Raw genomic sequence first — 56,537 nt, 5'->3', positions numbered from 1 at the left:
ACTGGGCTGAGCTGAGCAATGGATGAGCGACGCATGGGCCATGTCGCCACCGGGCCGCGCCTATACCGGTGGCAGCCAGGCCACCCGCGCACCGACCAGGGCCAGTGATGCCGCGGACAGCGCGATCCAGGGGCAGGGCGTCAAGGCCGGGCGGGGCCTGCGCTGCCAGGAGAGGCGGACAAGCGCGCAGACCACCAGCCCCAGCAGGGCGCCTCCGATCAGGTCGCTGAGCCAGTGTACGCCGATGACGAGGCGGGACAGGGCCATCGGTAGCGTCAGCGCAATGGCGACCCAGTAGGTCCAGAAGCGTCGCTGGTGCGGCAACCCCTGGGCAAGGAAGGCGGCGGCCAGCCCATACAGCACCACGGCGGAGGAGGCGTGGGCGCTCGGGTAGGCCAGCGAGCCGGTGAGATAGTCCGGGGTATCCGGTCGCGGCCTGCCAATGATCGCCTTCCCCAGGGTATTGAGCAGGGCGATGGCGCCCAGGCCTGCGGCGATATGGATCAACGCCGCCAGGTGTCGCCTCGCCAGTAGCCAGAGCCCCCAGGGGATGACCAGTGCCAGGATGCCGTACCTGTCGCCGATGCGCGCCAGCAGCTGGCCGGCAGCGGGCAAGGCCGGCACCACCAGGCTCTCGAACAGGGCATTGACCTTGAGATCAAGCTCGAAGGGGCCGCGTTGGCGTATCACCGCGATGGTCAGGCCCGACAGCCCGCCCAGCGAGAAGATCAGCAACAGCCAGCTGGCCAGCGGGATTTCGTTGCGGCCGCGCCAGCTGTGCGTCAGCCACAGGCGGCGCATGACCGGGTGGCGCCGTGCCCCGCTTGCCAGCAGGCGATAGAGTCGGCCGCTGCGGCTGAACTGCTGGCGCAGCCAGGAGAAGGTGATCGCAAGCATCACCACCAGCAGCGTCAGGGCGATCAGCAGCCCGCCCAGGCCGGGGGGCAGGCCGAGCAGCTGCTGCCAGGTCTGGCCCAGCAGGTAGCCGGGCAGGACATAGGCCGGCGCCCACAGGGCCGCCGAGGCCAGGTTGGCCCAGATAAAGGCGCGCGGCGACATGTGCAGCATGCCGGCAATCAGCGGTATCACCGGGCGCACCGGGCCGACAAAACGTCCGAAGAACACCGACAGGCTGCCGTAACGCTGGAAGAATCGGGCGCCTCGTGCCAGCCATTCCGGGTGCCGCGAGAAGGGCCAGAGCCGCGTGACCCGTTCGCGCTGGGTGTAGCCCAGGATGAAGCTAAGCCCGTCGCCGATCACGGCACCGGCGAAGGCCGCCAGCAGGATGGTCGAGATGGCCATGTCCTGGTGTCCGGCCAGCGATGCGGCCGCGGTGATCAGGATAACGCCAGGGAGTAGCAGGCCAACCAGCGCCAGGGACTCGAGCAGGGCGATGAGGCCAATGAAGAAGAGCAGCATTCCCGGCGAGGGGGCGAGCTGGTAAAGGGTCTCGGTCAGGCTCAAGCATCGGCTCCTTGATGGGGGCGGCGTGTATCACTGTTCTGTGAGTCGTCGGGTCAGCGTCTGCAGGCGCTGTTCGAAACGCTGCCATGACTCGCCGACGAGGCGCTGGCAGAGCAGGGTGGGCGCGCGCAGTGGTCCGGTATCCACGAGTACCATGCGGTCGACGGCCTGCTCGATTCGCTGTTGGACCATCTGGGCGCCGCTCTCGCTGGTATCGGGCAGCACCAGCCAGAAGGTGGCCTGGCCATGGCGTCCCAGGAAGTCGTGCCGTCGGGAGCAGCGATTGACCTCCCAGCATAGTGTGTCCAGTAGCGCCTGGCGTGTCCGGCTGCCGAACTGCTCGCTGGCCATTTCCAGCTGTGGCAGATGGATGACCAGAACGGCCAGCGGCTGGTGGAGCAGTTCGGTGCGCTGGTACTCGCTGGCAAGGAGTTCGTCCAGGGTATCCTTGGCCAGTGCATTGCACTCGGGGTCCCTGGGGTCGGTGGCCTTCAGCAGGGCCTGCTGGCGGTTCTGCTCCCAGGGAGCCAGTGCCGTAACGACCATCAGGGCGAGGTAACCCAGGGCCAGTTCGCTGTTGAGCTGCCCATCGTTGACCAGAACCAGCCACACCGGTGCCAGCAGGATGTTGAGCAGTATGGCCGGGGGCAGAGGCACCAGCAGCAGCGTCAGTAGCGGCGCCAGGCCGGCCCAGAAGGGGGCGGCGTTATCCAGTTGGGGGAGTTCCAGCGCCAGCATCAGGTAGCCGGCTATCAGCACCAGATAGGCCGAGAGGCGCGCCCTGGTGGCCAGCGCGAGGCGCAGCAGCGTGGCGACGAGTATCAACAGGGCCAGGATGGCAGGGATCAGGATACGGTCGTAGTCGCCCATCAGGTAGTGCCACAGGGCGTAGCCGCCCAGCAGCAGGGAGCCGGCAGCATAGGCGATGGCAGTGCGGATCGACGACCACTTGCCCTCATCGTCCATGATCGACCTCCGGGTCGACCGCCAGGGCGACGTCCTGCTGGTCGAATCGTGCCAGTTGCTCGTCGAGAGAGCTTGCGACTTCGAGTATGGTGAACCGTGCCTTCACCGGGGCGCGCAGACCGTTGAGCAGCTCCTGGCGTCGGGATCTGGCCTGCTCCGGGTCCCGGCTGAGCAGGAGGGCGGCCAGCGTCCGCTGGTTGAGACGGTAGCAGGTCTCGAAATCGTGGGTCTGGCGACACAGGTCCTGAGCCAGTGGCCAGAGCAGATGGCGCGAGGTGCCCAGCAGCAGCAATTCACCATGTACCCCTTCGCGGCGGCAGCGTGCGCGCTCACGACGCAGGTCGGTGGCCAGCTGGTGTGCGGTCCATAGCGGAAGCCCGGGAGCCAGGCGGACGCGCTGGCGTGAGGCGAGTCGCAGCGGCTGGAGTTGAAGGTTCCGCGCCAGCCCGAGCAGCATCAGCGTCAGCAGGAGCAGGCCGGAGAAGAGGGCCTGCTCGAAGCCGAGCAGGCCGATGAGCGACCACCAGGCAAGGCCTGCCAGGGCGAAGGTGACGCCCAGCATCCACCTCGGCTGGGGCAGCATCAGCAGAGCCGGCCATCCCCAGATCCAAAGGGCATGGCGCTCGGGGTCCGTCCACAGCAGGCCGGCCAGCAGCAGGCTTGGCAGCAGCTGCCAGGGGATCGTGGCGGGCCGGCGATGACTGAATTCAAGCAGGGCGGCGGTCACCGTCAGCCAGGTGACCGCCAGCCACAGCAGCAGGGCACTGGCGAAGAGCTCCGTCTGGTAGGCCAGGAGCGCCAGAAGCAGTGCCGCGGCCAACAGGTTCAGGCGCATCAGTCCGACTTTGTACTTGCTTTGCATGGTGCCTTACTATCTATGATGATCGACACGAAGTCGCGCCAGTATAACGTCCACAGCCTCCTCTGAGGCTGTTGCCCAGGAGATATTGATACCGCATGTCCGCTCACGCCTCTCGAACCGAATCCACCGCCGGCCAGGCCGTCGTCGATGTCGATGCCTACATGGTGCGGCTAGGCCAGGCTGCCCGTAGTGCCGCCAGCCAGATGCGCCGCGCCGTTACCGCCGACAAGAACGGTGCCTTGCTGGCCATGGCCGATCAACTTCAGCGCCGTCGCGGCGAGATACTCGCCGCCAATGCAAGGGATCTGGCCCGTGGCCGCGACAGCGGACTCGATGCTGCCCTGCTGGACCGCCTGGCGCTCGATGATGGACGACTGGACGCCATGGTGGAAGGCCTCAGGCAAGTCGCAGCCCTGCCCGACCCGGTGGGGGAGATCGATGGCATGAGGATGCGACCCAGCGGCATCCAGGTTGGCCAGATGCGGGTACCGCTCGGTGTGATCGGCATCATCTACGAGTCGCGCCCCAATGTGACCCTCGAGGCTGCCAGCCTGTGCCTCAAGTCCGGCAATGCCTGCATACTGCGCGGCGGTTCGGAGGCCAGCGAGTCCAACGCCGCCATTTCCGCCTGTATCGGCGCGGGCCTGCTCGAGGCCGGGCTGCCCGACGCCGCGGTGCAGGTGGTGGCGACCACTGATCGCGCCGCCGTGGGACGCTTGATCGCCATGCCGGAATATGTGGACGTGATCATTCCCCGTGGGGGCAAGTCGTTGATCGAGCGCATCACCCGAGAGGCGCGTGTGCCGGTGATCAAGCACCTGGACGGGGTCTGCCACGTCTATATCGATGCCACCGCCGATCCGGAAAAGGCCATGGCCATCGCGATCAATGCCAAGACCCAGCGCTACGGCACTTGCAACACCATGGAGACGCTGCTGATCGATGCGCCGCTGGCCGACTCGCTCCTGCCCCGGCTGGCTGACGCCTATGCCGAGCATGGGGTCGAGCTGCGTGGCTGCGAGCGGACGTGCCGCGTGCTGAAGAGCGCCACCCCCGCCAGCGAGGCGGACTGGGAAGCCGAGTACCTGGCGCCGGTGTTGGCGATTCGCGTGGTCGACGGCATGGACGCGGCGATCGCGCATATCGAACGCTACGGCTCGCACCATACCGACGCCATCGTCACCGAGCACTATGGCCTGGCCCGTCGCTTCATGACCGAGGTCGATTCCAGTTCGGTGATGGTCAATGCCTCGACCCGTTTCGCCGACGGTTTCGAGTATGGCCTTGGTGCGGAAATCGGGGTCTCCACCGACAAGCTGCACGCCCGTGGTCCGGTGGGCCTCGAGGGCCTCACCACACGCAAGTACGTGGTGCTGGGCGATGGCCAGGTAAGAGGGTGAGCCGGCGGGGCCCGGGAGCCTCGGCTGGCCAGGGGGACGTAGCCATGCCGCAGCGTATCGGCATGCTGGGAGGGACCTTCGACCCGGTGCACCTGGGCCACCTGCGCAGCGCCGTCGAATTGCGCGAATGCCTGAATCTCGACCGGGTGCACATGGTGCCTGCCAGCATGCCGCCGCTGCGTGACGAGCCCTCGGTGCCGCCTGAAGAGCGTCTCGCACTGCTGAGGCTGGGCATCGGCCAGACACCGGGCCTGATGGCCGATGCCCGTGAGCTCGAACGCCACGGGCCTTCCTACAGCGCCGATACCCTGGCCAGCCTGCGGGAGGAGTACGGCGCCCAGGCGCGGCTGGTGATGGCGCTGGGGCATGACGCCTTCCTCCGGCTGGCGGACTGGCGAACGCCGGAACGCCTCTTCGAGCTGGCCCATCTGGTGGTGATCGATCGCCCGGACCACGACGCGCCATTGCCCGATGCACTGGTAGAACTGATTGCCCGGCGGGAGGTCGATAGCTGTAAGGCACTGTTTCAGCACCCTGCGGGAAGCCTGTTGCGCCTGGCGCTGCCGACGCGAATGGCGATCTCGGCCACCGAAGTGCGTCGCCGGCTGGCCGCAGGCAGCAGTATCCGCTATCTGCTCCCCGAGGCCGTGGAGGCGCGAATTCACGAAAGAGCACTATATCGGCAGCATTGAACGCTGCCAGGGGCCGCGCAAGACGCTACAATGGGTTCCGACCAAGACTTCCCGTTGACGAGGGGCTATGCACAACGATTCGCTCAAGACATTGGTGGTAGATGCACTGGAAGACCTCAAGGCCAAGGACGTGGCCATGCTGGACGTATCGCGACTCACCAGCGTGACCGACCTGATGATAGTGGCTAGCGGGACTTCCACCCGGCACGTGGCTGCGCTGGCCAACCACATTGTCGAGCAGTCCAAGGCCGGTGGCCATCCGCCCCTGGGTGTCGAAGGGCAGGCCGGCTCGGACTGGGTGCTGGTGGACCTCGGCGATCTGGTCGTGCATGTGATGCTCCCCGAAACCCGCCAGCTATACGATCTCGAACGTCTCTGGGCCGACCTGCCGAGCGACCTCGAGCTCAGAGAGGAGCGCGGTGGCGCATGAGGATCCGCCTGCTGGCGGTGGGTACCCGCATGCCTGCCTGGGTCAATACGGGCATAGAAGAGTATCGCAAGCGATTGCCCCGGGATTTTGCCCTCGAGATCGAGGAGATCGCCCCGGGGCAGCGGGGCAAGAATGCCGACGTGGCTCGCGCCGTTGCCCTCGAGGCGCAGCGTATCCGTGAACGCCTGCGGGGGGATGAGTTCACGGTGGCGCTGGAAGTCGAAGGCCAGGCCTGGAGTACCGAGCGCCTGGCGCGTGAAGGCGAGGCGTGGCGTCTGGAAGGACGCGACGTGGTGCTGATGGTGGGAGGCCCCGATGGGCTCTCGCCGGAGCTCTCCGCCAGCGCCGACCGGCGATGGTCACTGTCGCCGCTGACCTTGCCGCATCCACTGGTCAGGGTGATCCTGGCCGAACAACTCTACCGCGCCTGGACCCTGATGGTGGGGCATCCCTATCACCGCTGATCGGCGGGTCCCCCGGAACACTCATTAGAGGTCATTGCCGGCATGCGCGATCGCCGTGACACCCTCAAGAATCCGCAGCAAGAGCTGCGCATCTTTCGAGTCCGTTCGCTGCTGGCCGGTTTGCTGATCGTGGCATTGACCGGCCTGCTGATGGGCCGACTGGTCTACCTGCAGGTGGTGCAGCATGAGGTCTACAGCACCCGCTCCGAAAAGAATCGCGTGCGGGTCGAGCCCCTGCCGCCGACCCGGGGCCTGATTCAGGATCGCAATGGGGTGCTGCTGGCCGAAAACCGGCCCACCTACAACCTCACGCTGATCCGCGAGCGGGTCGAGGACCTGGACGGCACGCTCGATTTGCTGGAGGCCTTGCTGGAGCTTTCCGCAGAGGAGGCCGAGGCCTTTCGGCTGCGCTCGCGCCAGCGTCAGCGTCCCTTCCAGCCGGCGCTGTTGATGAGCGACCTGGATGAAGCCCAGATCGCCCGCCTGGCGGTCAACCGGCATCGTCTGCCGGGCATCGAGGTCGAGGCTCAGTTGCTGCGCTACTACCCCGATGCCAATATCACGGCGCATGCCTTGGGCTATGTCGGTCGCATCAATGCCGAGGAGATGAAGACGCTGGACCTTGGCCGCTACGCCGGGACGCACTTCATTGGCAAGACCGGGGTCGAGCGCTTCTACGAGGATGTGCTCCACGGCCAGGCGGGGCTGCGCAAGGTCGAGACCAACGCCCGGGGGCGGGTGCTTCGCGAGCTGGGGCGCACGGACCCCGTGCCAGGCCAGGATCTGACCCTGACCCTCGACATGGGGCTTCAGAGCCTGGCCTATGAGCTGCTCGATGGGCGGCGTGGCTCCATCGTGGCCATCGCCCCCGCCACCGGCGAGATCCTGGCCATGGTCTCGGCCCCGGGCTTCGACAGCAACCAGTTCGTTACCGGCATCGACTTCGCCTCCTATCGGGCGCTGCAGGAAGATCTCGACCTGCCGCTGTTCAACCGGGCTATCCGGGGCCAGTATCCGCCGGGTTCGACGATCAAGCCGTTCCTGGCCATGGCGGGCCTGGCCGAAGGGGTGATCACCCCGGATCGCACCATCAACGACCCGGGCTTCTACCAGTTGCCCAATGACAGCCGCCGCTATCGCAACTGGCTGCGCTGGGGGCATGGGCGTGTCGACATGGAGCGCTCGATCGCCGTTTCCAACAACACCTATTACTATTCGCTGGCCCATGATCTCGGCATCGATCGTCTGCATGATCAGATGAGTGCCTTCGGCTTCGGGCAGCGGGTGGGTCATGACATATTCGGCGAAAGTACCGCTCTGATGCCTTCGCGGGACTGGAAGCGTGGCCGTTTCGGTCAGCCCTGGTATCCCGGTGAAACGCTGTCGGTGGGTATCGGCCAGGGCTACTGGCAGGTCACGCCGCTGCAGCTGGCCACTGCCACGGCCGTCCTCGCCAATCGGGGCGAGTGGGTGAAGCCGCGCCTGGCAAGCCGTATCGGAGGGGAGCCCGTCGAGGTCGACTTGCCGAATACCCCACCGGCCCTGGATATCGATAACGATTACTGGTGGGACAGGATCTTTTCCGGCATGGAGAAGGTGCTCACCGGGCATGAGGGGACCGCTCGCCGAACCGGGGTGGGGCTCGAGTATCGCATGGGGGGCAAGTCGGGTACCGCCCAGGTCTTCTCGCTGGGGCAGGACCAGCGCTATAACGCCGAGGAACTGGCCGAGCGCCTGCGCGATCATGCGCTGTTCATGGCCTTCGCGCCGCTGGAAGACCCACAGATCGCCGTGGCGGTGATCGTGGAGAATGCCGGTGGGGGTAGTACCCATGCGGCGCACCTGGCCAGGGCCATGACCGATGCCTGGCTGCTGGACGAAGAGGAAGTGGATGTCGAGGAATTGCGGGAGGCGTTGGAGAATGACACCGGCACCGTGGCAGGAAACTGATCGATGGCATTGACGTACCTGACCAGAAGCCTGCGCCGCCGGCCGGTGCGTGCACCCGAGAGCGGGATTGCCCGTCGCAAGAGCATCTGGGAGCGTACCCATCTCGACCCCTGGCTGTTACTCATGCTGCTGGTACTGATGGTGGCCGGCCTGGGTGTGCTCTACAGCGCCAGCGGTCAGCATATGGATGCGGTCATCGCCCAGGGAACCCGTTTCCTGGTGGCGGTGGTGGTCATGCTGCTGCTGGCGCAGCTGACGCCAAGCACCTTGCTGCGCTGGGCTCCGCTGGTCTACGGGGCCAGCCTGCTCATGCTGGTGGCGGTCGAGCTGGTGGGCGACATGGGCATGGGGGCGAAACGCTGGTTGACCATTCCCGGCGTGGTGCGTTTCCAGCCATCGGAGCTGATGAAGCTGGCCATGCCGCTGATGGTGGCGGCGTGGCTGAGCCGTCGGGAGCTACCGCCCCGCTGGCATGACCTGCTCGTCTGCGCCGCGTTGATCGGCGTTCCGGTACTGCTGATCGCTCGCCAGCCCGACCTGGGCACTTCCCTGCTTGTCACCTGTGCAGCGGTATTCGTGATACTGCTGGCGGGTCTCTCCTGGCGCTTCATCGCCTTCCTGGGCGTGCTGGCCGCCGCCGCCTTGCCGCTGCTGTGGCTGAACCTGCACAACTATCAGCGCCAACGGGTTCTCACCTTCCTCAACCCCGAAAGCGATCCGCTGGGCGCCGGCTGGAATATCATCCAGTCCACTACCGCCATCGGCAGCGGCGGCGTCTGGGGCAAGGGCTGGCTTCAGGGCACCCAGTCCCAGCTCGAGTTCCTGCCCGAGCGGCATACGGACTTCATCGTTGCCGTGCTGGGTGAGGAGTTCGGGCTCATGGGCATGCTGGTCGTGCTGTTGCTCTATCTCATGATCGTCACCCGTGGCCTGTGGTTGTCGGCAGGGGCACACGATACCTTCGGCCGGCTGCTCGGTGGCAGTATCATTCTGACGTTCTTCATCTATGTCTTCGTCAATGTCGGCATGGTCAGCGGAATCCTGCCGGTGGTCGGCGTGCCCCTGCCGCTGGTCAGTTACGGTGGGACCTCCAGCGTGACCTTGCTGGCGGGTTTCGGTATTCTCATGTCCATTCATGGTCACCGTCGCCTGTTGCCGCGTTAGCGACGGTGGACGATGATCCTATCTGACCGACAGGCCCCAGCAGGAGTGGCGAGCGAATGATGCCAGTGGGTAAATGGAAAAGGGCCAGCGGTACCGCCGTTGCCGCATTGGCCATGTTGATGCTGGCGCCAGGGTCGAGTGCCGCAGACTTCGACCCAGCGGAACACGATGGAGCGAGGCAGCTTGTCGAGACTCTCGCCGATCGGGGTATCGAGCGAGAGTGGCTGGAGGCGGCCCTGCGCAGTGCCGAGTTCCAGCAAGGTGTGCTGGACGCGATGGAAGGCGCCGCGGAGCGGCGGCTGCGCTGGGACGAGTACCGGGAAATCTTCCTGCAGCTGGAGCGGATCGAGCGGGGCGTGGCCTTCATCGAGGCGCATCATGATGCGTTCGCCCGCGCCGAAGACAAATATGGCGTACCGGCGGAAATGATCGCCGCCATCATCGGCGTCGAGACCAGCTACGGGCGCTTTACCGGTCGCCATCGGGTCATCGACTCGCTGTCGACCCTGGCCTTCCATCATCCCGTCCGGGGCAGTTTCTTTCATGGTGAGCTGACGGCCTTTCTCGAAATCACCCGGGAGCAGGACGTGGAGCCGGGCAGCCTGAAGGGTTCCTACGCCGGCGCCATGGGCTACCCGCAATTCATTCCGACCAGCTACCGCGCCTATGCCGTGGATTTCGACGGTGACGGCGTGCGGGACCTGTGGACCAATCCGGTCGACGCCATCGGCAGCGTCGCCAACTATTTTGCGGAGCATGGCTGGCAGCCGGGCAGCCCGATCTATCATGAGGCCCAGGGGCCGGACACGCCGCCGGCGACTGTGGATTTCAACCGCACGGCCAGGCCCTATGCCAGCGTCGCCGAGCTTGTCGAGGCGGGTATCCGGGTCGAGGCCGGCCTCGATGACGATGCCCTGGTGGTGCCGCTCTCCCTGGAGGTGTCCGAAGAGGCTTGGCGCTACCGGGTGGGTCATGAGAATTTCTACGTCATCACCCGCTACAACCACAGCCATCTCTATGCCATGGCGGTAACCGAGCTGGCCGAGGCGATCGAAGCCTCGCGTGAGCTGGAAGCACACCCGCTCGAGCCGACGAGCAACGGCACCGGGGGTGGTAAATGAAGCCCTGGTATCTCGGCCTGGCACTGGCCACGCTGCTGGCGGGCTGTGCCGGTGGCGGTGGTTCACCGCCCTCGGGTGAGCGTGAGGCTTCGCGTAGCGCCCCCTCGTCGGCACCCTCGGGCGGCGGGCGCTATGCCATGAGCGGCGATGCCTACCCCGAGAACCCGCCAGACGTCAGTACCATCCCGGATGCGGTGCCCCGCGTCGAGGCGCCGTCCCGTGGTGGCAACCGCCCGACCTATGAGGTATGGGGCAAGACCTACCGGGTGCTGCCCGATGCCAGCGGCTACGCCCGGCAGGGAACCGCCTCCTGGTACGGCGAGAAGTTCCACGGCTATGCCACGTCGAATGGCGAAATCTATGACATGTACAAGATGTCCGCCGCGCATCGCTCGCTCCCGCTGCCTACCTATGCCAGGGTGACGAGCCTGGAGAACGGCCGGTCCGTGATCGTGCGGGTCAACGATCGGGGACCCTTCCACAACGACCGTGAGATCGACCTCTCCTATGCCGCCGCGGCGCGCCTGGATATCCTGGGCCGTGGCACCGGCCGGGTGAAGGTGGAGGCGATAGACCCCGAGCGGTGGCTGGCAGAAAATGGCCGCAATGGTGAGAACCGGACAGCCTCGCCGGCGGTCCAATCCCCGCCTGCCACCGAGGCTCGGGCTGCACAGGCGGAGCCGGCCCGACAGGCCGTGTCGGCGCCAGCCAGCGGTTCGGCACAGGAGGTGGCTGCGTCGGGTCGAGCCACGGCGGAACCAGTCACTGACCAGGGCGCCATCTATCTGCAGATCGCGGCACTGGGGTCGGTGGACAATGCCCGGGCGCTGAAGGCGAGGCTCGACAATGAACTGTCGCATCCCGTCCGGGTGGCCGACTCCGCGGGGATGTACCGGGTACAGGTTGGGCCATTGGCCAGCGCTGCCCAGGTCGAACCGGCACGCGACGAACTGAGGCGCGCCGGTTTTGACCAGACCTTTATCGTCAATGGTGCCGACTGATCGGCGCCTTGCTCCTGACTTTCCGATGTTTTCGATGAGATCCGAACCAATGAGAGTGCTGTTTCGTAAACTCCGTCCGCTACTGCTGCCGGTGATGCTGTTGAGTCTGGTCCTGATGACGGCCCAGGCGCTGGCCCAGGCCCAGGCGGTGCCTACACCTCAGGTGCCTGCGCCTCAGACCATGATTCCCGCCCCCCCTCAGATTGCTGCCAAGTCGTGGTTTCTCATGGATGCCGACAGCGGCCGGGTGCTGGTCGAGCACAATGCCGACGAGCGCCTGCCCCCGGCGAGCCTCACCAAGCTCATGACGGCCTACCTGGTGGAGCGTGAGCTGGATCGCGGCAATATCGGCATGGACGACATGGTGCGCGTCAGCGAGAACGCCTGGCGCACCGGGGGTTCGAAGATGTTCATCGAGGTCGATACCGAAGTGTCGATCCGCGACCTGCTCTACGGCATCATCATTGCCTCCGGCAATGACGCCAGCGTCGCCGTGGCCGAGCACCTGGCCGGCGGCGAGGCGCCCTTTGCCGACCTGATGAACCAGCACGCCACGCGCCTCGGGCTGCACAATACCAATTTCACCAACGCCACCGGCCTGCCGCATCCGGAGCAGTACTCCTCGGCCCGCGACATGGCGCTGCTTTCGCAATACATCATCAACGATTATCCCGAGCACTACGCGGTCTATGCCGAAAGGTACTTCACCTACAGCGACATTCGTCAGCCCAATCGCAATCGCCTGCTGTGGCGTGATCCTACCGTCGATGGGCTGAAGACGGGTTGGACGACCGAGGCCGGCTACGGTCTGGTGGCGTCAGCCAAGCGTGACGACATGCGCCTGATTTCGGTGGTGATGGGCACCAGCTCCGAGGAGGCTCGGGCACAGGAGACGCAGAAGTTGCTCAGCTACGGCTTCCGTTACTACGAGACAATGAATCTCTACGAGCAGGGCGCCGTGCTCAATACGCCCCGCGTCTGGGGCGGTGAGAGGAACGAGCTGCGCGTTGGCGTCGACGAGAACGTGTTCATGACCGTTCCCCGTGCCCGTAATCAGGAGCTCGGGGCCCGTCTCGACATCCGCCAGGATCTCTCCGCCCCGATCAGCCAGGGTGATCGTGTGGGAACGCTGGAGGTGCGCCTGGGCGACGATATCGTCGGCGAGCAGGCCCTGGTGGCGCTGGAGTCGATCGAGGAGGGCAATATCTTCAAGCGCCTGTTCGATCAGGTCAGGCGCTTCTTCAGCAACCTGATCGGCGGCTGGTTCGGCTAGGTCAAATCCGACAGGCTCCTGGGCGGTCCTTGGGTCGTGTTGAATAGCCGAGTAAAATACTCGGAAATGCTTTGAAGGGTAGGACGGTCATGACCGACAGGAACCTGCGCGACCTGCGTCGGGCAGCAAAGACACAGACAGCGGCCCCCGGGGGGGCGCCCACGATCACCTTCCCCTGCGACTACCCGATCAAGGTGGTGGGGGATGCCGCCGAGGATTTCGCTGCGATGGTCTGTCAGGTGGTGTCACGCCACGACAGCGAGTTCGATGCAACGACGCTGGAAGTGGTGGAGAGCCGCAATGCGCGCTTTCAGTCGGTGAGGCTGACCATGCGTGCCACCGGTGAGGCCCAGCTCAAGGCGCTGTTCGCCGAGCTCAAGGCCACCGGGCGCGTCCACATGGTGGTTTGATGGGCGAGCTTGAGCTCCATCGCCTGGGCCGCCGCGCCTACGAGCCGGTCTGGCAGGCCATGCGCACGCTGACCGATAGTCGTGACGAGCATACTCCCGACCAGCTGTGGCTGGTGGAACACGATCCGGTATTCACCCAGGGCCAGGCCGGCAAGCCGGAGCATCTGCTGATGCCGGGCGATATTCCCGTGGTACAGACCGATCGTGGTGGGCAGGTGACCTATCATGGGCCCGGGCAGGTGGTGCTCTACCCGCTGCTGGATGTACGACGTGCCCGGCTTGGCGTGCGCGATCTGGTTTCAGCACTGGAAAACGCCGTGATCGCCGTGCTGGCGGAATTCGAGGTGGAGGCGCGAGCGCGGCCCGATGCCCCCGGAGTCTATGTGGGTCAGGCCAAGATCGCCTCGCTGGGGCTGCGCATTCGTCGCGGGGCGAGTTTTCATGGGGTAGCACTCAACGTCGATGGGGATCTCTCGCCCTTCGACCGCATCAACCCCTGTGGCTACGCGGGCATGGCCATGACGCGTCTGGCCGACCTGGTCATCGACTGCCCCGGGGCTGAGGTCGTGGGGGAGCGCCTGGCGCAGTGCCTGGCGCTCGAGCTGGACGGGGAGCTGGTTATCCCACGTTGATGGCGTCGATACGGTTGGTATCCGCTGCCTGGCCCGGCACCTCGGCGGGCGCCGCGAGGCCGAGATTGTTCTTCTCGAAAACCTGGTCGGCGCGATAGCTGGAACGAACCAGCGGTCCCGAGGCCACTTCCAGAAAGCCCTTTTCCAGCCCCAGTTGACGATAGCGTTCGAACTCCTGGGGGGTGACCCAGCGTTCGACCGGCAGGTGGTTGCGCGTGGGGCGCAGGTACTGGCCGAGGGTGACGATATCCACGCCGATGGCGCGCAGGTCGTCGAGGGTGGCCAGGATCTCCTCCTCGGTCTCGCCCAGGCCCAGCATGAGGCTGGTCTTGGTCAGGACCTCGGGCTTGTATCGCTTGGCATGGGCCAGCACGTCGAGCGTCTTGCGGTAGCCGGCACGCGGGTCGCGTACCCGATGCGTAAGGCGCTCCACCGTCTCGACGTTCTGGGCAAAGACCTCCAGGCCGGAATCGACGACGCGCTCGATGGCCTGCGGGTCGCCGTCGAAATCGGGGGTGAGGGCTTCCACCACCACCTTGGGCGTGTTCGCCTTGATGGCGCGGATGCAGTCGGCGTAGTGCGTCGCACCGCCATCGGGCAGGTCGTCGCGATCCACCGAGGTCAGCACCACGTAGCGCAGCCCCATCAGCTCCACCGACTTGGCGGTGTTGGCAGGCTCCTCGCTGTCGAGCCAGCCCCTGGGGTTGCCGGTATCCACGGCGCAGAAGCGACAGGCGCGCGTGCACACCGACCCCATCAGCATGATGGTGGCCGTGCCGTTGCTCCAGCACTCACCCATGTTGGGGCAGTGCGACTCGGCGCAGACGGTGCTCAGGCGGTGCGTGCTGACATTCTTCTTGACCGCCTCGAAGCGCTCGCCACCGGGGATCTGGGCGCGCAGCCACTGGGGCTTCCGGCCCGGCTCGGGCTGCTCTTCGACCTGCTTGCGCTGCTTGATGCCATCCTTGATCACGGCCATGCCGTGTTCGTTGCGGAATTTCTCACCGCTGGGCACGCGTTTTGAGGTGCTGTCGCTCATAAGGGTGTGAGCCCCTCCACTCGGCGGCTGCCAGGGCCATGTGGCTATGCGCTGAAGGCGCCCGGAAGGGGCGACGACAACGGCATGAGCGCTGCATGGCGCGCAGATTGATACGTTGGACGCAGGCCGCTAATCTACCATATTCGCCCCGGGAGGGGACAGCCGAGGCAGGCGCGCCGTGGCTCAGGTCGGCTGAATCGGCAGGCACACCACGCCGTGATCCGGAATTGGCTTGGGTGGTGCCTTGAAATGAGCGTCGAACTCGCCGAGTCGCTCGCGCACGAAGCGCAGGAACAGCTCCGTTACCGGGGTGGGAAAGCGATCTCGGGGATAGACCGTGCACCAGGAGCGGCGCAGGGGAAAGCCAGGCAGGGTGAGTTCGGCCAGAAGGCCCGCTCCCAGCTCCAGCTTGACGGCCAGCCGTGGCAGGACCGCAACGCCCAGGTGCGCCATCACACCCTGCTTGATGGCTTCGTTGGTACCAAGCTCCATGGTGTGGGGCAGGGGGACGTCCTGTTCGGCCGCCTGCTGCTCGAAGGCGGTGCGAACCCCGGATCCCGACTCGCGCATCAGTAGATAGTGCTGGGCCAGGTCTTCCAGGGTGGGGTTGGCGGCCGCCAGCAGCGGGTGCCCGGGCCACACCACCGGTATCAGTTCGTTTTCCAGGATCGGCATGAAGATCAGGTTGTCGTCGTCTTCGGGCACCATGGCCATGATCACCAGGTCGTCGCGGCGCTCGGCCAGGCGCTCCAGAGCCTGGCTGCGGTTGCACACCTGCAGGCGCACCTGGACATTGGGATAATGGGCGCGAAAGCGTGCGATCAGGTGGGGCACCACATATTGGGCGGTGGAGACGGCCGCCAGGTTGAGCTCCCCCGAGATGGTGCCGGCCATGTCCGAGAGCGCCATCTGCAGTCGTGAGACCTGGCCGAAGATGGCCAGGGTCGAGGCGGACAGGGCATCGGCGGCGGGCAGCACATGCAGCGTCTTGCCCGAGTACTTGAACAGGGGCTGGCCCAGGACCTGTTCCAGCTGGCGGATCTGGGCGCTGACTGCGGGCTGGGTCAGTCCCAGCGTTTCGGCCGCTCGGGAGTAGGAGTGTTGGCGATAGACGGCCTGGAAGACCTGGAGTTGGCGAAAGGTCAGGCGGTTCAGCAGCCTTGGCGTGGTCATCGATCGATCCGCTGGAGGGGCGTCAGGCACCCATTGAACATCGTATTTCATGCTATCACCGCCTGCGGGCAGCGGTCATGCCCGGTTTTCGGCGTCCACGAGGATAGGCTTCATGGTACCTAGCGACAGCTCTGGCGGTCAGCCAAGCGCCTGGCAATCGGTCATGGTGGCGGGGAGTGGCCTCGAGGCGCTGCGGGCCGGCCAGGCGTGCACCGAGCTTGGGCTGGTCTGGCACGGGAGCGATGGCAGGCGCGGCAACGAGCTGGTGGCGCATGCCCGACGTCTGGGCTGCGATCTGCTGCATCCCGCCGAAGCTAACATCGACGATCAGTTCTCCCTTGCCAAGGCCAGCCGAGCGGCCGGCCTGGCCTTCGTCGGCCCCCGGGATAGCCTGGTGGCGGCGATGCACGACCCGGCGGCCAGCCGCCAGTTGATGCGAGAAGCGGGGGTGCCGCTCAGCCCCGCGGAAGACGCCTCGCCGCCCCTGCATCTGCCGGTACTGGCCGATGTCCGAGGGCAGGCGCTTGCCTTGATGGAGCATGAGATTCTGGGCCCGGGCCGTGCGGTCGCGCCGAGCGACAGGCTGACGCCGGAACAGCGTGCCTATCTGGGCCAGTTGGCAGTCAAGGGGGCCCAGTCGATAGGGCTGGTCGGCCTGGCGACGCTGAGCTTCACGCTGGTGGGTAATCGCCTGGGCTTTGTCACCATGCGGCCCGGTTTGACGGGCTATGAGGGCCTGGCCGAGGTGCTTACCGGACTCGACCTTGCCGTTGAGCAGCTGCGTCTGGTTGGCGGCGGTCGCCTGCGTCGCCCCCGGGTGGGACACATGGGGCATGGGCCGGGGCGTCCCGGCCAGGCACGCTTGCGCTTGTTGTCGTTCCCCGGGGGCTTTCTGAGCGGCGGGCCCGGGGTCCGGCTCGACCGGCCTCGAGGTGATGGCGTCGGCGCGCCAGACGCGAGGTTGCTGGTCTGGGGGCGTGATGCCGCCGAAGCGGAACGCAGGGAGCGGCGGGCAATGACGGAGTGGCAGGTATCCTCTAGTTATCCTTAATTAAAATTAAAAAACAGTAGGTTGCGAATTTTGGATACAGAATTTCAACAAAATGGCTCGTCAGCATGTCCCTCTACGTACTATGATTGTTGCATTGCAGCAATCCATCTCCCTCCTGGTGCCGACACAATCGGTGCCAGCGAACCCTGGAGTCGCACATGAACTCACTGATGCCGACACCGCCTGAAGAGGCGATGACCTTTCTGGATCCCTTCGGTTTCGGCCGTGCCGCGTTCGACTACTGGCGTGATGCCGTCGAACGCAGCGTGTTGTACATGGACGTGATGCGCGAGCGCGGTAACCAGTACCTGGAACATATCGAGAAATCCAAGCCCAACGTATTGGGTTTCGAGGCCGAGGTCGTCATGGATGGCCGCACGCTGCCGCGACCGGTCAACTATGAGTTGATGCGAATCCTGCCGCCGCCCAATGTCGAGCTGGACCTCCAGTCACGCCCCTTCGTGGTCGTGGACCCGCGGGCGGGACACGGCCCGGGCATCGGTGGCTTCAAGCCCGACAGCGAGATCGGTGTAGCCCTGCGTGCCGGCCACCCCTGCTACTTCATCGGTTTCTTGCCCTATCCCGAAGAGGGGCAGACGGTGGAGGATGTGGTGGAGGCTGAGATCGCCTTCCTGCGCCGTGTCATCGACCTGCACCCGGAGGCCGCAGAGAAGCCGATGGTAGTGGGCAACTGCCAGGCCGGATGGCAGATCATGATGGCGGCATCGCTCGAGCCAGACCTGTTCGGGCCGATCCTGATTGCCGGTGCGCCGCTCTCTTACTGGGCAGGCGAGCGGGGCAAGGCACCGATGCGGTATACCGGCGGCATGTCCGGTGGCAGCTGGATGACCACGCTGGCCAGCGACATCGGTAGCGGCCTGTTCGACGGCGCCATGCTGGTGCAGAATTTCGAAAGGCTCAATCCGGCCAATACCTGGTGGGGCAAGCAGTACCAGCTCTTTGCCAATGTCGACACCGAGGCCGACCGGTACCTGAACTTCGAACGCTGGTGGGGCGGCCACGTGGTGCTCGGTGGAGAGGAGATTCAGTACATCGTCGATAACCTCTTCATCGGCAACCGTCTCTCCACCTCGCAGCTGGTCACCTCGGACGGCCGGCGCATCGACCTGCGCAACGTGCGTTCCCCGGTGGTGGTCTTCTGCTCGCAGGGGGATGACATCACGCCGCCCCCCCAGGCGCTGGGCTGGGTGCGGGATCTCTATGAAGACGTGGACGATATCATCGCCAGCAACCAGACCATCGTCTACTGCGTGCATGACACCACCGGCCACCTGGGCATCTTCGTCTCGGGCAGCGTCTCCCGCAAGGAGCACACCGAATTCACGGCCAACATCGATTACATCGACGTGTTGCCCCCGGGGCTCTATGAGACCACGGTGACGAGTGCGGCCGATCGGAGCGATGCGGAACTGATCGAACGGGACTACCTGCTCGAGTTCAAGCCCCGTTCCATCGAGGGCATGAACCGGGACGTCATCCGCCACATGGAAGAAGACGACACGCGTTTCGCCACCGTGGCGCGGATATCGGAAATCAACCTGGGCCTCTACCGCCTCTTCGTCCAGCCTTGGGTGCGGGGCGTGATGACGCCCGAGGCATCGCGGCTCATCCGTCGCATGCACCCCATTCGCCTGGGCTACAAGCTGCTCTCGGACCGCAATCCGCTTTCCGTCCCGCTGCCCGTATTGGCCGACTGGGTGCGCCAGGACCGTCATCCGGTGGGCGAAGACAATATCTTCCGTACCTTCGAAGGTATCGCTTCTGATCAGCTCACCCGGGGGCTCGATGCCTGGCGTGAACTGCGCGACAACGCCACCGAGCAGCTGTTCCTGCAGATCTATGGCCAACCGCTGCTGCAGGCCATGGTTGGGTTGGGCGGCGACGCTCATGCACACCGCCGCCGTCCGGGAAGCGAGCCCGAGCATCGCCGTTTCATCGAGCATCGCCGGGATGAGCTGCGCCACCACGTTGCCGAGGGTGGCAGTCACGAAGCCGTGATGCGCTCGGTCATCCACGTGCTGGGCGGCGCGCCCACCACCGATGAGCGGAACTTCAAGCGACTGCGTGCCTCGCGTGCCGAGCTCGAACCGGGCCTTAATCTGGCCGACTTCAAGCAGCTGGTGCGTGACCAGTTCTTCATCCTCAAGCTGGATCGGGAAGCAGCCCTGGAGGCGATTCCGGAGCTGCTGTCGGGGGAGAAGGCCGAGGCGATTCGCGGCCATCTCGAGCACATCGACCATGTGCTGGCCGCCAGCGGTGGGCTCAGCGAGCAAGCAAGCAAGCGCTACGAACACATCCGGCAGCTCTTCGCCAAAGCCCAGGAGCGGGTCGAGCCGGCCGATCAGCGCCAGGCAATGGCCGAGTTGCATGCAGACGTCGAGAGTGGCGCCAGGGCCGAGACAATGGCCCGTGGGGAGGTCGAGAAGCTGCTCGGCGATAAGCCGGCCGCCGAGCCCAAGCCGGTTGCCAAGCAGGCCGAGCCCAAGCCGGTTGCCAAGCAAGCCGAGCCCAAGCCGGTTGCCAAGCAAGCCGAGCCCAAGCCGGTTGCCAAGCAGGCCGAGCCCAAGCCGGTTGCCAAGCAGGTCGAGCCCAAGCCGGTTGCCAAGCAGGCCGAGCCCAAGCCGGTTGCCAAGCAAGCCGAGCCCAAGCAGGCCGAGTCCAAGCAGGCCGAGTCCAAACCCAAGCCGAAGGCGACCCGTAAACCGCGCAAGCGCTGATTGTTTCCTTCGCTACCGTGCCCCCGTCGATTCCATCAACGGGGGCACCCTCCTTTTATAGAAGGAGCATTGGGGGCCCGCTTTTGGAAAGGATGTTGGCGGGCAGGCGGCGAAGTAAACGACAGCAGCCCTGCCTTGCTGCTACGTTCAGAGTGCTGGTTCCGTGCCGTCATTCGGGCCGTGACTGGCGCAAAGAGGGTTGCTGGGGTAGGGTAAGCGGATTTTTCACCCCGCGAGGATCGTCCGCTCGGACAGGCGGGCCGGAACCGTCAGGGGGGGGCCATCGGGTCCCCGCCGCGCAGAAAGTGGAGCACTATGGGCAAGTCATTGGTCATCGTCGAGTCGCCGGCCAAGGCCAAGACGATCAACAAGTATCTCGGCAGCGAATTCATCGTGAAGTCGAGCGTGGGTCATATACGAGACCTGCCGACCAGCGGCTCGGGCAAGGCTGCCTCCGACCCCAAGGAGCGCGCACGCCAGGCTGCGGCTACCCGCAAGATGTCGCCCGAGGAGAAGGCCGAGTACAAGCAGCACAGGGCCAAGGATCAACTGATTCGCCGCATGGGCATCGACCCGGAGCATGGCTGGAAGGCGCAGTACGAGATCCTGCCGGGCAAGGAAAAGGTCGTGGCGGAGCTTCAGAAGCTGGCCGAGAAGGCCGATGCCGTCTATCTCGCAACCGATCTGGATCGCGAGGGGGAGGCCATCGCCTGGCACCTCAAGGAGACCATCGGTGGTGAGGATTCCCGCTACAAGCGCGTGGTCTTCAACGAGATCACCAAGAACGCCATCCAGGAGGCCTTCACCGAGCCCGGCAGCCTCAATATTCCCCGGGTCGAGGCCCAGCAGGCGCGTCGTTTCCTGGACCGGGTGGTGGGTTTCATGCTGTCGCCCCTGCTGTGGGCCAAGATCGCTCGCGGCCTCTCCGCGGGCCGCGTCCAGTCGGTGGCCGTACGCCTGATCGTCGAGCGTGAGCGCGAGATTCGCGCCTTCGTGCCCGAGGAGTTCTGGGATGTACACGCCGACCTGGTGTCGAGCGACGGTGAGCCCGTGCGTTTCGAACTGGCTCGCCAGGATGGCAAGGCGTTTCGGCCCACGTCGGAAGCCGAAACCATGGAGCGCATCGCGGCGCTGCGTGAGGCGAGCCTGGCCATTACCTCCCGTGAGGACAAGCCGACCCGCTCTAAGCCGAATGCCCCCTTCATCACCTCGACCCTGCAGCAGGCCGCCAGCGGCCGGCTCGGTTTTTCGGTGAAGAAGACCATGACGCTGGCCCAGCGCCTCTACGAGGCAGGCTACATCACCTATATGCGTACCGACTCCACCAACCTGTCGAAGGATGCGGTGGAGAACGTGCGCGAGTATATCAACGCCGAATTCGGCAGCCGCTACCTGCCCGAGGCACCCAACCGCTACTCCAGCAAGGAGGGGGCCCAGGAGGCGCACGAGGCAATCCGCCCCTCGGAGGTACAGCGCAAGGCGGGTGAACTGGCCGGCATGGAGCGTGATGCCGAACGCCTCTATGAATTGATCTGGCGTCAGTTCGTGGCCTGTCAGATGACGCCGGCGGAGTATCTCTCCAGTACCCTGACCGTGGAGACCGGAGGGTACGAGCTGCGGGCCAAGGGCCGTGTGCTCAAGTTCGACGGCTATACCCGTGTCATGAAGCCGGCGGGCAAGAACGAGGACCAGGCGCTACCGGACCTGCCCAAGGGCACCCCCATGACCCTGGCGGCGCTTGACCCTCAGCAGCACTTTACCAAGCCAGCGGCCCGCTATACCGAGGCGAGCCTGGTCAAGGAGCTGGAGAAGCGCGGTATTGGCCGGCCCTCCACCTACGCGTCGATCATCTCCACGATCCAGGATCGTGGTTACGTCAAGCTGGAGAACCGCCGCTTCTACGCCGAGAAGCTGGGCGATATCGTCACCGAGCGTCTCAAGGAGTCCTTCCCGGACCTGATGGACTTCTCCTTCACGGCACGCATGGAGGACGGGCTCGACGAGGTGGCCGAGGGCGAACGCAACTGGCAGGAGCTGCTCGATGCCTTCTATGCGGAGTTCCGCCAGGAGCTCGAGGCGGCTCAGAGCGAGGACGGCATGCGGCCGAACCAGCCGGTCCCGACGGATATCGACTGTCCCACCTGCGGTCGCAAGATGCAGATTCGTACGGCCTCCACCGGCGTCTTCCTGGGCTGTAGCGGTTACAACCTGCCGCCCAAGGAGCGTTGCAAGACCACCATCGACCTGCTGCCCGGCGAGGAGGCGGTCGCCGCCGATGCCGACGAGGAAGCCGAGACCGAGGCGCTGCGTGCCAAGCACCGCTGCCCCAAGTGCGGTACGGCCATGGACAGCTACCTGATCGACGAGCAGCGCAAGCTGCATATCTGCGGCAACAGTCCCGACTGTGACGGCTACGAAGTCGAGCAGGGCCGGTTCCGCATCAAGGGCTACGACGGTCCCACCATCGAGTGCGACAAGTGCGGCAGTGAGATGCAGCTGAAGTCCGGCCGCTTTGGCAAGTACTTTGGCTGTACCAACAGTGAATGCAAGAACACCCGCAAGCTGCTGAAGAGCGGCGAAGTGGCGCCGCCCAAGATGGACCCCATCGCCATGCCGGAGCTGGCCTGTCAGAAGGTGGAGGACCACTATGTCCTGCGGGACGGAGCCAGCGGGCTGTTCCTGGCCGCCAGCAAGTTTCCCAAGAACCGGGAAACGCGTCCGCCGCTGGTGCGCGAACTCAAGGCCCATGCCGAGGCGCTGCCCGAGAAATACCACTACCTGCTCGATGCCCCCGTCGAGGATCCCGATGGTCGTCCGAGCCAGATCCGCTTCTCGCGCAAGACCAAGGAGCAGTTCGTCATGACCGAGGAGGAGGGCAAGGCCACCGGCTGGAAGGCCTACTTCGACAACGGCAGGTGGCAGGTGGAGGACAAGCGGAAATGACCCCGCGAGCCCGCACCAATCAGCTGCTCTATCAGGCCGAGCTGCTGCTCGATACGCCGCCGGGCAGCGACGAGCATGCCGAAGCGCGTCGTATGGCGGCCGAGGAGGGGGCGCTGGCCCTGACGGAGCTGGCGCTGGAGTCGCTGCTGCGGGAAGTCACCGAACACGCCCGCCTGCCCCGTCATGACTGGCGTGAGCTGCTCGATCCCCAGGGCGAGCCGGTGGCAGAGCTTCACCGGCTGCGTGAACTCGCGGCCCGCCCGGAGAGCTGGCTGGCCTGGCTGCTCAGCCGGCTCGAGGCGTTGCATGCAAGCGATGGGGTGGCGCGCCGCCGTGGCCAGGCTGCGCCAGGACTGATTGCCGTGGGCAGTGCGGCGGCGCTGGGCGATGAGCTGCGCGCCTGCCTGAGCGAGGCCAAGCGCGAAGTGGCGGCCCTGCGCGAGACCAGCCAGGAGTGGTGAGCCCAGCGGAGCGTGTCGCCATCTTCGTCGATGTGCAGAACGTCTACTACACCACCCGTCAGGCCTTCGGCCGACATTTCGACTATCACGCCTTCTGGGCCCGCTTCGCGGCCGGCCGTGACGTGGTCGTGGCCAACGCCTACGCCGTGGAGCGGGGCGATCCCAGGCAGCGCCAGTTCCAGAACATCCTGCGTGGCATCGGCTTCAGCGTGAAGCTCAAGCCCTACATCCAGCGCAGCGACGGCTCGGCCAAGGGCGACTGGGACGTGGGAATCGCGCTGGATGCCATGGAGGCCGCTCCCGCCGTGGAGCGGCTGGTACTCGTCTCCGGCGACGGTGACTTCGACCTGCTGGTCGAGCGAATCCGACAGCGCTGCGACATTCCCGTGGACGTGGTCGGGGTGGAACGCTTGACGGCCGACTCGCTGATACGAGCGGCCAGCGACTTCATTGCCATCGACGCCTCGCTGCTTCGCTAGCGCATATCGCTTCTCGTTGATATGCATCAAGCCGCTCCTGGCGTGCTTTGGCTAAGATGAAGCCAGGGCGAGCCAATATCGGCTGGCGATGACGGTATCGGGGGAGGTTCGTATGCGCTTTCATCAAGTGAAGGAGCTGGTGCATTGGGCGGCCGACTATCATGCGCGTCTTGCCAATCACTATTCGCAACTGGCTGGCAGCGGCGTTGACGACCGGGTACGCATGGCGCTGGACTATCTGGCGGAGCGCGAGCGCAAGCAGCAGTCCGATCTCGTCGGCTACCTGGATGATGGCTCTGATCATACCGGCGTGCTGGAGGCCTGGTTCGACGAGCCCAACGACTTTCCCCATGCGCCGGTGCTTGAACGTCTACCCGAAGGGGTCGACAGTGAGAGTGTGCAAAGCGTATTGGCGACGGCACTGACCGCTCACCGGACGCTGCAGGATCTCTATGCACACCGCAGTGAGCTGGCCGGGGGCAGCGACGAGAGAGTCTTCTTCGATGCCCTTGCCGCCGGGCATGAAGCGGAGGTACGGCGTATCGTCCGTGACATGCAGCGACTCGAGGATTACTGAGCAACCAGGAGGAAGACCCTATGTCGGAACAGCTGCTATCCCCCAAGATGCTGGGCTACTGGACTCGAGACCAACTGCATGACGCCCCGGACGAATCCGGCATCTACTGCGTATTTCGTGCCGCCAGGGACCCCGAAACCGACGAGATGGACGTGCAGGAACTGCTCCATGTGGGCGAGCACCGGAGTGCCCGCTACGGCCTGGAACACCACGAGGATCACGACAAGTGGGAGGCCTTCCTGAAGCCGGGAGAGGAGGTCTGGTATGCCGTCGGGCTGGCCGGCCATGCTAATCGCGAGCGGCTTGCGGCGGCCATGATCAACGCCCATAAGCCGCGTTTCAACAACCATAGTGAATACCGTGACCGTTTCCCCTTCGATGAGACCACCGTCCATATCTACGGCAAGAAGCACAAGCTGCAGAGCATCTTTACCGTGGAGCGGCAGGACTGATATTGCCCCAGACCCCAGCTCTCTTCTTGCTATCGTCCCGCTGGATTCCGCTCTGGCGGGGCGATAGTTAGGGTCGGAGGGGGCAATCGCCATGTGACAGGCGGCCATAAGCGGTACAATCGCGGACTTTTGCACTACGATTGGGCCCTTCTACGTGATCTCCACCGCCAATATCACCATGCAGTTCGGGGCCAAGCCCCTGTTCGAGAACGTTTCCATCAAGTTTGGCAACGGTCACCGCTACGGCTTGATCGGAGCCAACGGCTGCGGCAAGTCGACCTTCATGAAAATCCTGGGAGGTGACCTGGAGCCTTCGTCCGGTCAGGTGATGATCGACTCGGGGTCCCGGCTGGGCAAGCTGCGGCAGGACCAGTTCGCCTTCGAGACCGAGCGGGTCATCGATACCGTCATCATGGGCAATCGCGAACTGTGGGAAGTGGCGGCAGAGCGAGAGCGCATCTATTCGCTGCCTGAGATGAGCGAAGAGGATGGCATGGCCGTGGCCGACCTGGAGGTGCGTTTCGCCGAGCTCGACGGCTATACCGCCGAATCCCGGGCCGGCGAGCTGCTGATGGGGCTCGGCATCCCCATGGCGCAGCATACCGGCCCCATGAGCGAAGTGGCGCCGGGCTGGAAGCTGCGGGTGCTGCTGGCCCAGGCGCTCTTCTCCGATCCCGATGTGCTGCTGCTCGACGAGCCCACCAACCACCTGGATATCAATACTATCCGCTGGCTGGAAGGCATCCTCACGGCCCGCAGCAGCACCATGATCATCATTTCCCACGATCGCCATTTCCTGAACAGCGTCTGCACGCATATGGCGGACCTGGACTACGGCGAGATCAAGCTGTTCCCCGGCAACTACGACGACTACATGACCGTTGCCACGGCGGCCCGCGAGCGCCAGTACGCCGACAACGCCAAGAAGAAGGCGCAGATCGCCGAACTGCAGACCTTCGTCAGCCGCTTCTCGGCCAACGCCTCCAAGGCCAAGCAGGCGACTTCCCGGGCGCGGCAGATCGAGAAGATCAAGCTAGAGGATATCAAGCCCTCCAGTCGCGTCAGTCCCTTCATCCGCTTCGAGCAGGGCAAGAAGATCCATCGCAACGCGGTCAATGTCGAGGCCCTGAGCCAGGGGTACGCCGGTGAGCCGATGCTGTTCGAAGGGCTCTCCATGACCGTCGAGGCCGGCGAGCGTATCGCGATCATCGGCCCCAACGGAATCGGCAAGACAACACTCCTGCGTACCCTGGCCGGCGAGCTGCAGCCGCAGGCCGGTGCGGTGCGCTGGACCGACAGTGCTGAGCTGGGCATCTTCGCCCAAGACCACTCCATTGATTTTTCCAACGATGCGACGCTGTATGAGTGGATGGCCCAATGGAGCGATGGCGGCGAACAGGTGATTCGTGGCGCGCTGGGCCGCATGCTGTTCTCCAGCGACGACATCGACAAGTCGGTGAAGGTCATCTCCGGTGGCGAGCAGGGCCGCATGCTGTTCGGCAAGCTCACGCTGACGCGACCCAACGTGCTGTTGATGGATGAGCCTACCAACCACCTGGACATGGAGTCCATCGAGGCGCTCAACCTGGCGCTGGAGCACTACCCCGGCACGCTGATCTTCGTCAGCCACGACCGGGAGTTCGTCTCCTCGTTGGCCACCCGCATCCTCGACATGAGCGACACCGGCATCGTCGACTTCACGGGGAGCTATGACGATTACCTGAGGAGCCAGGGCTTGCCAGGCTGAACGCCCGCCCCCATGCGAATGACCAAGGCTGCGATCTGCGGTAAGGCGGGCAGAATCACCGACAGGAGCTAGGCTGACAGGGCAGGACGCCATGGCGGCGTGAAATCCGGGCACGCGCCTGCCCAAGGGCGCAGGAGGACCTCATGAGCCCCACCACCGATCGCCACTCCCGGCTGCTGCCGTCCCTGGCTCCCCAGCTGGACAACCCGCCGGGGCCCGGTGATGAGGCGTTGGAGGCACATGCGCTGCTCAATGATGCGATTGCCGCGCGAGCGACCGATGTACACCTCGACCCGGTCCAGGCAGCGTATCGAATCAGGCTGCGGATCGATGGCCGTGTCATCGACGCCCTGCGCATTGACGCGGCCCATGGCCTGCGCCTGGCCAACCAGCTCAAGGTGCTCTCAGGGCTCAATCCCGTTCCCTCGCTGGTAACCGCCGAGGGAAGCTTCAATTGGCCGCTCGAAGTCGGCGGTGACGAGGAGGCCTTTCTGCGGGTGACGGCGGTCAACTGCGTGGCTGGCGAGAAGCTGGCCATTCGCCTCCTGGGCTCGCCACGCTCCTTTGACGACCCGCTCGATCTGGGCATCGGCAAGCAAGCCGCCCAGGGCATACGCCGCTGGATGGATGCCACAGGAGGCATGCTGCTGGTGGCTGGCCCAACGGGAGCGGGCAAGACGACCACCCTCTACACGCTGCTCAACCAGCTACGCCTTACCGACAGTCATGTGGTTACCCTGGAGGATCCGGTGGAGTATGAGATCCCCGGTATCAACCAGATACAGGTGGATAGCCATGCTGGGCTCGACTTCGATACAGGCACGCGCTCGATATTGCGCCTTGACCCGGACTACGTGCTGATCGGAGAGTTGCGTAGCCCTGCCTCTGCACAGGCGTGCCTGAATGTCGCCAGCAGCGGGCGTTCACTCATGGGGACCCTGCACAGCCGCGATGCTGTGGGAGTGATTTCCTCGTTGCGTCATCTCGAGCTTACCGATGGGGAGATCAGTGCAAACCTGGGGATGGTGATTGGCCAGCGGCTGGTACGCAAGCTATGCCAACAGTGTCGCATTCAGGGGGAGCCGGAAACCGATGACATCGAATGGCTGGATGCCATCGGGCTGTCGATACCGGATTCGGTCTGGTCGGCCCCGGGCTGCACGCACTGCAACGATCTTGGCTATCGAGGGCGCACCGGCATATTTGAGGTATGGCAGCTGACGCCAGAGGATCATGCCCGAATTCTCCGCCATGACGACGAGGCTATACTGCGCCGCGGGTTGGTCGAACGGGGCGAGGTGCTGATGCTATCCGATGGGCTGGCCAAGGCTGAGGCCGGCATTACCACGCTGCGTGAAGTGCTGCGCATGGGGGCCATCCTTCCCGTTTAATGGGCAGGGCTGTTCCACTAAATTCTGGTGCACAAGAAAAGTGTGCAACAATGCTTCCTGTCGTGGCGTGAATGGCCCTTCGGCGAGGGCGCACAAGAAGGGTTCAGCGCAGCGGCTACATTTTTTTGCAGTTCAATTTCGACTGACAGCCAGGCAACAGATAGGCTATAACAACGCCATAAGGCCCGATTTCTGCTTTTTTCTTCTCCTGTGAGGAGCCGATGACCTCTGTTTCTCGACGCCGTTTCGGCCTGCTTGCCTTGTCAGCGCCATTCGCTCTGCTGATGTCCAATAGCGCCCGAGCCAATCTGATCGAAACTCTTCTCACGCGTGCGCAGATTCCTCGCCATGACGATGAGCTCTGGGTGCTGGTCGAAGACGAGCGGGCCGTGCTCACCGTCTATCGAGGCAATACCCTGGTCGAGCGCTTTTCCCCGATCTCGCTGGGCCGGGCCGGGGCCAAGCCCGAACGGTTACAAGGCGGCAATGTGACGCCAATGGGTGAGTTTCGCGTCAATCGCTTCAATAACGAGAGCGATTGGCACATCTTCATCGGCCTTGACTACCCGACGCCCGCCCATGCGCGCATGGCACTCGAATCAGGGCTTTACACCGAACGAGATTACGAAGATTATTTCGCGTACTATCGGCGTCACGGCTACCCACCGCAGCAGACCGTGCTGGGTGGGTTTATCGGTATCCATGGCCTCGGTGGGGCAGACCCTGATGTGCATGCCAGCTACCACTGGACGCAGGGGTGTGTGGCGGTGACGAACGAGCAGATCGAAAGGCTTTCCGAGCTAATCGAGATTGGCACTCGCGTCGTGATCCGCTAGGCTCAAGATACGCAAGGGACGTTTCGAGCTATGGACAAGCGCCGTAAGGTATTATAAAACAGCGTTTGACTCCTGTGCTTGGCAGCAGTCGCTGCAAGACTCCTGCATTTTGCAGGATAGCCTGACCTCAGGCTTCATTAACGCCGCTGTACTAACGTGCAGTACCAAGGAAGACTCAAGGAGAACACCATGACTCTGAAGACCACCCTGAAGCTCACCGCCGCTGCTGCATCCATGGCTATTCTGGCCGGTTGTGCTACCAACGCTGCTCTGGATGAAGTTCGCCAGACTGCTGAATCTGCCCAGGCTGATGCTGCCGAAGCTCGCAGCATTGCGACCCAGGCCCAGAACACTGCCAACCAGGCACAGCGTGACGCCCAGGCGGCTCTGCAGATGTCCGAGCAGAACCGCGAAGAAATGAACCGTATGTTCCAGCGCTCCATGCAGAAGTAATTCTGTTGGAGTGCCGGCATTACCCGTAAGGGTGATGGCGGTTCTGCAGTATGAGAAAACCCCGCTTCGGCGGGGTTTTCTCGTTGCTACCGAGGCGGCACGACGGGCTACCGCTGGCCGATCTCCAGCTCGTGAAGAAGCCCTTGCCGCTGGGTGAGCTCCAGCTCGGAAAACAGGCCTTCTTCGACGTCATCCTGGCTTGGGGGCGCCGGGGTCGGCTCCTCGTCGGCGACCATCAACAGCGATACCATCTGGCCGTTCGGGTTCTCGACGACGCGGCGTAGCTGAGCATAGTCTACTGGCGGTTTCTCGTCGCCGAAGGTGTTGGCGACCACCTCAATGGCGTTGAGAATCGGCTCGAAGGTGCCCAGGTTCTCCTCGAGCTGCGGGAAGGATTGAGCGTAAAGAATGCCGTCGGAAGACCAGGCGGCCTTGAAGGGCTGATCGATGATGTTCACCTTCGTGCCGCTGGGGACTCGATCATAGAGCGACTCGATGTCTTCCGGGAACATCCGGATACAGCCGCGGCTGGCCCGCATGCCGACCCCATCGGGCATGTTGGTGCCATGGATCAGATAGCTCGGCAGGCCCAGCAGGATGGCGTGTCGGCCAAGGGGGTTGTCGGGCCCGGGTGGCACGACCGCCGGGGCTGGTTCGCCTCTGGCGGCGGCTTCTTCGCGCATGGAGCGGGGCGGTGACCAGTGCGGGTCCTTGACCTTGACGGTGGTTCTCGTCACGCCTACGGGCGTGGCGAAGCCGTCGCGGCCCACGCTGATGGGGTAGGTCTCGACCACGTCGTCGCTGGAGTAGTAGTAGAGACGCAGTTCGGAGAGGTTGATGACGATCCCTTCCCGCGGTGCGTCGGGCAGGATGTGCTGTGCCGGAATCACCACTTCGGTACCGGCAAAGGGTGCCCAGATGCTGACATCGGGATTCGCCATGCGGATCTCGTCATAGCCCACATTGTGCTGGCGCCCGATGTCGATCAGGGTCTGCCCCTCCTCGACGGTAACGGTGTAGGCCTCGCCGATCACGTTCCCCTGTTCGGGCAACAGGAAGTGGCCGCGGGGGAGCGTTCGTTCCGCATCGGGCTCATTGGCAAGCGCCGGAGCCGCGAGCAGGGCAACAAGGCCGAAGAGCGCGGCACAGCGCAATGTTCGTCTGGCCAGTGTCGGGTTTTTCATCAACGTCATGATCTCGTTGGAGAGTCGTCTGCAGCCGAGGCAGTAAGCACCCGGTACCCTGCAGAGCGACGGTTCAGGCATCCTGGCCAAGCGCCAGTGATGCCGTTTCGTGTCTTGGGTTGCGATGTTGAGAGCACGTATCGACATTATAGCGCTCTGGACGGTCTCGGGGAGTCCCTCCCATGAAACAAACCCGCGCGGGAAGGGGGTATCAGGCGGCATCCGCCTTGCGGTTGAGTACCTCCAGCAGCTCCTCGATGGCGTGGAAGCGAGCCTCCTCCGTTTCCATTTCCCGCTCGAAGCGCAGCGTATCGGCGCCGTCGAGGCGATAGCACTCCGGGGACTTCTGGATCAGCTGCACCAGGGTCAGTGGATCGACCCGGGTCTGTGCGCCGAAGATCAGCCGGCCTTTCGCGGCACCGGCCTCCAGACGCACCACACCCAGGCGCTCGGCCCGCTGACGCAGCCTGGTCTGGCGCATCAGGGTCTTCACCGGAGCCGGTAGCAGGCCGAAGCGGTCTACCATCTCTACCTGCAGCTCCTTGAGGTCGGCCTCGGTCTCGGCGCTGGCGATGCGCTTGTACATCACCAGGCGCTGCTGCACATCGGGCAGATACGCTTCGGGAATCAGTGCGGGCAGGTTGAGACTCACCTCCACGCCCTCGTCCAGCGGGGCGTCGATGTTGGGCGTCTTGCCGGCGCGAATGGCGGCCACGGCCCGGTCGAGCATCTGCATGTAGAGCCCATAGCCGATGGCCTCCATCTGGCCACTCTGCTCCTCGCCTAACAGCTCCCCGGCGCCGCGGATCTCCATGTCGTGGCTGGCCAGGGTGAACCCGGCGCCAAGGTCCTCGGCGCCGGCGATCGCCTCCAGGCGCTTGGATGCGTCACGGGTCATGGTTCGCGGTGGCGGGGCGAGCAGGTAGGCATAGGCCTGGTGATGGCTGCGGCCGACGCGGCCGCGCAGCTGGTGGAGCTGGGCCAGGCCGAAGCGGTCGGCGCGCTCGATGACGATGGTGTTGGCGCTGGGGACGTCGATGCCGGTCTCGATGATGGTGGAGCAGACCAGCACGTTGAAGCGCTTGTGGTAGAAGTCGGACATCACCCGCTCGAGGGCGCGCTCGGGTAGCTGTCCGTGGGCCACTGCGACTCGGGCCTCGGGCACCAGCTCGCGCACCTTCTCGGCGGCGATCTCGATGGTCTTGACCTCGTTGTGCAGGAAGTAGACCTGGCCGCCACGGAGGATCTCGCGCAGGATCGCCTCCTTGATCACCGACTCGTCGCGCTGCTGGACGAAGGTCTTCACCGACAGGCGACGCGCCGGGGGGGTGGCGATGATCGAGAGGTCGCGGATGCCGCTCATGGCCATGTTCAGGGTGCGGGGGATGGGCGTGGCGGTCAGCGTCAGGATATCGACCTCGGCGCGCAGGTTCTTGAGCCGCTCCTTCTGTGTGACCCCGAAACGGTGCTCCTCGTCGATGATAAGCAGTCCCATGTTGGGCAGTTTCATCGACTTCGCCAGCAGCTTGTGGGTGCCGATAACGATATCGGCGTTGCCGGATTCGATGCGCTGGAGAGATTCGGCCTGCCCCTTGCCGGCGGTGAACCGCGAGATCAGTTCGATCTGTACGGCGGTGTCGGCGAAGCGGTCGCGGAAGTTTTCATAGTGCTGACGGGCGAGCAGGGTGGTGGGCACCAGCACTACCACCTGACGGCCCGACTGCACGGCGAGGAAGGCGGCGCGCATGGCCACCTCGGTCTTGCCGAAGCCGACGTCGCCGCAGACCACCCGGTCCATGGGGCGAGGGGCCGTCATGTCGCCGATGACCGCGGCGATGGCGGCGCGCTGGTCCGGCGTCTCCTCGAAGGGGAAGCTGGCGGCGAAGCGAGTGTACTCCTCGTCCGGGAGGGCGCAGGCAAACCCTTCGCGGGCCTCGCGGCGAGCATAGACGTCGAGCAGCTCGGCCGCCGTGTCGCGTATCTTCTCGGCGGCGCGGCGGCGTGCCTTGTCCCAGTGGTCGGAGCCGAGCCGGTGCAGGGGGGCCAGCTCGTCGTCGGCCCCGGCATAGCGCGAGATCAGATGCAGGCTGTCCACGGGCACATACAGCCTGGCGCCTTCGGCGTATTCCAGCGCGACGAACTCGGCTGCCTGGCCGCCGGCTTCCAGGGTCTCCAGGCCACGATAACGGCCGACACCGTGGGTCTGGTGGACGACGGGGGCGCCGGGGCGCAGCTCCGAGAGGTGACGAACGGCCAGTTCGTTGGCATCGGTCGCCTTTTCACGGCGGCGACTCTGGCGCACCACGTCGCCGAGGAGCTCGGTCTCGCTGATCACGGCGAGGTCGGGGCGCTCCAGCCACAGGCCGGCGTCGATCTCCCCCTCGGTAATCGCCAGTCGGCTGTCGTCGCCTAGAAAGCTGCGGAAGTCGGCCACGTGGGGGAGTTGGAGGTGCAGCGGGGCCAGGGTCTCCTCCAGGGCTTCGCGACGGCCCCGGGATTCGGCGACGAACAGGGTCCGGGTGTCGGGGTTCTGGGCGAGGAAGTCTTCAAGGGCGGCCAGCGGCTGCTTCGCCCTTGCATTGATGGGCACCGTTGGTGGCGCCTTCGCCGCCGGCTGCAGGGCGTGGCGATGGTCGGGGTCGTCGGTCAGCTCGACTCGCGGGTGCTTCTTGATGGCGGCAAATGCCTCGGCGACCGGAACGAAGGCGCGATGAGGCGGCAGCAGGGGGCGGGTCGGATCGACGCCGAGATTCTCGTAACGGCTCTCGATGGCGGCCCAGTGATGCTCCGCCGCTTCGAACACTCCCGGCAGCAGTGCCACCCGGGTGCCCACCGCCAGGTGTTCGAATAGCGTGGCGGTTTCCTCGAAGAACAGCGGCAGGTACTGCTCCAGGCCCGGCGAGGGAATTCCCTTGAGCGCATCGACATAGAGCGGGCACTGGCGCGGGTCCACGTCGAACAGGGTCTCGAAGCCTTCGCGGAAGCAGGCGATGGCCGAGCGTGCCAGCGAGTATTCGTGCGCCGGCAGGAGTTCCACGCCATCGACCTTTTCCCGGCTGCGCTGGGTGTCCGGGTCGAAGTGTCTCAGCGTATCGATCTCGTCATCGAACAGGTCGATGCGCAGCGGAGACTCGCTGCCCATGGGAAAGAGGTCGATCAGGGCGCCGCGCAGGGCGTACTCGCCGGGTTCGTATACGGTCTCGACCGCCCGGTAGCCGGCCCGGGACAGGCTTTCGCGAAAGCCCTCCCGGTCGAGGCGCATGCCCACTTCCAGCGTCAGCACTCGGCCGGCGATGTACTCAACCGGCGGCAGGCGCTGCATCAGGGTGTTGATTGCCACCAGGACGATGCCGTGCGTGCCGTCCTGCAGCCGGCGCAGGGTGCGCAGCCTTGCCGAGACGATGTCTTGATGGGGTGAAAAGCTGTCGTAGGGCAAGGTTTCCCAGTCGGGAAAGGGCAGCACCGGCGTGGTGGAGAAGAAGCGCAGGTCGTTTTCGAGGCGCTGGGCGCCGGCGGTATCGGCGGTTACCACCAGCAGGGGGGCGTCCTCGGCAAGGTGAGCCAGGGCCAGGGCGGTACCGCTGCCGGGAGGGGTGTGCCAGAAGAGGGTGTCTCGGAGACCCTGCGGGCGTGGCGGATCGAGCAGTGAGAAATGGGACATGGTGTCGTCAGGCACTATCGTTAGGCTCTCTGGTCGGGCCGATGGAACGGGCTGGGTGCGAGTGTCGAGACCGCGCGCGGCCCCGGAGTCGACATCAGGGGGGAATCATACCAGCCCGAGGATTGCCGTGTAGTCAACCCGCATTTTCTGTAACCCCCCTACAGCGCCTGCGACCATCCTGCGATTGCCCCGCTCGATGGCTGACGTGATAATGCGTATGAATTCCAGATCATCAGAGAGGCTTCACGTGAGTCAGCAACCCCTCGACACCGTTTTTCAGGATTGGCACGACAACCAGGCCCTCGCCGAGCAGATGATTCCGCTGATCGGCAGCCTATACCGTCACAACAATGTGGTCACCACCCTGTATGGACGGTCGCTGTTCAACCGTTCGGTGATTCGCATCCTGAAGGACCACCGCTTCGTCAGGAAGGTCGAGGGGACGGAGCTTTCCGTGCAGGATACGTTCCCGCTGGTCCAGGCCATGACCGAACTCAACCTGGGGCCGGCCCATGTGGACGTGGGCAAGCTGGGCGTGGCCTTCAAGCAGCGCGGTGGGGGCGATGCCAAGGCCTTCCTGCGTGAAGAGCTCAGCGATATCGTCGATGGCCGCGACGCCAACGGCAACAATGGTCAGTCGAAGGATGTCGTGCTCTACGGCTTCGGTCGCATCGGCCGGATCCTGGCGCGCGTGCTGGTCGAGAAGGCCGGTGGCGGAAACCTGCTGCGCCTGCGCGCCATCGTCGTGCGCGGCCGTGGCGATATCGCCAAGGACCTCGAGAAGCGCGCAAGCCTGCTGCGTCGCGACTCGGTGCACGGACCCTTCGACGGCACCATCAGCGTGGACGCCGAGGCACGCACCATCACCGCCAACGGCAACGTCATCCAGGTGATCTACGCCGATTCGCCGGCGGATGTCGACTACACCGTCTATGGCATCGACAACGCCGTGGTGGTGGACAACACCGGTATCTGGCGCGACGAGGCGGGCCTCGGCCAGCACCTGCAGTGCAAGGGTGTGGCGAAGGCGCTGCTCACCGCGCCGGGCAAGGGCGATGTCAAGAACATCGTCTTCGGCATCAACGATGGTGACATCAGCGACGACGACACCATCCTCTCGGCGGCGTCGTGCACCACCAACGCCATCGTCCCGGTGCTCAAGGTGCTCAACGACGAGTACGGCATCGAGCACGGTCATGTCGAGACGGTGCACGCCTACACCAACGACCAGAACCTGATCGACAACTACCACAAGGGCGATCGCCGTGGTCGCAGTGCGCCGCTCAACATGGTGTTGACCGAAACCGGCGCCGCCAAGGCCGTGGCCAAGGCGCTGCCCGAACTCGGCGGCAAGCTGACCGGCAACGCCATCCGTGTGCCGACGCCCAACGTCTCCATGGCGATCCTCAACCTGACCCTGGAGAAGGAAACCGACGCCGACGCGCTCAACGACTACCTGCGTCGCATGTCGATCGACTCCCACTACCAGAAGCAGATCGACTACGTCGACTCACCCGAGGTGGTCTCCTCCGATTTCGTCGGCAACCGCCATGCCGGTATCGTCGACGCCAAGGCCACCATCGCCAATGGTCGGCACGCGGTGCTTTACGTGTGGTACGACAACGAGTTCGGCTACAGCTGCCAGGTGGTGCGCATCCTGCAACACATTTCCAACGTGCATTTCCTCAAGTTGCCCCGCGCCCGGGGCTGAGCGCCGGAGCCGAGGCGTCGCTCATTCCCGACCTCCGGGGTCGGGAATGCCATGACCCAGGTCATTCTTGCCTCATCTGCGCCGGCACCCTCCGTGTGACGGCGCCTTGCTACCCAGGCCGCGCTGCGGCTCGCTATCAGCGTATTTCAACGTCTCCTCGACTCGCCGATCGCCCCGCCTGGCGGGTTTCGTCCGGCGGTATGCAACCATAGGTCGTGTGGTCTTTGAGTACGCTTGTCTTTATAATACCGTGGATTTTTCGGGGTGGTCCGAGCATGCCTCGGGCCTGACTGGTAACGTACTGACACCAACAAGAATTCGAATCCATTCGAACCCCTTTCCTTCGTATATCCGATCCATCAACTGGGCGAGACTATGATCGAAGTCAAGAAAGGCCTGGATCTCCCCATCATGGGGGCGCCCGAGCCGCGTATCGACGATGCGCGGCCGGTGCGCCACGTGGCAATCCTGGGTACCGACTACGTCGGCATGAAGCCGACCATGGAGGTCCGGGAAGGGGACAAGGTGAAACTGGGCCAACTGCTCTTCACCGACAAGAAAAACGAGGGCGTACGCTTCACGGCACCGGCTGCCGGCGAAGTCGTCGCCATCAACCGTGGAGAGAAGCGCAGGCTGCTCTCCGTTGTCATCAAGGTCGACGAGACCGAGGAGGCGGTGTCGTTCACCGCTCATGGCCGCGACAAGCTCGAGAGCCTGGAGCGCCAGGCTGTGGTCGACCAGCTGGTCGAGTCGGGAATGTGGACCGCTCTGCGGACCCGCCCCTATTCGCGCAGCCCGGCCATCGACAGCGTGCCGGCCGACATCTTCGTCACCGCCGTCGATACTCACCCGCTGTGTCCTGACCCTGTCGGGATCATCAACGAGCAGCCGGAAGCCTTCGAAGACGGCCTCAAGGTGCTGGCGCGACTGACCGAGGGCAAGGTGTACCTCTGCACCGCCCCCGGGGCGCAGATCCCCGGCGGCAACGTCGGCGGCGTGCAGGTCGAGACCTTCGCCGGGCCGCACCCTGCCGGGCTCGTCGGCACCCACATCCATTTCCTGTCGCCGGTCGCCCTGCACAAGCGCGTCTGGCACATCGGCTATCAGGATGTGATCGCCTTCGGCAAGCTGTTCGCCGAGGGCAGGCTCGACATGAGCCGTGTCGTCGCCGTGGGTGGCCCCCGGGCCGAGAACCCGCGCTTGCTGCGGACCCGCATCGGTGCCAGCACCGAGGAACTGCTGGCCGGTGAAGTCATCGAACCCGATGAGACGCGTGTCATCTCCGGCTCGGTCTTTTCCGGCTTCGCCTGTGAAGGGTCGCTGCGCTACCTGGGCCGCTTCCATAACCAGTTCAGCATGCTGGAGGAGGGCAACAAGCGGCAGTTCATGGGCTGGCTTTCGCCGGGTACCAACCGCCACTCGGTCATGGGTATCTATCTGTCGAAGTTCACCGGGCTGCGCAACTATGCGCCCACCACGTCGACGAATGGCTCCGAGCGCGCCATGGTGCCGGTTGGCATGTACGAGGAGCTGATGCCGCTGGATATCTTGCCGACCCAGCTGTTGCGCTCCCTGATCGTCGGTGACATCGAGGTGGCCATGCAGCTCGGGTGCCTGGAGCTGGATGAAGAGGACCTGGCGCTGTGCACCTATGCGTGCCCCGGCAAGTACGAATATGGTCCCATCCTGCGTGACAACCTCACCCTGATCGAGAAAGAGGCCTGATGATGGGTATCCGACAGACACTCGACAATCTCGAACCGCATTTCCACAAGGGTGGCAAGTACGAGAAGATGTATCCGCTGTTCGAGGCGGTAGACACCATCTTCTATGCGCCCCCCAGCGTGGCCAAGACTACCGCCCATGTGCGTGACGGGGTCGACCTCAAGCGCATCATGATCACGGTCTGGGCCTGTACCTTCCCGGCCATGTTCTTCGGCATGTGGAACGCCGGCTGGCAGTCCAACATGGCGATTGCCGAAGGCTATGCTTCCATGGCTGGCTGGCGCGAGGCCATCATGCTGACGCTGACCGCCGGTCACGATCCGGGCAGCTTCTGGTCCAATATCGTGCTGGGTGCGACCTACTTCCTGCCGATCTATCTCGTGACCTTCGTGGTCGGTGGGTTCTGGGAGGTGGTCTTCGCCGTCAAGCGTGGCCACGAGGTCAACGAAGGCTTCTTCGTCTCCTCGGTGCTCTATGCGCTGATCCTGCCGGTGGATATCCCGCTATGGCAGGTTGCCCTGGGTATCACCTTCGGTATCGTCATCGGCAAGGAGATCTTCGGCGGTACCGGCAAGAACTTCCTCAACCCGGCGCTGACCGGCCGCGCCTTCCTTTACTTCGCCTACCCGGCGCAGATTTCGGGTGACGCGGTGTGGGTGGCGGCCGACGGCTACACGGGGGCGACGGCTCTCTCCCTGGCCTTCCAGGAGGGCATGGCCGCATTGACCGCTGAATTCACCTGGTGGGACGCCTTCCTGGGCTTCATGCCGGGCTCGATCGGTGAGACCTCCACGCTGGCCATCTTCATCGGTGCGGTGGTGCTGCTGTGGACCAAGATCGCCTCGTGGCGAATCATGCTCGGGGTCTTCCTCGGCATGGTGGCGACCAGCGCGCTGTTCAACCTGATCGGCTCCGATACCAACCCGATGTTCGCCATGCCCTGGTATTGGCACCTGGTGGTCGGCGGCTTCGCCTTCGGTATGGTCTTCATGGCCACCGACCCGGTCTCCGCCTCCATGACCAACCAGGGAAGGCTGATCTTCGGTGCGCTGATCGGGGTCATGACCGTACTGATTCGCGTGGTCAACCCGGCCTTCCCCGAGGGCATCATGTTGGCGATCCTGTTTGCCAACCTGTTCGCGCCGTTGATCGATCACTTCTTTGTTCAGGCCAACATCAAGCGCCGCCTGCAGCGCACCGGTGTGCCGGCCGAGGAGACTGCCTGATGGCACAGAGCAATAACTCCATCAAGAAGATCCTGACGGTGGCGTTCGCACTCTGCATCGTGTGTTCGGTCATCGTCTCCACCGCCGCGGTGGCACTGCGTCCCATGCAGCAGCTCAACGAGGAGCTCGACCGCAAGACCAACATCCTGCGTGTCGCCAACCTCTATGAGCGCGGCATCGACGTGGAGTCGGCCTTCGCCGAGATCACGCCCCGCGTGGTGGACATGCGAACCGGCGAGTATACCGACGAGTTCGATCCAGAAACCTTCGATCACTTCCAGGCCGCCCGTGACCCGGCCACCGGCCGCGTCCTGTCCGGGGAGCGCGACATTGCCGGCCTTTCTCGCGTCGAGAACTTCGCCACCGTCTATCTCGTCGGTGACCCCGAAGATCCCGAGCAGGTCATCGTGCCGATTCGCGGCCAGGGCCTGTGGGGGCTGATGCGGGGCTACATGTCCATCGAGGGCGACGGCAACACCATTGTCGGCATCACCTACTACGAGCACAGCGAGACGCCGGGGCTTGGCGCCGAGGTCAACAACCCGCGCTGGCAGGCCCAGTGGCAGGGCAAGGAGATCTATGCCGACGAGGAAAGCGTTCAGCCGGCCATCCGCGTGGCCCGTGGTAGCGGCAGCGGTGAGCACCAGGTCGATGGTCTGTCCGGTGCCACCCTGACCAGCAACGGTGTCACCAATATGTTGCAGTTCTGGCTGAGCCCCGAAGGCTTTGGTGAGTACCTGGCGAGATTTCGCAGCGGTATCGATCCGGAAGACGCTCAGGAAGCCGATGTCGAACTCGAAGCGGAAGGAGCCTGATCATGTCAACCGTCTCTCCCAAGGGCGTCGTGTTGTCGCCGATCTTCAAGAACAACCCCATCGCCCTGCAGATACTCGGTATCTGCTCCGCGCTGGCGGTGACGACCAGCATGAGCGTCTCGCTGGTCATGACCATGGCGGTCATCTTCGTTACGGCCTTCTCCAACCTGTTCGTGTCGTTGATCCGCCATCACATTCCCTCCGCGATTCGTATCATCGTACAGATGACTATTATCGCGTCATTGGTCATCGTGGTGGATCAGGTGCTCAAGGCCTTCGCCTATGAGATGTCCAAGCAGCTCTCGGTATTCGTGGGCCTGATCATCACCAACTGCATCGTGATGGGGCGTGCCGAAGGCTTCGCCATGCAGAACAGCCCGGGGCTCTCCTTCCTCGACGGTATCGGCAACGGCCTGGGCTACGGCATGGTGCTGATGTTCGTCGGCTTCGTACGTGAGCTGTTCGGTTCCGGCAGCGTGTTCGGCTTCACCATTCTGCAACCCGTGCAGGACGGTGGCTGGTACGTGCCCAACGGCCTGCTGCTGCTGCCGCCCTCGGCGTTCTTCATCATCGGCCTGCTGATCTGGGTGATTCGCGAGACGCATCCGGAGCAGGTCGAGGAGAACGAGTTCAAGATGAAGCACAACACCGAGCCGAAGGAGGCTGTGTAACATGGAACACTATATTAGCCTTTTCGTCGCTTCGGTCTTCGTCGAGAACCTGGCCCTGGCGTTCTTCCTGGGCATGTGTACCTTCCTGGCGGTGTCCAAGAAGGTCTCGGCGGCCTTCGGCCTGGGTATCGCGGTCATCGTGGTGCTGACCATCTCCGTGCCGGTCAACAATGTCATCTACAATGGCTTGTTGGCGGAAGGGGCGTTGACCTGGACCGGCATTGCCGGTACCGAGAACGTCGATCTGTCGTTCCTGGGCCTGCTCTCCTACATCGGCGTCATCGCCGCTCTGGTGCAGATTCTCGAGATGTTCCTCGACAAGTACGTGCCGGTCCTCTACAACGCGCTGGGCGTCTTCCTGCCGTTGATCACCGTGAACTGCGCCATCCTCGGTGGCGTGCTGTTCATGGTCGAGCGCAACTACAACTTCGGCGAGTCCGTGGTCTACGGCTTCGGCTCCGGGGTTGGCTGGGCGCTGGCGATCACCGCGCTTGCCGGTCTGCGCGAGAGGCTCAAGTACAGCGACGTGCCTGCCGGCCTGCAGGGCCTGGGCATCACCTTCATCACCGTAGGTCTGATGTCGCTGGGCTTCATGTCCTTCTCCGGCATTCAGCTCTGAGCCAGGGCTTGTTTCCGACGGTGCTATGCGCCGTCGGGAATCCGGTTACTCACAGCAAATAGGAAACCGACATGGTTGGAACATCACTCATCTTGCTCGGTGTGTTCATGTTCACCCTGATCGTCATCGGTCTGACCGGTGTGATCCTGGCCGCTCGCAGCAAGCTCGTGAGCAGTGGGGACGTGACCATCGAGGTCAACGGCGATCCCGAACATACCCTGACCACCCAGGCGGGTGGCAAACTGTTGAACACCCTGGCCGCCAACGGCATCTTCCTGTCGTCGGCCTGCGGCGGCGGCGGCTCCTGCGCCCAGTGCAAGTGCCGCGTGGAGGAGGGTGGCGGTGCCATCCTGCCTACCGAAGAGTCCCACTTCACCATGCGCGAGAAGAAGGAGGGCTGGCGCCTCTCCTGTCAGGTGCCGGTGAAGCAGGACATGAAGGTGGAAGTCCCGGAGGAAGTCTTCGGCGTCAAGAAGTGGGAGTGCGAGGTCATCTCCAATCCCAACGTCGCCACCTTCATCAAGGAACTCAACCTCAAGCTGCCCGAAGGCGAGAACGTGGACTTTCGCGCCGGCGGCTACGTCCAACTGGTGGCGCCGCCCTACGATATCAAGTTTTCCGACTTCGATATCGAGGAGGAGTACCGGGGCGACTGGGAGAAGTTTGACCTGTTCAAGCTCTCCCACAAGAACAACGAGGAGGTCATCCGCGCCTACTCCATGGCGAACTATCCGGAAGAGGTGGGGATCCTCAAGTTCAACATCCGTATCGCCACGCCGCCGCCCAACACCAACCATCCGCCGGGGCTGATGTCGACCTATGTCTTCAGCCTGAAGCCGGGCGACAAGGTCACGGTGATGGGGCCCTTCGGTGAGTTCTTCGCCAAGGACACCGACGCGGAAATGATCTTCGTCGGCGGTGGCGCCGGCATGGCGCCCATGCGTAGCCATATCTTCGACCAGCTCAAGCGTCTGAAATCCCAGCGCAAGATCTCGTTCTGGTACGGTGCGCGCTCCTGGCGCGAGACCTTCTACAACGACGAGTATGACAAGTTGGCCGAGGAGTACCCCAACTTCGAGTGGCACCTGGCGCTCTCCGATCCGCTCCCCGAGGACAACTGGGAAGGCCCCACCGGCTTCATCCACAATGTCCTCTACGAGAACTACCTCAAGGACCATCCGGCGCCCGAGGACTGCGAGTACTACATGTGCGGGCCGCCCATGATGAACGCCTCCGTGATCAAGCTGCTGCTTGACCTGGGGGTGGAGCCCGAGAACATCCTGCTGGACGACTTTGGCGGATGATCTCACTCGCTTCACGGCGATTTTCAGGGCTGGCCCACGGTGGGCCAGCCCTGTTCATGTTCCTCCTGGTGATGCTGCCCATGGCGCTGTTGAGCGCCTGCCGCAGCCAGCTTCAGGAACAGCTGTACCAGGGCACCGCCCTGGGCACGGGTTACCATATCACCCTGTATGCCGATCTCGATGCTACCGAGCGCGACCGTATTGCGGTCGGCATACAAGGTGAGCTGGCACAGCTCCAGCAGCAGCGAGAAGCCCTTCTGGGTACGCTGGCAGCCGCTTTTTCCGCCACACCCAAGGTGCTTGCAGCGACCCCCGTCGCGCTTGTCGACGAGCTGGATCGACTGATACACGCGCTGGCCGTCGATCGCCTCACGGAATGGCTGACCGAGCTCGAGGTCGAACACATGATGGTCGAGGTCGGCGGCGTCATTCGCACCCGAGGCCTGCCGCCCGGCGGTGGCTGGTGGCTCTCCCTGGAGCATGCGGGACTGCCCGAGCAGGGAGAGGGGCGCCGTATCAACCTGACGGATGCGGCACTGGTGCACCGGCTTGTCAGGCCGACCCCCGTGGCGATACCCGCTCTGCCCAGGACCCTGGGAATCAGCGTGGTAGCGGCGACCGCCAGCGAGGCTTCACGCCAGGCGCTGTTGCTGATGGTGGCCGACCAGCAGGGTACGACGCCGAGCCAGACCCTGGGTGTGGATAGTGCCGCCCGACTCGTTGTCAAGACACCACAAGGCATCGAAATTCGCTACACCACGGCGATGGAGCCGTGGTTCGAGTCCTGATGGAGAGGAGCATTACATGAACATCTTTTTTATCGTTCTGGGCTTCATGCTGCTTGTCATGGCCGCCATGGCGATCGGCGTGATCATGGGCCGCAAGCCCATTGCCGGTTCCTGCGGGGGCCTCAACAACCTTGGTCTCAAGCAGGGCTGCGATATTTGCGGTGGCAAGGATGAGGTCTGCGAGGAGGAGAACCGCAAGCGCAATACCAGCCCGCGGCGGCGTAGCGACGAGAGCCGTGGCGCCGACCTGGGATACGACGCAACGCGGCGCTGATTGCCATCCTCAACCAATGAGCAAGGGAAAAGGAGACGCGAGAGCCCATGGCAGTTCATAACTACGACGTGGTGGTAATCGGTACCGGCCCCGCCGGTGAGAGCGCGGCCATCAATGCCGCCAAGCACGGCAAGCGGGTTGCGATTGTGGAGAAGCAGTCCGTGGTCGGAGGCAACTGCACGCACTGGGGGACGATTCCCTCCAAGGCGCTGCGCCACCAGGTCAAGCAGATCATGGCCTTCAATACCAATCGCATGTTTCGTGATATCGGTGAGCCTCGCTGGTTCTCCTTTCCCCGCGTGATGGAGCGTTCACGAGTCACCATTGACCAGCAGGTGGAGATGCGGACCCGCTTCTATGCCCGCAATCGAATCGACCTGTTCAGCGGTGTGGCACGCTTCAAGGACGAGCACACGCTGCTGATTCGCGATCGCCAGGAAGCTCTGGAGGAGCTGGTCGCCCAGAAGGTCGTCATCGCTACCGGTTCGCGGCCCTACCGGCCTGCGGATATCGATTTTCGTCACCCGCGTATCTACGAATCCGACACCATCCTCAGCCTGTCGCATACCCCCCGCACGCTGATCATCTTCGGTGCCGGTGTCATCGGCTGCGAATATGCCTCGATCTTCTCCGGCCTGGGCGTCAAGGTCGACCTGATCAATAACCGTGACAGCCTGCTCTCCTTTCTCGACGACGAGATCTCTGACGCGCTCTCTTATCACCTGCGCAAGCACGGGGTGCTGATTCGTCACCAGGAGGAGTACGAGCGCGTCGAGGGCGATGAGTCCGGCGTCACGGTCTACCTCAAGTCGGGCAAGAAGCTGCGTGCCGACGCCTTCCTCTGGGCCAACGGACGAACCGGCAATACCGATGAGCTCGGGCTCGAGAATATCGGCCTGGAGGCCAATAGCCGCGGACAGCTGCAGGTGGATGATCATTACCGCACTGCAATCCACCACATCTATGCCGCCGGTGACGTGATCGGCTGGCCGAGCCTGGCAAGTGCTGCCTACGACCAGGGTCTCAACGCCTGCGACGAGCTGCTCGACAGGGACTATCGCTACGTCAACGAGGTGCCCACGGGGATCTACACCATCCCGGAGATCAGCTCCTTCGGCCGTACCGAGCGTGAGCTGACCGAGGCCCGGGTACCCTATGAAGTGGCGCAGGCCTTCTTCAAGGATACGGCCCGTGCCCAGATCACCGGCGATACCGTCGGGATGCTCAAGATCCTGTTCCACCAGGACACCCTGGAGATCTACGGCATTCACTGCTTCGGTGACCAGGCCTCGGAGATCGTCCACATCGGCCAGGCGATCATGCAGCAGAAGGGTGATGCCAACACCTTGAAGTACTTCGTCAACACCACCTTCAACTACCCCACCATGGCCGAGGCCTACCGGGTGGCGGCGCAGAATGGGCTGAACCGCGTGTTCTGACGCTCCTGCATCTGGGTCACTTGACCGACCGACGGCGCCTTATGGCGCCGTCGGTGTGTTCGGGCTAAGTGTCCGGAAAAAGCGTCTACACTCCTATCAATGCGCTGCGTGGTGCAGCATCGGCCAGGCGGGGTGTATACGGCCATGACTCACTGTGATTTACCGTCGAATGGTTCGAATCCCGAGAAAAAGCAGGAGCGCCGCGGACAGCAATTCCGTAGAACCGCAAGATACCAGTATCGAAGTTACGGTCTGAGCCTGGTGTCGGAGCTGGAACTGCCGGAGCTGACGCCGGCTCCGCCTTGCGCGGAACCTGATATCGAGATTCTCACCCCGGGCCAGTTAGGTCCGCTTGATGATGCGGTGGAAGACTGGCCCTGCCTGGAGCTGGATGGCGAGCGCTGCCAGATACTAGTGCAGGGAATTGGGCGCTATCGCATCGAGCAGGGGCGGCGCATCCTGGTCGACCGGCGGGTGCCAAGAGAACCAGAGCACCAGGTCGTGTCGGGTGACGTACGCCTCTATCTTCTCGGGGCCGCTCTGGGGATCCTGTTGCACCAGCGCCAGTGCCTGCCGCTGCATGTCAGTGCCGTGCATACACCGGCCGGGGTCTGGGCCTTCACCGGGGATTCCGGGGCGGGTAAGTCCACCCTGGCGGCCTGGCTCCACCAGCAACATGGCTGGCCTCTGGTCAGTGACGACGTTGCAGTGATCGAGCCGGATGCGCCGGAACCTATACTGCATCCTGGGCCACCTCGCCTCAAGCTATGGCAGGATGCCCTGGCGGCAATGGCAATCGACACGAGTGGACTGGTGCGTGATCTGACCCGCGCCGACAAGTATCACCTCAATGCGCATGCCGGCTTCCGAGATGAAGCCGGGCCGCTCAAGGTGCTGGTTGAGCTGGAGCGTGCCGAGCCCGGCGAGGTTTCCAGTCTGACGCTCCTGAAAGGGGTGGATGCTTTCCGCGTACTGCTGCGGGCGCTCTACCGTGCGGAACTCGGTCGGTTGTTCAATCCTCCGGCACGCCTATTGGCGACAGTATCGGCGTTGGCGTCGCAGATTCAGGTCTATCGTTTCCGCCGACCCTGGTCACTCGAGCGGATGGATGCGAGCCTGGCACCCTTGATGCAGGAGATCGAAGCGTCGCGATTTGCATCTCCTGACGAGGCGGGACTCAACGAACGTTGATCAGACCCTCCTGTTCGAGTTGGAGAAGAAACGCCTCGACTTCCCGTTCGCAGGTGTTCCTGTCAACCTCATAGGACGCCTGCAGGCGGTCGCAGAGCTCGCTGAACTGGATCTCCGACTCGAGCAGCCCCCAGATTGTCTGACCAATACTCTGGGTGCCGTAGTACATGCCGTTGCGGGCGCTGAAGAGAACCAGGTCGTCATCGATCCGAGAGGCGAGGGGCTCCTGGCTGCGCACTATCCAAGACTGGGCATTCATGATGGTTACTCCTTTGTTTTGAAGGTGGTTACTGACGATGTCAGTAGGTGGCAGCAGCTTGGCTGTCCATCGCGCCGTAGCGCTGCCACAGGTGCCAGGTGCGCAGCGCCGCCTCCAGTGGGACGAACTCCTGTATGGCTCGGCCAGGGTCGCTATCGGGCGGGGCCATCAGGCGCTCGTGGAGCAAGTTCACGTCGAGCCACGGGCAAGGCGCAAGGAAGGCCCCCCGCCTGGCCTGCCTGGCCAGTAGCTGGCGGCATTCCACCAACTGATCGACGCGCTTGCGCTCGTTGGCCTCGTCGTACTTGCCAAGGCGAGCCGGCAGCAGGTCCTGCATGGCCCGGCGATAGACCCAGCGGCTGGTGCCCTCCTGCCAAAGCAGCTCGCGAGGAAGCCCCAGGGAGAATTCCAGGATCCGGCGGTCTGTCAGGGGGTAGCGATAGACCAGCCGGTGCGGCGCCGCCCAGTTCGACCAGGCGCTCATGCGTGCAGCCAGATGGCCATTGTCGAGCAGTGCTTGCTGGATACGTCGCGGATCGGCGTAGACCCGCCAAATGGCGCCGCGGCCGACTTCGACGGAGGAATATTGCGACAGGAAGGACGACCTCGCCGCCTGGGGGAGCCGCTCGGTATTCAGATAGGGAGAGAAGCGGGCGTAGACGGAGTCCGGCATGAACGGCAGGCACCCCTCTTGCCATAGAAACCGGCTCCACCGCCGCCAGCGGCGCAGCCCGCCGGCCTGTCGCCGTGCCATGTCGAGTAGAGTTGCCCAGCGCCCGCTTCGCAACAGGAAGGCGGCCACGCCGCGTGTCGTGAAGGTGAGCGCTTCGTCTCCCCCCCAGCCGGATAGCATCACTCGCGTGCCGCGGCTGGCTGCAGCAGCCATGACCGGGAGCTCCTCGAACAGGTCGCAGTGGCCTTCCACCGCCAGGTCCCGTGCACAGTACGCCGCGTAGTCCGAGCCATCGGCGATGCCATGGTGACAAGAGATATCTTCCCGGCGACACACCTCAAGAATGGTGCGCCGCTCATCCCACTGGCTATCGCTCAAGGGGTAGCGGGCATTGATTGGCGGTGCCCAGGTGTAGCTCATGTCCAGGCTACGGCCTTGCTTCCTGAGCAGGCGGTTAGCCAGTATCGTCACCCCGGTGGAGTCAAGGCCGCCGCTGAAGTGCGTGCCCACAGGATGGTCGGTTCTCAGGCAATCATTTACTGCGCGTTCCAACAGTTCGCGACACTGCTCGACGTACTCTTCCCGCCGATTAAAGCGCACGTCAGGCACATTGCGTGGATCCCACCAGCGTTGGACACTCAGGCCGTCGGGAGTGGCCATGAGACTATAGCCTGGCGCCAAGGGGCTGATTCCCTTGAAGAAGCTCGCTTCCACAGGGTTGAGTGGCCAGATGAGATAGTTGGCGACACGTGACTCATCCAGCGGAAAGGGTGCGTCTGCCAGGGCCTGCAGGCCCCGGACATTGCTGGCAAACGACAGGCATTGGCCTCGATGGGCGTAGAAGAATGGGCGTGCACCCACCGGGTCGCGAGCGGCGAAAAGGCGTTGGGCCTGCCCATCCCAGAGGGCGAAAGCGAAATCGCCATGCAAGCGAGTGACGCACTCCGTCCCCCAGCGGCGGTAGGCGCCGAGCAGAAGCTGGCTGTCTGGTAGGTAAGGTCGCTGATGCGCAGGAATGTCCAACATCTCGCACAGTTCGTCGCGATTGTGGAGGATGGCGTCTGCCACTAGCGCGAGCGAGCCTTGACGCAGGGGTTGGGCTTCGTAGCGGGACTCTGGTGCTACGACAAGGTGTCGATAGCCCAGGCCGAGGTGGCCTTCGACCCAGATGTCGCTCCCTTGCGGTCCGTAATCGGCCAGTGCGGTGCAGGCATGGGCCAGGGTTTCGGGCGACACGGGGGTTCCGCAGAGATGAAGGCGTCCTGCGATGGCGCTCACGGCGTCTTGCCTCGCACGCTCGGGGTAGACCGGCGCAGATAACTCGAGAGGGCAGCAAAGCGGCCATCATGATGACCTAGCACCAGTTCGCCGTCGACTCGCAACCAGGCGTGGGCCTTGATGACTAGCTTGCCGATCTCGTCCCGCTCGGTGAGGGTGCCGAGCACCAGGCTGCTCGATATGCCCCTGCGGCTCAGCATCCGCTGAGCTGCCATCGCAAGCATCAGGCAGGTAAAGTGGTCTCCCGTGGCTCGGTTCACGGCCGTGACAGCCCAGCAGATCTCGCGTGTCGCCTGTTGGTCGGAGTAAAGGGGGTGGAGGTCGACTTCGCCGGCGGCACGCTCCCCAAGCAATGAGCACCAGTACCGGAACGGAAAGCCCCGTACCAGCAGCCAGGCCAGTGCGAGCCCCGTGGCGGCTTCCAGTACAAGGTGTCGGCGGTCAGGCGTGAGACGTCGAAACTGGCGCATGGCGAAGTTCCTCCGATCCGGCGACTTGCACATCAGTATGCAGCCTTGCCTTGGCAGTTGATTCAATATGGTTGCTTTTCGGTAGCGCTGCTAACTTGAAATTACATTAGTAGAGTTCTGGCAGCCTCTCAGGTTCGATGACAGGGTCATTCTCACTCATAGAAGAACGCTATATGTCCCTATCCCAACTCCATATGTCACTGCCGTTGGAGCTCAAGCTGTTACTGTTGCTCTCCCGCCTGGAGCTATCCGAGAATCAGGCTCGGGAAGCTCGTGCTTTGATCGAACGGATCCCGGACTGGTCACTCCTGGCCGATGAAGCGCGGCGGCGTTTCATCCTGCCATTGGCCTATCGCCACCTTCGCTCCCTTGCGACGCAAGGAGAGGTGGCTGAAGCGCAATGGGATGTGATGCGGCGGGGGAGTCTCGACGTGATTCAGCACAATCTGCTAATTGCTGGCGAACAGCGCCGGCTGGTGGAGCATTTCTTGAATCCGAGCCGTGTCCCGCACCTGTTCTTCAAAGGACCGAGTCTCGCGGGTCGCTATTACGATGACCCTGCGGTGCGCTTCTGCCGGGATATCGATCTGCTGGTACCCGCTGCACATGTCGTCGAACTGCTCGATGCCATGCTGGCCGAAGGCTATGTCTCCTGGATGCCACAGGCGCTCAGCCGTGATCGAGCCGCGCTGGCTTTCGCCTGTCGGGTCCACCAAGTCATCTCGCTCATCAGCCCGCTGGGAATTCCGGTGGAAGTGCATCACCAGATCGATAGATCGGGAAACTTCTATGACACACGGAAGCTTATCGAAGAGGCGGACGTGTACCGCCTTAATGGTGTGGATCTTGCCGTAATGCCGATCGCTGAACTGTTTGTCTATCTCTGCCTGCACCATACTCGTCACCATTGGTCGCACCTCCACTGGCTGGTGGACCTCGATGCGTTGCAACGACACCCCGATTTCAATCTGGCTGCCGTGGAGCAGTGCGCCGAGCGGCGCGGGCTGAGCACTACCTTGGCAGCCTGCCTTGAGCTGTACCATGCCGTGGAATCGCCCGAGCCATGGCAGGATGAGCTATCCGCCAATGGGTACGAACTGGTCAACAGTTGCCTGTTGGCGCTGCGGGGAGGGCGTGATACTGAGATCGCCCTTAGCAGGACCCGGGTCTCGCCCGATCTGGCCTACAACTGGCAGGCCGGCCTGCGGCACAGGCTACACGGTCGTCGCTTGCATAACGTGGTGATGTTCTTCCGTCCCACTTATGCCGACTATCGACTGCACCCGTTGCCGTCGCGTTGGCAGTGGATCTATCATCTGACCACTCCCTTCCAGAAGGCATATTCGCGCTTCACTATTAGGCGGACGCGGCAATGAGGCGTAGGGGGGCCGTGTCCCCATGATCCGGCTGACTCGCCTGTTTTCTCCGCTGCTGTCCTTGCGCCGCATCCTGCCGATCCTTTGGCTTAGTAGCCGCCGCTGGACCTTGTGGGGCAGCGGCTTGATGCTGCTTGAAGTCGGCTTCGGCCTGGGCGTGCTCTACTTGCTGAAGCAGTTGGTCGATGTGGTCACCCAGAGGCTGGGGCCAGACGCAATGGAGGGATCGGTAGGCATCGTGTTGGGCTACGTGGCGTTGACGGGGATCGTCAGCCTGGCGTTCTTGATAGCTCGGTCCTTGTCTGCCCTGGCGAGGGAAGCCCATGGGCTGTACGTAGCCGAACACATTGATCGAGAAATACATACTGCCGCGGTAAGGGTGGATCTCTCCTTCTATGAGAGCTCGCGCTATCACGATACCTTGGAGCGAGCCCGTGCGGCGGGCACCCAGCGGCCAGTTCAGGTGGTTGGCAACCTGATGATGCTGACCAAGAACATCTTGATGCTTGCTGCCGTCAGCGGGTTGATCATAACCCTTAGTCCCTTGCTGCTGCCCTTGCTTCTGGTCGCCATTATGCCAGCGCTGGTTGCGCGACTTCGCTTCAATCATGAGCTGTTTGTCTGGCAGCAGAAGCGCACTCAGATGGAGCGCCGTTCGGGTTATCTCGACTGGTTGATGACATCCGAGATAAATGCCAAAGAACTGCGTCTCAACCAACTGGGGGATTTCCTGCGGCAGCAATATGGCCGTCTTCGCACAGAGCTGCGTCGCGAGCGACTCGCCATTACGACCCGCAGAACGCGTATCGAGATGCTGGTAGGTGGAATGGCAACCGTGGCATTCTTCAGTGCCATGGGCCTGCTGGCCTGGCGCACGGCGGAGGGATATAACAGCGTCGGCGACCTGGTGCTGTTCCTGCTCATCTTCCAGCGAGTGCAGACTATGGGCCAGGAGCTTGTGCAACAACTGGCCAAGCTGTATGAGGATCATCTCTATCTGGGGCTACTGTTTGATTTCCTCGATCTGGAACCTGGGCTGTTGGACCCTGACTCGCCCAAGCCGCTTCCCGAGTCCCTGCACGAGGGAGTCCGCTTCGAAGGGGTGAGCTTTCACTATCCTGGCTGCGAGCGTGAGGTACTGAACGATGTGAACCTGGCCATACGTCCCGGCCAGGTAGTTGCCCTGGTGGGAGCCAATGGTTCTGGCAAGACGTCACTGATCAAGCTCCTGTGCCGGCTGTACGACCCGACTCGAGGCCGCATCACCCTGGATGGCGAGGATATTCGGAAGTATGGCCTGGACGATTATCGCGGCTTGTTCAGCGTGATTTTCCAGGATTACTCTCATTATGCCGCTACGGCACGCGACAACATTCGCTATGGGGATATCCACGAGCCCGAAGGATCGCCACGTGTCGAGCAAGTGGCCTCGCTCTCGGGTGCCGCCCCGTTCATCGAGGCGCTGCCGGCAGGCTACGACACGCCATTGACGCGTATATTCGATCAAGGCCAGGAGTTGAGCATCGGCCAGTGGCAGAAGGTTGCCCTGGCGCGTGCCTTCATGCGTCGTTCCAGCATCATTGTCCTCGATGAGCCAACCAGTGCGCTAGATCCGGGTGCCGAGTTCACGTTGTTCGAAAACTTTCGTGAGCGAATCGAACATCGAGCGGCATTGATCATCAGCCATCGGCTGTCCACTGTGCGCATGGCGGATGTCATCTATGTCCTGGAGAATGGAAAGATCAGGGAGGTGGGCGATCATGATGCATTGATGCACCAACGAGGCCATTACTGGAGACTATTCAGCCAGCAGGCTCACCACTATCGGGAATCAAATGACGAAGGTCACGATCCGGAAGGAAAAAGGGTAAAGGAACCCCTGAAATGAGAACTTCACGGCGTATGCTTTTGAACCGCCGAGCGATTTCCTTTAATTGCAGCTGGTTACAGCGCAGTACAGCGGGGCTTAGCTCATCCCAAAGTTGGGATCGCCCGCAGCACTCTCGTTGCCGGAGTGCTCTTCAGATGGGTTGGGCATGATGCCGCCAAGCGTTTCGTCGATGCTCATACGGGTCAGCTCGGGGGTGACCCAACCACGTTTCTGTTCATTACTCATATCCATGAAGTAGCTCTCCTCTCAGGTTGCCTCCTGTTACTTGGGGGAGGGACACCTTCAACATAGCCAGAGACATTGTCATGGGCAATAGCAAGTCGTAATGGTTTCTCTCAGCCTGTTTTCGGCTGACCATGCGCTTCTATCCTGATGAATATCAGACTCCTTGCGAAGAGTCGTGAGGCCCCAAGTGGGCAAAGCAGGGTGGCGAGGCCGGTTCGCAATCGGCGGCATCCTCGTCCTGCAGTGCCTGGAGCAGGGCATCCCGCAGCAGAGGCAGGTGGGAGTCGTCGAGGTGGCGAGCCGCCGAGAGCAGGGTCAGTCGTCCGCGTCGGGCATGGCGCATCAGGGGCGTCAGGCAGGCAGGGTCATCGCGCAGCTCGCCCCGGTAGCGTGCAGCGAAGACGGTTTCGCTGATCTCGGCCTGGTGATACTGGCGCCTGAGCAGCGTGGAGGGCGAGGCGTCCCGATACCACTCCGTGAGGGCCAGGCTCTCGCGGCGCTTGCCGCGAGGCCAGAGGCGATCCACCAGCACCCTGGCGCCATCCCCTGCCTCGGCCGGGCTGTAGATGCGCTTGAGGACTATCTCGTAGCTCATGATCTGATTCTTCCTGTGACCAATGACGATCTAGGCTCTGTCCGAAAACTGGCTGCGCTCGGTCATACGGCGTTAAAAACCAGCTCAAAGTACTCATTTACAGCACGTAAACTCCGTCTTTTTGCTGATTTTTGCCTTGTCTGGCCTGCGCTCGCCGACTTTTCAGACGAAGCCTAGTACGTCTTCAATGCCTCTTGGGCCTGTGCTTGCCACTGGCCGGGTATTTCTGCCGCTCTCGATAATGCCTGATGGGCCTCCTCGTCGTCACCTCGATTCCTCAGCGACAATCCCAGGTTGAGCCAGGCTACGGCCAGTTTACCATCATGGCGCACGGCTGCGCGGAAGGCTTCGATGGCGCCGTCCCGATCGCCTGTTACATGGCGCGCATTGCCCAGTGCGAAGTGGCCCATGGCCGACGTCGGGAAGCGGCTGACCAGGGCTTCCCAGGCGGGCAGCGCCGCCTGCGGCCCCTGTACCTGCTCGAAGGAGGCGATCGCATCGAGGGCACGAAATGCGCCGATAGCCTCCGGTAGCTGCCCCGGTGGCAGTGCGACGAAAGCCCAGCGATCGCTGCGTGCCCAGGTGGCGTCGAAGCGCTTGAAGGATTCGATGCGCTCCGCTTCCTCGCCGCTATGCAGGATCATCTCCCCGGCCTCTCGATCGTAGCCGATGGCCACGGCGTAATGCCACATGGGCCAGGCTGGAAGCGACAGATTCTGCATCACCACCACGGGGTGGCCTGTCGCGATCTCGGTAAGCAGCGCATCAAAGGTATTGTTCAGTACGTAGGGGATGACGCCATGGCGACGGGTGGTTGCCAGCATTTCCGGTTGAACGCTGCCCTCCCGGTCCGGAATGAAGACCTGCGGAATCAGGGTATCCACCGTCACATCGACACCCTGGCTATTGAGTGCCATGGCAAGGGATGCGGGACCACATTGGTACTCCCGCTGGGCATGGAATGGCACGCCATCGATCATGGCCCGCATGGGCAGAGAGGCTTCCGTGGCATCCGCCAGCTGCGGGGTGGTGGCACAGCCGGCGAGCATCATCGAAACAGCCGACAGCAGAACGCCCGCAAAGCGGGCGTTCAGAAGCTGCCGAAATCGGCGGGTTGTCATGAGGTTTCCTGTCACCGCGTGAAAGGGAAGACGTTGGTCAGGCCGAGGATGTCGGTGACCAGCAGCACGACGAAGACGAACAGCAGCGCACCCACGAGACTGGCGCCCGCCGGGAGCTGCTCGAGCTGCTCGGCCATCTGGCGCGCTTCATCATCGGAGAGTGCGGCCACCCGAGCTTCCACTTCATCGAGGTCCACGCCCTGGGCGATGAGCTGTTCCTGGACGTCGGCCCGGGACAGGATCTCGTGGATCCGCTCGCGATCGGCATCGGGGCGCTCGGCGCTCAGGGCCGCCTGGGTGGTCACCAGATCACTGGCAGGCACGGGGGCGGCGGCTGCGGAGACACTCCCCAGCAGCAGGGCGAGGATCAGCAGCGGGCTGAGGTAACGGTAGAGTCTTTTCATGGCGATCTTCCTTCTTCTTGGTTTGGGCTTCCGGCTCTTGAATGATCCGTGTCGCCGTCGCGGCGAGCTGGACACGTCCTGCACTCCAACGATGTCTTCCTAGTATAAGCAGAAAGGCCGTGATATTTCATGCTCTTGCATCATGTAAAATGGCTGGCTCAGGCGATCCGGGTGCAGTTTCGCCCATTGGCCTTGGCTGTGTAGAGTGCCTTGTCGGCGCGTGAGTAGAGCGAGTCGAAGTCAGAACCCTGCTTCTGGCCGGTGGCCAGGCCCAGGCTGACGGTGAGCGTCGTGGGCGCGCCGAGTGTCGGTTCGGTGAGGCCAGCGATGCGGTGGCGAATCCGCTCGGCGACTTCGAAAGCCCCTTCTGACGATGTGTCGGGCATCAGTATGCAAAATTCCTCGCCCCCGATGCGAGTCACGATATCGGCCTGACGCGTCTCCTCCAGCACGGCGTTGGCGAAGGCCTTCAGCACGCCGTCGCCGGTGGGATGGCCCAAGCTGTCATTGAGCTGCTTGAATAAATCGAGGTCGAGCAGCGCGATGCTCAGCGGCTGGCCGTTGCGCAGGCTCTGTTCGTGAAGACGATTGGCGGCTTCCATGAGATAGCGTCGATTCCCGAGCCCGGTCAGCTCGTCGACCAGGCTGATGCGCTTCACGGCTTCACGTTCCCTGTGCAGACGTAGCAGGGCGAGCATGAGCCCGCCGACCACAATCAGTACCAGCAGGACCAGGACGCCGATTGCCCAGGTGAGCCGTTCCATGAGTATGCGCTGCTCGGCGGCTGCGACGTGGATGAGTTCATTGAGCTCGCTATAGGCTCGTGCCAGCTCGTTCTCGATCTCGTAACCGAGTCGCGTCAGCTCGCCCGGTACGACACCGGCTTGCATCTCATCGACCCGGTTCTGCAGCTCGGGCAACTGCGCTGCCGCCTGATGCAGCCTGTCGAGCGGCGGGACATAGTCGGCCGGGTCGAGTTGACTTCTCGTCAGGCCATGACTGACGCCGTTGATATGCTGCGGTATGCGCCACAGCAGATTGCCGAGGCGTTCTTCGTGTGCGACTTCGGGCGACTCGTGCAGTCGATCCAGGGTATGGCGAAGCAGCACGGGGTGCTGCTGGGCACGCACCACATCGGCAACCAGCGTCGTGTAGTTGGCCCCCACGTGCTGACGAGCATTGACCACGTAGAACCCTATCACCAAGGCGCAGACCCCCGCCAACAGGGCGAACCCCAAGGCCAGTTGCCAGCTCAGGGTGCGGTGCTGGCGTTGGCTCATTGGGCCTGAATGTCTCGAATCGACCAGATCCAGTGCGTCGAGCTTGCCGTGCCGGCTTCAACGGCCTGGGCATCGGCGGGTACGATCAGCATGGTGGGGCCGAACTCCGTGAGCGTCAGGGGATCACCATCCAGGCGTGTGGCGAGCAGGTAGCGCGTTTCTTCACGATCCTGGGGGGTGATGAAGACCGTATAGTCATCGTGGGCGATAAGCCGCAGCGTGGCGGAGGCGTCAAGATTCTGGGAGTCGAGAAAGTCGTCCAGCCACACGCCCGCGAAGCTCCCCTGCGGGCCTTCGAAATGCTGAAGCGTTACCTCATGGAGAGGCGATGACTCGATCTCGGCGCGACTGACCGGACGGCGCTCGTCGTCGCTGTGCAGCGTGAGAATGGGTGTCTCATCCTGTGACGGGGTCAGTTCGCTGGGGGCGGCCGCGGTGGCTTGAACGGGCGCCACGAACAAGCAGGTCGTCAGGGCAGCCAGTGAAAGCGTCAGGTGTAAGGGACGGCTCATGCGGGTGGCTCCCAGGCAGGGGTTTTCAGTGGAATGATGGCAGGATTCCAGGCCGAATATACGACGCAGAGTTAACGCTTTAAATCAGAAGCGTTAACCCACGCGGTATGAGGAGGGCAGTTCCGCGAGCAGGCCACGGCCGCCGGCCAGGGTCAGGGCCAGATCATGCAGGCCGTCCCACAGTGGCAGTGGGCTGGCACCCTTGATCGCCAGGTCCAGGCGCTGGGCCAGGAGCAGCAGCTTGTGCAGCCGTTTCATCGGTAGTCGGGCGATGGCCTGCTGATAGGCCGGTCGACGCTTGTCGAAGATGGCGGGCTTCTGGGCCTTGCAGGCATGTTCGAAGCTCTGGCCCTGGTCCAGGTGCTGATGAAGCGAGAGCAGTGTGCGCAGCTCCCGCGTCAGCGCCCAGAGCACGATGGGTGACTCGACGCCTTCACCGCGCAGCCCGCGCATGATGCGCGAGACCCGCTCGCGCTCTCCCTTCAAGCAGGCATCCATCAGTGTGAAGACGTCATAGCGGGCGCTGTTTTCGACACCTCCGGCGATCTCGGCCGGGCCGACCCGAGCCCCTCTGGGCAGCAGCAGGGAGAGCTTCTGCAGCTCCTGGTCGGCGGCCAGCAGGTTGCCTTCGGTACGCTCACCCAGCATACGAGCGGCATCGAGGTCGAGGGTCAGC

53 protein-coding genes (2 of these 53 cut by a window edge) are annotated in these 56,537 nt (G+C 63.6%); 36 read left to right on the top strand and 17 right to left on the bottom strand.

The window, feature by feature from the left end:
* On the top strand, positions 1-10 hold the final stretch of the coding sequence (locus LY622_RS16970) for a LysE family translocator (RefSeq protein ID WP_234291971.1). It extends 614 nt beyond the left edge of the window; 10 of the gene's 624 nt are visible here — the last part of the coding sequence; its start codon lies beyond the left edge, outside the window; the stop codon is at positions 8-10.
* A gap of 50 nt (positions 11-60) precedes the next feature.
* On the opposite strand, the gene LY622_RS16965 is transcribed toward LY622_RS16970, so the two are convergent.
* Genes LY622_RS16965 through LY622_RS16955 form a run of 3 tightly spaced genes read right to left on the bottom strand, consistent with a single transcriptional unit; the run spans position 61 to position 3,292 of the window.
* On the bottom strand, positions 61-1,464 hold the full coding sequence (locus tag LY622_RS16965; RefSeq protein WP_234291970.1) for a bifunctional DedA family/phosphatase PAP2 family protein: 1,404 nt from the start codon (positions 1,462-1,464) through the stop codon (positions 61-63).
* A gap of 30 nt (positions 1,465-1,494) precedes the next feature.
* On the bottom strand, positions 1,495-2,430 hold the full coding sequence (locus tag LY622_RS16960) for a diguanylate cyclase domain-containing protein (RefSeq protein ID WP_234291969.1): 936 nt from the start codon (positions 2,428-2,430) through the stop codon (positions 1,495-1,497).
* On the bottom strand, positions 2,420-3,292 hold the full coding sequence (locus LY622_RS16955) for a hypothetical protein (protein WP_234291968.1): 873 nt from the start codon (positions 3,290-3,292) through the stop codon (positions 2,420-2,422). The genes LY622_RS16960 and LY622_RS16955 overlap by 11 nt, the downstream gene beginning before the upstream one ends.
* Positions 3,293-3,387: 95 nt before the next feature.
* Between LY622_RS16955 and LY622_RS16950 the strand changes: the two genes are divergently transcribed.
* The 11 genes from LY622_RS16950 (at position 3,388) to lipB (ending at position 13,829) form a co-directional block, all read left to right on the top strand.
* Positions 3,388-4,692: a glutamate-5-semialdehyde dehydrogenase gene (locus LY622_RS16950; protein WP_234291967.1), complete on the top strand. Its 1,305-nt coding sequence runs from the start codon at positions 3,388-3,390 to the stop codon at positions 4,690-4,692.
* 44 nt (positions 4,693-4,736) lie between these two features.
* Positions 4,737-5,384, top strand: a complete 648-nt coding sequence (nadD, locus tag LY622_RS16945) for a nicotinate-nucleotide adenylyltransferase (RefSeq protein ID WP_234291966.1) — start codon at positions 4,737-4,739, stop codon at positions 5,382-5,384.
* Between the two features lie 67 nt (positions 5,385-5,451).
* A complete protein-coding gene (rsfS, locus tag LY622_RS16940; RefSeq protein WP_234281215.1) occupies positions 5,452-5,814 on the top strand; it encodes a ribosome silencing factor in 363 nt (120 codons plus the stop codon).
* Positions 5,811-6,278, top strand: coding sequence for a 23S rRNA (pseudouridine(1915)-N(3))-methyltransferase RlmH (gene rlmH, locus LY622_RS16935; protein WP_234291965.1), 468 nt, complete (start codon positions 5,811-5,813; stop codon positions 6,276-6,278). The genes rsfS and rlmH overlap by 4 nt, the downstream gene beginning before the upstream one ends.
* Before the next feature lie 42 nt (positions 6,279-6,320).
* Positions 6,321-8,228 (top strand): penicillin-binding protein 2, encoded by a 1,908-nt coding sequence (mrdA, locus tag LY622_RS16930; protein ID WP_234291964.1) that lies wholly within the window; start codon positions 6,321-6,323, stop codon positions 8,226-8,228.
* 3 nt (positions 8,229-8,231) lie between these two features.
* Complete coding sequence (gene rodA, locus LY622_RS16925) at positions 8,232-9,392, top strand: rod shape-determining protein RodA (protein ID WP_234291963.1); 1,161 nt, start codon at positions 8,232-8,234, stop codon at positions 9,390-9,392.
* A 56-nt stretch (positions 9,393-9,448) separates the two neighbouring features.
* Positions 9,449-10,513: a lytic murein transglycosylase B gene (mltB, locus tag LY622_RS16920; protein WP_439649595.1), complete on the top strand. Its 1,065-nt coding sequence runs from the start codon at positions 9,449-9,451 to the stop codon at positions 10,511-10,513.
* Positions 10,510-11,514 (top strand): septal ring lytic transglycosylase RlpA family protein, encoded by a 1,005-nt coding sequence (locus LY622_RS16915; protein ID WP_234291962.1) that lies wholly within the window; start codon positions 10,510-10,512, stop codon positions 11,512-11,514. Before mltB ends, LY622_RS16915 begins: the two co-directional genes overlap by 4 nt.
* Before the next feature lie 115 nt (positions 11,515-11,629).
* The gene (locus LY622_RS16910) at positions 11,630-12,787 is read left to right on the top strand and encodes a D-alanyl-D-alanine carboxypeptidase family protein (protein ID WP_234292049.1); all 1,158 of its coding nucleotides are present in this window, start codon (positions 11,630-11,632) and stop codon (positions 12,785-12,787) included.
* 89 nt (positions 12,788-12,876) lie between these two features.
* Positions 12,877-13,197 carry an HP0495 family protein gene (locus LY622_RS16905; protein WP_234291961.1) on the top strand — a complete coding sequence of 107 codons (321 nt, stop codon included), beginning with the start codon at positions 12,877-12,879 and terminating at the stop codon, positions 13,195-13,197.
* Positions 13,197-13,829: a lipoyl(octanoyl) transferase LipB gene (gene lipB / locus LY622_RS16900; RefSeq protein WP_234291960.1), complete on the top strand. Its 633-nt coding sequence runs from the start codon at positions 13,197-13,199 to the stop codon at positions 13,827-13,829. Before LY622_RS16905 ends, lipB begins: the two co-directional genes overlap by 1 nt.
* On the opposite strand, the gene lipA is transcribed toward lipB, so the two are convergent.
* Both lipA and LY622_RS16890 read right to left on the bottom strand, forming a co-directional pair.
* Positions 13,816-14,868, bottom strand: coding sequence for a lipoyl synthase (lipA, locus tag LY622_RS16895; RefSeq protein WP_234291959.1), 1,053 nt, complete (start codon positions 14,866-14,868; stop codon positions 13,816-13,818). The genes lipB and lipA overlap by 14 nt on opposite strands.
* A 183-nt stretch (positions 14,869-15,051) precedes the next feature.
* Entirely contained in the window at positions 15,052-16,041 is a 990-nt protein-coding gene (locus LY622_RS16890; protein ID WP_234281206.1) for a LysR family transcriptional regulator, read from the bottom strand.
* Between the two features lie 112 nt (positions 16,042-16,153).
* Here LY622_RS16890 and LY622_RS16885 point away from each other — a divergent pair, with 112 nt between their 5' ends.
* The 11 genes from LY622_RS16885 to LY622_RS16835 all read left to right on the top strand — a co-directional run bounded on the left by LY622_RS16885 (position 16,154) and on the right by LY622_RS16835 (position 29,169).
* Positions 16,154-17,092: an ATP-binding protein gene (locus LY622_RS16885; protein WP_234291958.1), complete on the top strand. Its 939-nt coding sequence runs from the start codon at positions 16,154-16,156 to the stop codon at positions 17,090-17,092.
* Positions 17,093-17,250: 158 nt separating this feature from the next.
* Positions 17,251-19,830, top strand: coding sequence for a DUF3141 domain-containing protein (locus tag LY622_RS16880; protein WP_234291957.1), 2,580 nt, complete (start codon positions 17,251-17,253; stop codon positions 19,828-19,830).
* 315 nt (positions 19,831-20,145) lie between these two features.
* On the top strand, positions 20,146-22,773 hold the full coding sequence (gene topA, locus LY622_RS16875) for a type I DNA topoisomerase (RefSeq protein ID WP_234291956.1): 2,628 nt from the start codon (positions 20,146-20,148) through the stop codon (positions 22,771-22,773).
* Positions 22,770-23,234 (top strand): DUF6586 family protein, encoded by a 465-nt coding sequence (locus LY622_RS16870; protein ID WP_234291955.1) that lies wholly within the window; start codon positions 22,770-22,772, stop codon positions 23,232-23,234. Before topA ends, LY622_RS16870 begins: the two co-directional genes overlap by 4 nt.
* On the top strand, positions 23,228-23,713 hold the full coding sequence (locus tag LY622_RS16865) for a LabA-like NYN domain-containing protein (protein ID WP_234291954.1): 486 nt from the start codon (positions 23,228-23,230) through the stop codon (positions 23,711-23,713). The genes LY622_RS16870 and LY622_RS16865 overlap by 7 nt, the downstream gene beginning before the upstream one ends.
* Before the next feature lie 112 nt (positions 23,714-23,825).
* Positions 23,826-24,290, top strand: a complete 465-nt coding sequence (locus LY622_RS16860; protein WP_234291953.1) for a 2-hydroxyacyl-CoA dehydratase — start codon at positions 23,826-23,828, stop codon at positions 24,288-24,290.
* Positions 24,291-24,310: 20 nt separating this feature from the next.
* Positions 24,311-24,742, top strand: a complete 432-nt coding sequence (locus LY622_RS16855) for a hypothetical protein (RefSeq protein WP_234291952.1) — start codon at positions 24,311-24,313, stop codon at positions 24,740-24,742.
* Between the two features lie 154 nt (positions 24,743-24,896).
* Complete coding sequence (locus tag LY622_RS16850) at positions 24,897-26,489, top strand: ABC-F family ATPase (RefSeq protein WP_234291951.1); 1,593 nt, start codon at positions 24,897-24,899, stop codon at positions 26,487-26,489.
* A 143-nt stretch (positions 26,490-26,632) separates the two neighbouring features.
* Positions 26,633-27,880, top strand: a complete 1,248-nt coding sequence (locus tag LY622_RS16845; protein WP_234291950.1) for a GspE/PulE family protein — start codon at positions 26,633-26,635, stop codon at positions 27,878-27,880.
* Between the two features lie 221 nt (positions 27,881-28,101).
* Positions 28,102-28,716 carry a L,D-transpeptidase family protein gene (locus LY622_RS16840; protein WP_234291949.1) on the top strand — a complete coding sequence of 205 codons (615 nt, stop codon included), beginning with the start codon at positions 28,102-28,104 and terminating at the stop codon, positions 28,714-28,716.
* Between the two features lie 189 nt (positions 28,717-28,905).
* Positions 28,906-29,169: an Lpp/OprI family alanine-zipper lipoprotein gene (locus LY622_RS16835; protein WP_043518089.1), complete on the top strand. Its 264-nt coding sequence runs from the start codon at positions 28,906-28,908 to the stop codon at positions 29,167-29,169.
* Positions 29,170-29,276: 107 nt separating this feature from the next.
* Here the strand turns inward: LY622_RS16835 and LY622_RS16830 are convergent, their stop codons facing one another.
* Positions 29,277-30,353, bottom strand: a complete 1,077-nt coding sequence (locus tag LY622_RS16830; protein WP_234291948.1) for a L,D-transpeptidase family protein — start codon at positions 30,351-30,353, stop codon at positions 29,277-29,279.
* A gap of 211 nt (positions 30,354-30,564) precedes the next feature.
* A complete protein-coding gene (mfd, locus tag LY622_RS16825; protein ID WP_234291947.1) occupies positions 30,565-34,014 on the bottom strand; it encodes a transcription-repair coupling factor in 3,450 nt (1,149 codons plus the stop codon).
* Positions 34,015-34,261: 247 nt separating this feature from the next.
* Between mfd and LY622_RS16820 the strand changes: the two genes are divergently transcribed.
* The 11 genes from LY622_RS16820 (at position 34,262) to LY622_RS16770 (ending at position 45,777) form a co-directional block, all read left to right on the top strand.
* Entirely contained in the window at positions 34,262-35,725 is a 1,464-nt protein-coding gene (locus tag LY622_RS16820) for a glyceraldehyde-3-phosphate dehydrogenase (protein WP_234291946.1), read from the top strand.
* Between the two features lie 375 nt (positions 35,726-36,100).
* Positions 36,101-37,450, top strand: coding sequence for a Na(+)-translocating NADH-quinone reductase subunit A (locus LY622_RS16815; RefSeq protein ID WP_234291944.1), 1,350 nt, complete (start codon positions 36,101-36,103; stop codon positions 37,448-37,450).
* Positions 37,450-38,676, top strand: a complete 1,227-nt coding sequence (locus tag LY622_RS16810) for an NADH:ubiquinone reductase (Na(+)-transporting) subunit B (RefSeq protein ID WP_234291943.1) — start codon at positions 37,450-37,452, stop codon at positions 38,674-38,676. Before LY622_RS16815 ends, LY622_RS16810 begins: the two co-directional genes overlap by 1 nt.
* Positions 38,676-39,491 (top strand): Na(+)-translocating NADH-quinone reductase subunit C, encoded by an 816-nt coding sequence (locus tag LY622_RS16805; RefSeq protein ID WP_234291942.1) that lies wholly within the window; start codon positions 38,676-38,678, stop codon positions 39,489-39,491. Before LY622_RS16810 ends, LY622_RS16805 begins: the two co-directional genes overlap by 1 nt.
* A 2-nt stretch (positions 39,492-39,493) precedes the next feature.
* Complete coding sequence (locus tag LY622_RS16800; RefSeq protein ID WP_234291941.1) at positions 39,494-40,162, top strand: NADH:ubiquinone reductase (Na(+)-transporting) subunit D; 669 nt, start codon at positions 39,494-39,496, stop codon at positions 40,160-40,162.
* A gap of 1 nt (position 40,163) precedes the next feature.
* A complete protein-coding gene (gene nqrE / locus LY622_RS16795; RefSeq protein ID WP_066445691.1) occupies positions 40,164-40,781 on the top strand; it encodes an NADH:ubiquinone reductase (Na(+)-transporting) subunit E in 618 nt (205 codons plus the stop codon).
* A gap of 71 nt (positions 40,782-40,852) precedes the next feature.
* Positions 40,853-42,085: an NADH:ubiquinone reductase (Na(+)-transporting) subunit F gene (nqrF, locus tag LY622_RS16790; protein WP_234281189.1), complete on the top strand. Its 1,233-nt coding sequence runs from the start codon at positions 40,853-40,855 to the stop codon at positions 42,083-42,085.
* Positions 42,082-42,873, top strand: a complete 792-nt coding sequence (locus tag LY622_RS16785; RefSeq protein WP_234291940.1) for an FAD:protein FMN transferase — start codon at positions 42,082-42,084, stop codon at positions 42,871-42,873. The genes nqrF and LY622_RS16785 overlap by 4 nt, the downstream gene beginning before the upstream one ends.
* Before the next feature lie 16 nt (positions 42,874-42,889).
* A complete protein-coding gene (gene nqrM / locus LY622_RS16780) occupies positions 42,890-43,147 on the top strand; it encodes a (Na+)-NQR maturation NqrM (protein ID WP_234281187.1) in 258 nt (85 codons plus the stop codon).
* 47 nt (positions 43,148-43,194) lie between these two features.
* Entirely contained in the window at positions 43,195-44,586 is a 1,392-nt protein-coding gene (gene sthA, locus LY622_RS16775) for a Si-specific NAD(P)(+) transhydrogenase (RefSeq protein ID WP_234291939.1), read from the top strand.
* A gap of 261 nt (positions 44,587-44,847) precedes the next feature.
* Positions 44,848-45,777, top strand: a complete 930-nt coding sequence (locus LY622_RS16770; protein WP_234291938.1) for a hypothetical protein — start codon at positions 44,848-44,850, stop codon at positions 45,775-45,777.
* On the opposite strand, the gene LY622_RS16765 is transcribed toward LY622_RS16770, so the two are convergent.
* Genes LY622_RS16765 through LY622_RS16755 form a run of 3 tightly spaced genes read right to left on the bottom strand, consistent with a single transcriptional unit; the run spans position 45,764 to position 48,457 of the window.
* Positions 45,764-46,036, bottom strand: coding sequence for a PqqD family peptide modification chaperone (locus LY622_RS16765; protein ID WP_234291937.1), 273 nt, complete (start codon positions 46,034-46,036; stop codon positions 45,764-45,766). The two genes, LY622_RS16770 and LY622_RS16765, sit on opposite strands and share 14 nt — an antisense overlap.
* 40 nt (positions 46,037-46,076) lie before the next feature.
* Complete coding sequence (locus tag LY622_RS16760; RefSeq protein WP_500796439.1) at positions 46,077-47,987, bottom strand: asparagine synthase-related protein; 1,911 nt, start codon at positions 47,985-47,987, stop codon at positions 46,077-46,079.
* Complete coding sequence (locus LY622_RS16755) at positions 47,984-48,457, bottom strand: lasso peptide biosynthesis B2 protein (protein ID WP_234291935.1); 474 nt, start codon at positions 48,455-48,457, stop codon at positions 47,984-47,986. Before LY622_RS16755 ends, LY622_RS16760 begins: the two co-directional genes overlap by 4 nt.
* Positions 48,458-48,630: 173 nt before the next feature.
* On the opposite strand from LY622_RS16755, the gene LY622_RS16750 reads away from it, so the two are divergent.
* Positions 48,631-49,833, top strand: a complete 1,203-nt coding sequence (locus LY622_RS16750) for a nucleotidyltransferase family protein (RefSeq protein WP_234291934.1) — start codon at positions 48,631-48,633, stop codon at positions 49,831-49,833.
* Positions 49,834-49,855: 22 nt separating this feature from the next.
* Positions 49,856-51,721 (top strand): ABC transporter ATP-binding protein, encoded by a 1,866-nt coding sequence (locus LY622_RS16745; RefSeq protein WP_234291933.1) that lies wholly within the window; start codon positions 49,856-49,858, stop codon positions 51,719-51,721.
* A gap of 78 nt (positions 51,722-51,799) precedes the next feature.
* On the opposite strand, the gene LY622_RS16740 is transcribed toward LY622_RS16745, so the two are convergent.
* From LY622_RS16740 to holA, 7 genes are all read right to left on the bottom strand, one after another.
* Positions 51,800-51,955: a hypothetical protein gene (locus LY622_RS16740; RefSeq protein ID WP_234291932.1), complete on the bottom strand. Its 156-nt coding sequence runs from the start codon at positions 51,953-51,955 to the stop codon at positions 51,800-51,802.
* Between the two features lie 148 nt (positions 51,956-52,103).
* On the bottom strand, positions 52,104-52,544 hold the full coding sequence (locus tag LY622_RS16735) for a DUF488 domain-containing protein (protein WP_234291931.1): 441 nt from the start codon (positions 52,542-52,544) through the stop codon (positions 52,104-52,106).
* A gap of 173 nt (positions 52,545-52,717) precedes the next feature.
* Positions 52,718-53,665 (bottom strand): PA2778 family cysteine peptidase, encoded by a 948-nt coding sequence (locus tag LY622_RS16730; protein WP_234291930.1) that lies wholly within the window; start codon positions 53,663-53,665, stop codon positions 52,718-52,720.
* 11 nt (positions 53,666-53,676) lie between these two features.
* Complete coding sequence (locus tag LY622_RS16725) at positions 53,677-54,069, bottom strand: PA2779 family protein (RefSeq protein ID WP_234291929.1); 393 nt, start codon at positions 54,067-54,069, stop codon at positions 53,677-53,679.
* A 158-nt stretch (positions 54,070-54,227) separates the two neighbouring features.
* Positions 54,228-55,349, bottom strand: a complete 1,122-nt coding sequence (locus tag LY622_RS16720) for a GGDEF domain-containing protein (protein ID WP_234291928.1) — start codon at positions 55,347-55,349, stop codon at positions 54,228-54,230.
* Positions 55,346-55,861: a hypothetical protein gene (locus tag LY622_RS16715; protein ID WP_234291927.1), complete on the bottom strand. Its 516-nt coding sequence runs from the start codon at positions 55,859-55,861 to the stop codon at positions 55,346-55,348. Before LY622_RS16715 ends, LY622_RS16720 begins: the two co-directional genes overlap by 4 nt.
* A 93-nt stretch (positions 55,862-55,954) precedes the next feature.
* Positions 55,955-56,537: the 3' portion of a DNA polymerase III subunit delta gene (gene holA / locus LY622_RS16710; RefSeq protein WP_234291926.1), read on the bottom strand. Its footprint extends 476 nt past the window's final position; only the last 583 of its 1,059 coding nucleotides appear in the window; its start codon lies beyond the right edge, outside the window; it ends in the stop codon at positions 55,955-55,957.

The organism is Halomonas alkalisoli, from assembly GCF_021412585.1.
Lineage (GTDB): Bacteria > Pseudomonadota > Gammaproteobacteria > Pseudomonadales > Halomonadaceae > Halomonas > Halomonas alkalisoli.
This window is presented reverse-complemented; position numbering and strand designations above follow the sequence as displayed.

What these genes read in the sequence shown, in the direction of transcription:
- LY622_RS16725 (WP_234291929.1), bottom strand. Translation starts at nt 54,069, where the DNA reads ATGAAAAGACTCTACCGTTACCTCAGCCCGCTGCTGATCCTCGCCCTG.
- LY622_RS16720 (WP_234291928.1), bottom strand. Translation starts at nt 55,349, where the DNA reads ATGAGCCAACGCCAGCACCGCACCCTGAGCTGGCAACTGGCCTTGGGG.
- nqrM (WP_234281187.1), top strand. Translation starts at nt 42,890, where the DNA reads ATGAACATCTTTTTTATCGTTCTGGGCTTCATGCTGCTTGTCATGGCC.
- LY622_RS16745 (WP_234291933.1), top strand. Translation starts at nt 49,856, where the DNA reads ATGATCCGGCTGACTCGCCTGTTTTCTCCGCTGCTGTCCTTGCGCCGC.
- mltB (WP_439649595.1), top strand. Translation starts at nt 9,449, where the DNA reads ATGATGCCAGTGGGTAAATGGAAAAGGGCCAGCGGTACCGCCGTTGCC.
- LY622_RS16765 (WP_234291937.1), bottom strand. Translation starts at nt 46,036, where the DNA reads ATGAATGCCCAGTCTTGGATAGTGCGCAGCCAGGAGCCCCTCGCCTCT.
- lipA (WP_234291959.1), bottom strand. Translation starts at nt 14,868, where the DNA reads ATGAGCGACAGCACCTCAAAACGCGTGCCCAGCGGTGAGAAATTCCGC.
- LY622_RS16960 (WP_234291969.1), bottom strand. Translation starts at nt 2,430, where the DNA reads ATGGACGATGAGGGCAAGTGGTCGTCGATCCGCACTGCCATCGCCTAT.
- LY622_RS16840 (WP_234291949.1), top strand. Translation starts at nt 28,102, where the DNA reads ATGACCTCTGTTTCTCGACGCCGTTTCGGCCTGCTTGCCTTGTCAGCG.
- LY622_RS16740 (WP_234291932.1), bottom strand. Translation starts at nt 51,955, where the DNA reads ATGGATATGAGTAATGAACAGAAACGTGGTTGGGTCACCCCCGAGCTG.
- LY622_RS16915 (WP_234291962.1), top strand. Translation starts at nt 10,510, where the DNA reads ATGAAGCCCTGGTATCTCGGCCTGGCACTGGCCACGCTGCTGGCGGGC.
- LY622_RS16835 (WP_043518089.1), top strand. Translation starts at nt 28,906, where the DNA reads ATGACTCTGAAGACCACCCTGAAGCTCACCGCCGCTGCTGCATCCATG.
- rlmH (WP_234291965.1), top strand. Translation starts at nt 5,811, where the DNA reads ATGAGGATCCGCCTGCTGGCGGTGGGTACCCGCATGCCTGCCTGGGTC.
- LY622_RS16885 (WP_234291958.1), top strand. Translation starts at nt 16,154, where the DNA reads ATGGTACCTAGCGACAGCTCTGGCGGTCAGCCAAGCGCCTGGCAATCG.
- mfd (WP_234291947.1), bottom strand. Translation starts at nt 34,014, where the DNA reads ATGTCCCATTTCTCACTGCTCGATCCGCCACGCCCGCAGGGTCTCCGA.
- sthA (WP_234291939.1), top strand. Translation starts at nt 43,195, where the DNA reads ATGGCAGTTCATAACTACGACGTGGTGGTAATCGGTACCGGCCCCGCC.
- LY622_RS16755 (WP_234291935.1), bottom strand. Translation starts at nt 48,457, where the DNA reads ATGCGCCAGTTTCGACGTCTCACGCCTGACCGCCGACACCTTGTACTG.
- nqrF (WP_234281189.1), top strand. Translation starts at nt 40,853, where the DNA reads ATGGTTGGAACATCACTCATCTTGCTCGGTGTGTTCATGTTCACCCTG.
- LY622_RS16955 (WP_234291968.1), bottom strand. Translation starts at nt 3,292, where the DNA reads ATGCAAAGCAAGTACAAAGTCGGACTGATGCGCCTGAACCTGTTGGCC.
- LY622_RS16830 (WP_234291948.1), bottom strand. Translation starts at nt 30,353, where the DNA reads ATGAAAAACCCGACACTGGCCAGACGAACATTGCGCTGTGCCGCGCTC.
- LY622_RS16855 (WP_234291952.1), top strand. Translation starts at nt 24,311, where the DNA reads ATGTCGGAACAGCTGCTATCCCCCAAGATGCTGGGCTACTGGACTCGA.
- LY622_RS16750 (WP_234291934.1), top strand. Translation starts at nt 48,631, where the DNA reads ATGTCCCTATCCCAACTCCATATGTCACTGCCGTTGGAGCTCAAGCTG.
- LY622_RS16800 (WP_234291941.1), top strand. Translation starts at nt 39,494, where the DNA reads ATGTCAACCGTCTCTCCCAAGGGCGTCGTGTTGTCGCCGATCTTCAAG.
- LY622_RS16910 (WP_234292049.1), top strand. Translation starts at nt 11,630, where the DNA reads ATGACGGCCCAGGCGCTGGCCCAGGCCCAGGCGGTGCCTACACCTCAG.
- LY622_RS16880 (WP_234291957.1), top strand. Translation starts at nt 17,251, where the DNA reads ATGAACTCACTGATGCCGACACCGCCTGAAGAGGCGATGACCTTTCTG.
- mrdA (WP_234291964.1), top strand. Translation starts at nt 6,321, where the DNA reads ATGCGCGATCGCCGTGACACCCTCAAGAATCCGCAGCAAGAGCTGCGC.
- LY622_RS16845 (WP_234291950.1), top strand. Translation starts at nt 26,633, where the DNA reads ATGAGCCCCACCACCGATCGCCACTCCCGGCTGCTGCCGTCCCTGGCT.
- LY622_RS16730 (WP_234291930.1), bottom strand. Translation starts at nt 53,665, where the DNA reads ATGACAACCCGCCGATTTCGGCAGCTTCTGAACGCCCGCTTTGCGGGC.
- LY622_RS16890 (WP_234281206.1), bottom strand. Translation starts at nt 16,041, where the DNA reads ATGACCACGCCAAGGCTGCTGAACCGCCTGACCTTTCGCCAACTCCAG.
- LY622_RS16715 (WP_234291927.1), bottom strand. Translation starts at nt 55,861, where the DNA reads ATGAGCCGTCCCTTACACCTGACGCTTTCACTGGCTGCCCTGACGACC.
- LY622_RS16735 (WP_234291931.1), bottom strand. Translation starts at nt 52,544, where the DNA reads ATGAGCTACGAGATAGTCCTCAAGCGCATCTACAGCCCGGCCGAGGCA.
- LY622_RS16805 (WP_234291942.1), top strand. Translation starts at nt 38,676, where the DNA reads ATGGCACAGAGCAATAACTCCATCAAGAAGATCCTGACGGTGGCGTTC.
- LY622_RS16815 (WP_234291944.1), top strand. Translation starts at nt 36,101, where the DNA reads ATGATCGAAGTCAAGAAAGGCCTGGATCTCCCCATCATGGGGGCGCCC.
- nqrE (WP_066445691.1), top strand. Translation starts at nt 40,164, where the DNA reads ATGGAACACTATATTAGCCTTTTCGTCGCTTCGGTCTTCGTCGAGAAC.
- topA (WP_234291956.1), top strand. Translation starts at nt 20,146, where the DNA reads ATGGGCAAGTCATTGGTCATCGTCGAGTCGCCGGCCAAGGCCAAGACG.
- rsfS (WP_234281215.1), top strand. Translation starts at nt 5,452, where the DNA reads ATGCACAACGATTCGCTCAAGACATTGGTGGTAGATGCACTGGAAGAC.
- lipB (WP_234291960.1), top strand. Translation starts at nt 13,197, where the DNA reads ATGGGCGAGCTTGAGCTCCATCGCCTGGGCCGCCGCGCCTACGAGCCG.
- LY622_RS16860 (WP_234291953.1), top strand. Translation starts at nt 23,826, where the DNA reads ATGCGCTTTCATCAAGTGAAGGAGCTGGTGCATTGGGCGGCCGACTAT.
- LY622_RS16870 (WP_234291955.1), top strand. Translation starts at nt 22,770, where the DNA reads ATGACCCCGCGAGCCCGCACCAATCAGCTGCTCTATCAGGCCGAGCTG.
- LY622_RS16950 (WP_234291967.1), top strand. Translation starts at nt 3,388, where the DNA reads ATGTCCGCTCACGCCTCTCGAACCGAATCCACCGCCGGCCAGGCCGTC.
- nadD (WP_234291966.1), top strand. Translation starts at nt 4,737, where the DNA reads ATGCCGCAGCGTATCGGCATGCTGGGAGGGACCTTCGACCCGGTGCAC.
- LY622_RS16905 (WP_234291961.1), top strand. Translation starts at nt 12,877, where the DNA reads ATGACCGACAGGAACCTGCGCGACCTGCGTCGGGCAGCAAAGACACAG.
- LY622_RS16785 (WP_234291940.1), top strand. Translation starts at nt 42,082, where the DNA reads ATGATCTCACTCGCTTCACGGCGATTTTCAGGGCTGGCCCACGGTGGG.
- LY622_RS16810 (WP_234291943.1), top strand. Translation starts at nt 37,450, where the DNA reads ATGATGGGTATCCGACAGACACTCGACAATCTCGAACCGCATTTCCAC.
- rodA (WP_234291963.1), top strand. Translation starts at nt 8,232, where the DNA reads ATGGCATTGACGTACCTGACCAGAAGCCTGCGCCGCCGGCCGGTGCGT.